The sequence below is a fragment of the Virgisporangium aurantiacum genome (assembly GCF_016863635.1).
Classification (GTDB): domain Bacteria; phylum Actinomycetota; class Actinomycetes; order Mycobacteriales; family Micromonosporaceae; genus Virgisporangium; species Virgisporangium aurantiacum.
In genome coordinates, this window is record NZ_BOPG01000049.1 from 1 (window position 1) to 56,007 (window position 56,007).

Sequence of the window (56,007 nt, forward strand, 5' to 3'; positions counted from 1 at the left end):
CAAGGGACTGCGGTGGACCATCGACAACCCCGACCCGGCCGGGCGCATCATGGCCAACCACAACCCCACCTACAAACCCGAAGTGGCAGCGGCCGAAGTCAGGGAAACCGTGGCCTACGTCCGCGGCAACGCCCCGTACGTAGGCCACCTCGACCAGTCCCGCATGGCCCGCTGCATCGCCCTCATCCAGGGCATCGGCCTGATCAAACCCGACCTCGACCCCGACCGCATCGCGGCCTTCGATCTGGTCCCGACGGGCTGACCGTCAATCGGCCGTCACCGTGGCCCGCAACCGCTTGCGGTCGAGCTTTCCGACGGACGTGAGCGGGATTGCCGGCAGCACCGTGACCGTGCGCGGGTACTTGTGCGCGGCCAGCCGGCCCTTCGTGAACTCGATCAGCTCCGCCTCGGTGGCGGTGGCGCCCTCGGCGAGCGAGACGAACGCGACGACCTCCTCGCCGAGGCGCGGATCGGGCCGGCCCACGACGGCGGCCATCGACACCTCGGGGTGCGCGAGCAGCGCGTCCTCGACGTCGCGCGGGTAGACGTTGTAACCGCCGCGGATGATCAGGTCCTTGATCCGGTCGACGATCGTGAGATAACCGTCTCCGTCGAGCCGGCCGACATCGCCGGTGTGGAACCAGCCGCCGTCGCCGAGCGGCTCGCCCCGCCAGTACCCCCGCATGACGTTCGGGCCGCGCACCACGATCTCGCCGTCCTGGCCGGGCGGCAGGTCGGAGCCGTCGGCGCCGACGATGCGCAGCTCGACGTCGTCGACGACCTTCCCCACGGTGCCGGGCCGGGCCGAAAGCGGCGGCGAACCGCTGACGATCCCGCCGGTCTCCGTGCAGCCGTAGCCCTCCATCACCGTCACCGACGGGACGCGCCGCTCGAAGTCCTCCCGCACGGCCGGCGAGAGCGGCGCGGCGCCCGAGTAGACGAACCGCAGGTCGCTGAGGTCCATCTCCTCCAGCGGGAACTGCAGCATCATCGCGAGCATCGACGGCACCACGGCAAAGCTCTGGCTGCGGTGCTCGACGGCCAGTTCGAGGAACGACTTCGGCTCGAACCAGCGCTGCAGCACCGTCGATCCCGGTTCCACCACGTGCATCGCGCCGACGGTGACCAGCAGCCCGAACGCGTGCGACAGCGGCAGCGAGATCTGTCCCCGCGTCACGCCCTCGACGTGGCTGCGCGCCCGCGACGACCGGCCCGAGTAGGCGAGGTTGGCGTGCGAGAGCGCGACGCCCTTGCTCCGGCCGGTGGTGCCGCCCGTGTACATGAGCGCGGCGAGGTCGTCAGGGGACCGGTCGACGATCGCGAGCGGCTCGGTGCCGGCCTCCAGGTCGGTGAAGCTGACGTGGGATCCGGCGGCGCCGATGACGACAACCGGCACCGGCCGCCCGTCGAGCGCCTCCTCGACCTTCGGCAGGATCTCCGGTGTGGTGAAGACCGCGGCGGCACCCGAGTCGTCGATGATGTGCCGCAGTTCGAGCGCCGTCACGAGGAAGACGACCGGCGTCACGGCGGCACCGGCCCGCCAGACCGCGTGGTACAGGATCGTGACCTCGGGGCAGTTCGCCATGATGACGATCACCCGGTCGCCCGGTGCGACACCGAGTCGCACCAGGCCGTGTGCGACGTGCTTCGACCGTTCGTGCATCGAGCCCGACGTGTGCCAGGTGCCGTCGAAGAACAGGGACGGATGGTCTCCGAGCCGTTCGTGGGCCGAATCTGCGAGGCGGGCGAGATTGGTTTCCATCCGGCGACTCCCGTTCAGGCGGTCAGGTTTTTACACTGCCTATGCCAATACCTGCTGTGGTGTCAACCACATGTTTCCTGGAGGTCCGATGCCGAACAACCCCATCACCGCTGGCGAGCGATTCGCCGATATCGACTCGTTCAGCCAGCGTGGGGCCGACGGACCGCACCTCTGGCGCACGCTGGGCTTCCGCCGCACCGACTGGGCCCCCGGTTCGTCCACTGTGGAATGGGACGCGACGGTCGACTACGGCTTCTACACGCCGTCCGGACCGGTGATCCAGGGCGGGCTGGTCACGGCGGTCCTGGACTCGGCGATGGGTGGCGCGTGCTGGACCACGCTGAACAACCATGAGGTCTTCCTGACCGCCGACCTGCGGGTCGAGTTCTTCCGGCCGACCCGGCCCGGCACGCTGCGGGCGGTGGGCACGGTGGAGCGGCGGACCAGCCGGGTCGTCTTCTGTTCGGCCGAACTACTGGACGCCGCGGGCAGCACGCTCGCGGCCAGCAGATGTACCCAAGTGGTCCTCCCGGCATAGCTAAATGGGTTGTATCTTCGCCGTCCGTCAGGGCTCCTATATGTCGAGTCACACGTTTGTGCCCAAGATCCCGATCGGTGAGGAGCGCACCATGACGAACGACCGCTGGGCCGGCCCAACCCGCTATGCCTGGGCCGGGCCCACTTAGGCCCTTCAAAGGGACCCCTTCCAGGGGGAAAGGCCGACCGGGTGATGGGAGCATGGATCCCACGTTCCTAGCACCCGGGAGGCTCCCCATGTCGGTCCACCCCCGCGCCGGCCACCGCGCGGAAGCGGGCGACCTCATCGATCCGGTCGCCGTTCGCGCCGCCTACTTCGACCGGCACCCGGATCCGTCGAACGTCGCCGAACAGGTGAGCTTCGGAACGTCCGGGCACCGCGGGTCGAGCCTGAACACGGCGTTCAACGAAGACCACATCGTCGCGATCAGCGCCGCGATCGCCGAGTACCGGCGCGAGCAGGGCATCACGGGTCCGCTCTTCCTCGGGCAGGACCCGCACGCCCTCTCGGCGCCGGCCACGCAGACCGCGGTGGAGGTGCTCGCGGCCAACGGCGTCACCGTGCTCGTCGACAGCCGTGACGGGTTCGTGCCCACGCCGGCGCTGTCGCACGCGATCCTCACTTACAACCGGTCGGGCCGGTCCGACACCGCCGACGGAATCGTGGTGACGCCGTCCCACAATCCGCCGGCCGACGGCGGGTTCAAGTACAACCCGCCCCACGGCGGCCCGGCCGACACGTCGGTCACGACCTGGATCCAGGACCGGGCGAACCGGTTGATCGCCGACGGCCTCAAGGACGTCAAGCGGACGAAGCACGAGGCCGACACGTACGACTTCCTCGGCGCGTACGTCGACGACCTGCCGTCGGTGGTCGACATCGAGGCGATCCGCCGGGCCGGCGTGCGCATCGGTGCCGATCCGCTGGGCGGGGCGAGCGTCGCCTACTGGGGCGAGATCGCGTCCCGGCACAACCTCGACCTCACCGTGGTCAACGACACCGTCGACCCGGCCTGGCCGTTCATGACGCTCGACTGGGACGGCAAGATCCGCATGGACTGCTCGTCGCCGTACGCGATGGCGTCGCTGATCGAGAACAAGGCCGCGTACCAGATCACCACCGGCAACGACGCCGACGCCGACCGGCACGGAATCGTGACGCCCGACGCCGGTCTCATGAACCCGAACCACTTCCTCGCGGTCGCGATCCGGTACCTGTTCACCAACCGCACGTCGTGGCCGGCCGCGACCGCGATCGGCAAGACGCTGGTGAGCTCTTCGATGATCGACCGCGTCGCCGCCGAGCTCGGCCGCACGTTGCTGGAGGTGCCGGTCGGGTTCAAGTGGTTCGTGCCCGGCCTGCTCGACGGCTCGGTCGGCTTCGGTGGCGAGGAGAGCGCCGGCGCGGCGTTCCTCCGTCGCGACGGCAGCACCTGGACCACCGACAAGGACGGCATCCTGCTGTGCCTGCTCGCGTCGGAGATCCTCGCGGTCACCGGCCGGTCGCCCAGCGAGCACTACCGCGACCTGGTCGCGAAGCACGGCGAGCCGGCGTACGCCCGCATCGACGTGCCGGCCACCCGCGCGGAGAAGGCCGTGCTGGGCAAACTGTCACCGTCGCAGGTCACGGCCACCTCGCTCGCCGGCGAGAAGATCACGGCGACGCTCACCTCGGCACCGGGCAACGGCGCCGCCATCGGCGGCCTCAAGGTGACGACGGAGAACGGCTGGTTCGCGGCCCGCCCGTCGGGCACCGAAGACGTCTACAAGATCTACGCCGAGTCCTTCAAGGGCCCCGAGCACCTGGCGCAGATCCAGGACGAGGCCCGCGGCGTCGTGGCCGACGCCCTCAGTGGCCGCGCTTGATCCACTCCGGTAGCGACGGCGCCTCGGCACCGATGGTCGTCGAGGCGCCGTGGCCGGTGTGCACCACCGTGCCGGACGGGAGCGTCAGGAGGCGCTCCCGGATCGACCCGATGATCGTGTCGAAGCTCGAGTAGGAGCGGCCGGTCGCGCCCGGTCCGCCCGAGAACAGCGTGTCGCCGGTGAAGAGCACGCCGTCGGCGGCCGCGTGGATGCAGCAGGCGCCCGGGGCGTGTCCGGGCGTGTGCAGCACGGTCAGGTCCGTGTCGGCGACGCTGATCACCTGGCCGTCGGCCAGTTCACCGTCGGGCGCGCGGTCGGGGTGGGTCATGTCCCACAGCACCCGGTCGGCCGGGTGCAGCAGGATCGGCGCCCCCGTGCGGTCGGCCAGCGCCGGCGCGGCGTTCACGTGATCGTTGTGCCCGTGGGTGCAGATGATCGCCCGCAGCGTGCGGTTGCCGATGCGGTCCACGATGGCGTCGACGTCGTGCGCCGCATCGATCACGACGCAGTCGGTGGCGTTGCCGATGATCCACACGTTGTTGTCGACGTCCCACGTGCCGCCGTCCAACGTGAACTGCCCCGAGGTCACCAGGTGATCGATCACGGCGCCATCATGCCACCACCGGTTCGGCCGTTCGCCCGATCAGCGCCGCCGCCCCACCGTTTCCCGATCTTGGACTCCCCGCGGTGCCATAGGCCCTCAGGAAGTCCAAGATCGCGGGATGGGCTCTTGACTTCCCACATATTCGGGCGTAAACAAACATGCACCAAAGTGAAACGGCGGTGAAACCACATGTACGCCGAGGAGCGACAGCAGGAGATCGTCCGGCTCGCACGGGCCAACGGACGCGTCGACGTGGCGTCACTCGCCGACACGCTCAACGTCACGGCCGAAACCATCCGCCGCGACCTCACCTCGCTGGAACGGTCCGGGGTGCTGCGCCGGGTGCACGGCGGGGCGATCCCGGTCGAGCGCATCGGGTTCGAGCCCGCACTGGAGACCCGCGACGCCGTTCTCATCGACGAAAAGGAGCGGATCGCCAAGGCGGCCCTGGCCGAGGTGCCCGAGGAGGGCGCGATCATCCTCGACGCGGGCACCACCACCGCCCGGCTGGCACAGGCGCTGCCGGTCGACCGGGAGCTGACCGTGGTGGTCAACTCGCCGGTCATCGCGACCATTCTCGGCACCCGGGCCAACATCAACGTCCTGCTGATCGGTGGCCGGCTGCGCGGCCGCACGCTGGCGACGGTCGACGACTGGGCGCTGCGCCCGCTCGCCGACATGTACGTCGACGTGGCGTTCATCGGTACCAACGGCATGTCGGTCGAGCGCGGGCTCACCACGCCCGACCTGGCCGAGGCGGCGGTGAAGCGGGCGATGATCAACGCGGCCCGCCGCACCGTACTGCTGGCCGACCACACGAAGATCGGCAACGACTACCTGGCCAGGTTCGGCACCCTCGCCGACCTCGACCTGCTCGTCACCGACGCCGGCCTCGACGACGAACTCGTCGCAGACGTCGAGGCCACTGGCCTGAGAGTTGTCCGAGCATGATCGTCACGGTCACCCTGAATCCCAGCCTCGACCGGTCGATCGAGGTGGGCAGGCTCGTCGTGGGTGACGTCAACCGGGCCACCTCGGCCCACCTCGACCCGGGCGGCAAGGGCGTCAACGTCTCCCGGGCGCTGCTCGCCAACGGCGTCGCGTCGCGGGCCGTCGTGCCCTGCGGCGGCGACGAGGGCGGCCAGCTCATCCGGCTGCTCGTCGCCGAGGGCGTCGACGTGCGGGCGGTACCGATCGCCGGCAACACCCGCTCCAACATCACGCTCACCGAGCCCGACGGAACCACCACGAAGATCAACGAGCCCGGACCGCGGCTGAGCCCGGCCGAGTTCGGCGCGGTGATCGACCAGGTGCTCACCGCCGCGGGGGCGAACGGTGTGGTGGTGGCGTGCGGCAGCGCACCGCCCGGTCTGCCGGTCGAGGCGTTCGCCGAGTTCTGCACGCGCATCCTCGGCCAGGCCGGCCTGCGGCTGGTCGTCGACACCAGCGGGCCGGCGCTGCGGGCGGCGGCGCAGGCCGGCGCGACGCTCGTCAAGCCCAACCGCGAGGAACTGGCCGACGTCGTCGGTCGCCCGCTGGCGAGCCTGCACGACGTGATCGACGCCGCGCAGGAACTCCGCTCGTGGGGTGCGGGTGCGGTCCTCGCCAGCCTCGGCGCCGACGGCGCCGTGCTCGTCGACGACACCGGTGTGGTCGCCGGTGACGCGCCGGTCGACCGGCCGCGCAGTTCGGTCGGCGCCGGCGACGCGCTCCTCGCCGGGTTCATCGCCGCCGGCGGCGCCGACCACAGAGAAACCAACACAAACCAACATGACGGTGTCGGTCGTGACGCGCTCGCCGAGGCGCTCGCATGGGGGGCCGCCGCCGTCAGCCTGCCGGGAAGCCGAATGCCCGGCCCCGCCGATCTCCGGCGGGACGACGTCCGCATCCACGCGCACCCCGACGGAGTGCGCCCGCTGCTCGCCAGCAGCTGACCTGTCCCCCGTTCAGGTCAGCTGCTGGCGTCACAACAGCCCCACCATCCCCCGCAAGAGCGTTCGAAGGAGCCACCCATGGCGACCCCCTACACACCTCCGGTGCAGGGCACCGGGTTCAAGGCCACCGTCCAGAGAATCGGTGGTCATCTGGCCGGCATGGTCATGCCCAACATCGGCGCCTTCATCGCCTGGGGCCTGATCACGGCGTTCTTCATCCCCGTCGGCTGGACCCCCAACGAGACCCTGGCCGCGCTCGTCGACCCGATGATCAAGTACCTGCTGCCGATCCTGATCGGCTACACCGGCGGCCGGATGGTGCACGGCCAGCGCGGTGCGGTCGTCGGCGCGGTCGCCACGGTGGGCGTCGTCGTCGGTGCCGAGGTGCCGATGTTCCTCGGCGCCATGATCATGGGTCCGGCGGCCGCGTACATCGTCAAGCAGTTCGACAAGCTGATCGAAGACCGGATCCGTCCCGGGTTCGAGATGCTCGTCGACAACTTCAGCGCCGGCATCATCGGCGGCCTCATGGCCCTGCTGGGCGTGTGGGCGGTCGGCCCGGCCGTCGACTGGATCGCGGATCGTGCCGAGGACGGCGTCGACTTCCTCATCGACAACCACATGCTCGGCCTGGTGTCGATCATCGTGGAGCCGGCCAAGGTGCTGTTCCTGAACAACGCGATCAACCACGGCGTGTTCACCCCGCTGGGCGCCGCCGAGGTGACGGAGAAGGGCAAGTCGATCCTGTTCATGATCGAGACGAACCCCGGCCCGGGTCTCGGTCTGCTGGCCGCGTTCTTCCTCTTCGGCCCGCGGGCCCTGCGCCCGTCCGTTCCGGCCGCGATGATCATCCAGTTCCTCGGCGGCATCCACGAGATCTACTTCCCGTACGTGCTCATGAAGCCGCGCCTGATCCTCGCCATGATCGCCGGCGGCGCCGCGGGTGTCAGCACGTTCATGGTCACCGGTGCCGGCCTCGTCGCCGCGCCCGCTCCCGGCAGCATCTTCGCCTACATAGCGGTCACACCGAAGGGCGGTTGGTTCGGCGTCGCGGCTGGCATCGTCATCGCCACGGCGGTCACGTTCGTCGTCGCGTCGGCACTGCTCGGGTTCGGCCGTGGCGAGCCCGCGGAGGACGATCTCACCGAAGACACGCAGGCCGAGGCCGAGCTCAACGCGGCGCAGGAACGCACCCGCGAGAACAAGGCCGCGAGCAAGGCCGCCGTCAACCGTGAAGCAACCCCCAGAGAGGCCTGAGCGTGCCCACCATCAACGGCAGTGACGTGAAGAAGCTGGTCGTCGCCTGCGACGCCGGAATGGGCAGCAGCGTGATGCTGGCCAGCACGCTGAAGCGTCAGCTGAAGAAGAACGACGTGGTCGTCGAGCACACGCCGGTGAACACGATCCCGGCCGACGCCGACGTGGTGATCTGCCACCAGGGGCTCGCCGAGCGGGCCCGCGGCACCGCGCCGGACACGGTGATCGTGCCGATCCAGCTGTTCATCGGCGACCCGGCGGTGGCAAAAGTGATCAAGGCGATCCAGAGCGGCGGCGTGATCAATGGATGAGGGCATCCTCGAGAAGCGGGCCATCCGGCTCGACGAGCGCGCCGCGTCCCGCGACGACGCGATCCGCCGCTGCGGCGGGGTGCTGGTCGAGATCGGGGCGGTCGACCCGGCGTACGTGGGCACGATGCTCGCCCGCGAGCAGTCGATCTCCACATACGTCGGCGAGGGCGTGGCCATCCCGCACGGCACGCTGGAGGGCAAGAGCGCGGTCCGCCGGGACGCCCTGGCCGTCGTGCGCTTTCCCGAAACCGTCGACTGGGACGGCAACCCGGTGACCGTGTGCGTGGCGATCGCCGCGCAGGGCGACGGGCACGTGGACATCCTCGCCGAGCTGGCCGAGATCCTCATGGACGAGGACCGCGCCGAGGCGCTGCGGGGGGCCACGGACCCCGACGAAGTACTCCAGATCCTGAAAGGAACATGATGAAGGTCGTCCGCTTCCACGCCCCCGGTGACGTGCGCATCGAAGACGCGCCGGAGCCCTCCCCGGGCGCGGGAGACGTCAAGATCCGGGTGCGCAACTGCTCCACCTGCGGCACCGACGTCAAGATCTTCCGGTTCGGGCACCACCACATCCACCCGCCGCGGGTGATGGGACACGAGGTCGCCGGTGAGGTCGTCGAGGTCGGTGCCGGGGTCACCGGATGGGAGGCGGGCGACCGCGTACAGGTCATCGCCGCGATCCCCGACGGCACGTGCGGCGAGTGCCGCCGGGGCCGGCTGACCGTCTGCCCGAACCAGGAGTCGATCGGCTACCACTACGAGGGCGGCTTCGCCGAGTACATGATCGTGCCGGCGAAGGTGCTCGCCGTCGACGGACTCAACCGGATCCCCGACGGCGTCAGCTTCGCCGAGGCGAGCGTGGCGGAGCCGTTCGCCTGCGCGATCAACGGGCAGAACCTGGCCCGCGTCGGCGAGGGCGACGACGTGGTGATCGTCGGCTCGGGTCCGATCGGTTGCCTGCACGTGCGTCTCGCCAAGGCGCGCGGCGCGGCCCGGGTCTTCCTGGTGGAACTCAACCGCGACCGGCTCGACCAGGCCGCCGCGATCGTCAAGCCCGACGCCGGTATCTGCGGCGGCGAGACCGACCCGGTACAGGCCGTGCTCGACCTCACCGACGGGCGCGGCGCCGACGTGATCATCACGGCGGCGGCCTCCGGCAAGGCGCAGGAGCAGGCGATCCAGATGGCCGCCCGGCAGGCCCGGATCAGCTTCTTCGGCGGCCTGCCCAAGGACAACCCGATCATCTCGGTCGACTCGAACCTGGTGCACTACCGCGAGCTGACGCTCGTGGGCGCGAACGGGTCGAGCCCGGCGCACAACAAGGAAGCGCTCGGCCTGATCGCCTCGGGCGCGGTGCCGGTCGAGGACCTGATCACGCACCGGTTGCCGCTGGACAGAACACTCGATGCCTTCGACATTGTTGCCAAGGGCCAGGGAATCAAGGTCACGATCGAGCCGTAGGAGTTCAGATGCCGTCCCGAACCGTCACCGTCGGCTCCGCCAGCGGCCTGCACGCCCGTCCCGCCGCGCTGTTCGTCGCCGCCGCGGCGAAGCAGCCGGTGAAAGTCACCATCCGAACCGGCGAGAAGCGGGCCGTGCCGGCGCGCAGCATGCTCTCGGTGCTCTCGCTCGGCGCCAAGTGCGGCACCGAGGTGATCCTCGAAGCCGACGGCGACGGCGCCGACACCGCCCTCGACGAGCTGGCCGACCTGCTCGCCCGCGACCTTGACGCAGATGGCTGAGCTCAAGGGCATCGGCGTCAGCCCGGGCGGCGCCGGTGCTCCCGCGTACAAGGTGGCGCCCCCGCCGAGACTGCCCACCACGCAACCGGCGGCCCTCGACCCGGACGTCGAGGCGAAGCGGGCGATCGCGGCGCTGGCATCCGTCACCGAAGAACTGTCGCGGCGGGCGGATGCCGCAACCGGACCGGCCGCCGAGATCCTCCGGGCCGAGGCCATGATGGCCGAGGACCCGGAACTGGCCGACGCCGCCGCGCAGGCCGCCCGCGACGGCATGAGCGCCGCACACGCGATCGACGCCGCGCTGGCCGTGCACCGCGCGGCGTTCGAGGAGGCCGGTGGCTACCTCGCCGAGCGGGTCGCCGACCTCGACGACATCCGGAACCGCGCGGTCGCCATCTGCCTGGGCCTGCCGATGCCGGGCATCCCGTCGCCGGGGCAGCCGTTCGTGCTGATCGCCCGCGACCTCGCGCCCGCCGACACCGCCCAGCTCGACCCCGCCGAGGTGGTCGCGCTGGTCACCGAGGACGGCGGGCCGACCAGCCACACCGCGATCCTGGCCCGCACGCTCGGCATCCCGGCCGTGGTGCGGTGCACGGGCGTGCTGGGCGTCGAGGACGGCACGGTGGTCATCGTCGACGGGACCGGCGGGGTGGTGCGGCTCGCGCCGACCGCCGCCGAGGTCGAGGCCGCGCGCGAGGCCGAGGCCGCGCGTCAGGAAAGGTTGCGGTCCACGTCGGGTCCCGGTTCCACCGCGGACGGCCACCAGGTGGCGCTGTACGCCAACATCGGCGGGGCGAAAGATCTTTTAGGGGACGTCGAGGGCGTCGGCCTGTTCCGCACCGAGCTGCTCTACCTCGACCGCACCGACGCGCCCTCGTTCGACGACCAGGTGGCCGCCTACACCGAGGTGTTCGCCGCGCTGCCCGGCCGCAAGGTGGTCGTACGGACGCTCGACGCCGGCGCCGACAAGCCGCTGCCGTTTCTGTCGCAGTCCGACGAGCCGAACCCCGCGCTGGGCGTCCGCGGGCTGCGCATCTCGTGGCGCCGCCCCGACGTCCTCGAAACACAGTTGAAAGCGATCGCGGCCGCCGCAAAGGCCGCGTCGGCCGAGGTGTGGGTGATGGCGCCGATGGTCGCGACCCCGCAGGAGGCCGCGACGTTCGTGGCGGCCTGCCGCGCCGCCGGCCTGCCCACGGCGGGCGCGATGGTCGAGATACCGGCCGCCGCGCTGCGGGCCGGTGCGCTGCTGGCGGAGGTCGACTTCCTGTCGATCGGCACCAACGACCTGAGCCAGTACACGTTCGCGTCCGACCGGCAGGTGGGCGAACTGGCCGAACTCCTCGACCCGTGGCAGCCCGCGCTGCTGGAACTGATTGCCATGTGCGCCTCGGCCGGCAAGGCCGCCGGCAAGCCGGTCGGCGTGTGCGGCGAGGCCGCGGCCGACCCGGCGCTCGCCGTGGTGCTCACGGGGCTGGGCATCACCAGCCTGTCGATGGCCGCCCGCTCGATCCCGGCGGTGCGGGAGGCGCTGGCCGCCCGCACGCTCGAGGAGTGCCAACGCCTCGCCCACGCGGCCCTGACGGCAGAGACGGCCGAAGCCGCCCGCGCTGCGGCCCGCTGAACGGAAGCGGCCCGCGCCCCGGTGTCGGTCGGGGCGCGAGCCGCTTCTCTATTGGTGCGCCCGGCCGGGGGACCATGTGCGGCCGGGCGCGTCTATCGGGATCACACGTGTGCCGGGTGGCGCTCCTCGTTCGGCACCATGATCCAGATGGCCAGGTAGATGAGGAACTGTGGGCCGGGCAGCAAGCAGGACAGCAGGAACAGGACCCGCATCGTCAGCGATGAGGTTCCGAAACGCCGGGCGAGCCCGCTGCACACACCGGCGATCCACCGGTCGTTACGGGGGCGGCTCAGCTTGGCCATGACCGTCAACTCCTCATTTCTTCGTCAAGATCCCACGGTGCTTGTCCGTGGCGACCATCGATCTTTCTCTACGGTATGCCCGGTTGGGCGCCCGGCAATCGGCTCGAAGGCGGATCCGGTAACCGCAGCTCACCTAGGGGGTTCCCGGAACTTCGTCGGGTTGGTGGGTGGTTTTTGACAGTGGCGCAAAATTGGGAGCATGAACCGGCGCGGTGTCTCTACCGTGTTCTTAGACACACAGATCTCCAACCAGGAGACCAGACATCCGCGGAGGTGCGAGATGCCGCAGAACACATTCGAGGCGGTCCGCGCCGAGGCGCTGTTCGCTTCCTCGATCCAGTCGTCCGACCAGCCGACCGGCGTTGAAGTGCGCGGTGCCGTGGCAGCCACGCTGCGCAAGTTCGGCATCCGCGGATGCGCCGCCGCCGTCGCCGGTGAGTACGGCGACCACCCGGACACCGCGTGCGCGCGGATGACCTGGGCGCTGGCCACGGTCCGGGCCTCGTACCCGGTGTACGTCGCCCGCGACATGCTGGCCCTGGCCGGCTGAGAAACTTCTTATTGGACGCCCACCAGCGCTGGTGGGCGTCCATTTCGTTTTAGAGTCGAGTCATGACGGTGCCGCCTACCTCGGTGCTCCTGCCCGGGCACGACGTGCCGCTGGGGCGGTACACGGTGGTCCGGCGGCTCCTTCCGCAGCGCGTGCGGCGCATGATCGGCGCCTGGTGCTTCGTCGACCACTTCGGCCCCGACGACGTCTCGGCCGGCCCCGGCATGCAGGTTCCGCCGCACCCGCACACCGGCCTGCAGACCGTGAGCTGGCTGGCCGAGGGCGAGATCCTGCACCGCGACAGCCTCGGCAGCCTCCAGCCGATCACGCCTGGTCGGCTGAACGTGATGACGTCGGGCCACGGCATCTCCCACTCGGAGGAGTCACCGGTGCCCCATCCGCCGGTGATGCACGGCCTCCAGTTGTGGGTGGCCCTACCCGACGCCGCCCGCCACGGCCCACCCCGGTTCGACCACTATCCGACTCTGCCCGTTTTGACGCATGACGCCTCGACGGTCACCGTCGTGGTCGGCTCGATCGGCGGCGAGACGTCGCCGGCGGTGGTGTTCTCCCCGCTCGTCGGCGCCGAGATCACGCTCGAACCGGGCGCGTCGGTGCGCCTGCCGCTCGACCCGGCGTTCGAGTACGGCGCCGTGTCGATGGCCGGCTCGGCCGACGTCCTCGGTGCCGACCTCAAGCCCGGCGCCCTCCTGTACCTCGACCGCGGCCGCCGCGACCTCCGCATCGAGAGCGAGACCGGTGCCCGGCTGTTCCTCCTCGGCGGCGAGCCGTTCGACGAGCCGCTGGTGATGTGGTGGAACTTCGTCGGCCGCACCCACGAGGAGATCGTCGAGGCCCGTGCGGCCTGGGAGCACTCGCGCCGCGAGCCGGGCGGCCGGTTCGGCACCGTGACCGGCTACGCCGGTGACCCCCTCCCCGCCCCTGAGCTGCCAACCGTGCGCCTCAAGGCCCGCGACCGCTCCGGCACGGTCCGCTAGCCACACCATGTAACGACAGGCACTACGAGACGTCTCTTGTAATAGTGTGTGGCACACAGTATCGTCTCTGGCATGACAATGGATGGGACGCTCGCCGGTCACCTCCAGGAGCTTCGACGGGGCACCGTCGTCGTCGCGAGCCTCACGGTTCTGCGCGAGCCCGGCTACGGGTACTCGCTGCTGGAGACGTTGAGCGCGGCCGGGTTCGAGGTGGAGGCCAACACGCTCTACCCGCTGCTGCGGCGGTTGGAGGCCCAGGGGCTGCTCACCAGCTTGTGGAACACCGACGAGGCCCGCCCGCGCAAGTTCTACCGGACCACCGAATACGGCGACTCGATTGCCGCCGCCCTGCGCACCGAATGGGCGCGGCTCGACCGCGCCGTCAGCGACCTCGACACCCCCGGGAGCCCCCAATGACCACCAGCCTCATCGACCGCTACGTCCGAACCGCCCTGCGCCGGGTCCCGGAGCAGGAGCGTGCCGACATCGACCGCGAACTGCGGGCATCCATCGACGACGCCGTCGACGCCCGGGTGGAGAACGGGGAGCCGCGCGAGGCGGCGATCGAGCAGACCCTGCTCGAACTCGGCGACCCCGAGCTGCTCGCCGACCGCTACGCCGGGCGGCGTCAGGTGCTCATCGGGCCCGACCTGTATCCGATCTGGCGCCGCCTGCTGGTGCTCCTGCTGTCGGTGGTGCTGCCGATCGTCGTCGGGGTGGTCGTGGTCGTCACGATCCTCGAAGACGGCGCGGTCGGGTCGGTGATCGGGGCCGCCGTCACCACGGCGCTGACCACCGCGGTGCACATGGCCTTCTGGACCACGGCGGTGTTCGCCGTCCTGGAGCGCACCGGCGTGGTACGCGGCAATCTGCGCTCCGCGTGGACGCCGGCCGACCTGCCGAAGTACCAACCGGAATCGCAGACGACCGGCCAGCTCGCGGCCGGCGTCGCGTGGCCGTTGCTGCTGATCGTCGCGCTGGTGCTGCAGCAGTTCACGTTCACCGACGAGCCGGTGCTCGACCCCGCCAACTGGTCGTTCTGGTGGCCGTTCCTCATCGCGGTGCTCCTGCTGGAGTGCGTCTACGCGGTGTGGGTGTCGCGCCGGGGTGCCTGGTCGCACACCGTCACGCTCGTGAACGCCGGCCTGGCCGTGCTGTTCTGGGGTCCGGTGATCTGGCTGCTCGCGTCGCACAACTTCTTCAACCCGGAGTTCATCGCCGGGCTCGACTGGGACACGTCCGACCCGCTCGGCTGGCTCACCACCACCTGCCTCATCGTTGCCGTCGCCAGCGCGGTCTACGACGTCGTCGAGGTCGCGGTCAAGGCCGAGCGGACCCGTCGCGGGCTTCCCACCCAGGTGGCCGGCGTCAGGTGACGGACTCCGACAGGACGCCGTCCGTCTCCACGTATTCGGCACCGGTTTCGGGGCAGACGTACCGGTTGTCTTTCTTGACGAGTTTCTTGCCCGCGCGTCCGACCCAGCCGATGCGGCGCGCGGGCACGCCGGCCATGAGCGCGAACGCCGGAACGTCGGCGGCGACCACGGCACCGGCGGCGATCAGGGCCCACCGGCCGATCGTCACCGGTGCCACGCAGACCGCGCGGGCACCGATGGCCGCGCCCTCCTCGATCGTGACGGAGACCATGTCCCAGTCGTCGTTGGTCTTCAGCCGGCCGTCCGGGGTCACCGCGCGCGGGTTGAGGTCATTGGTCAGAACGACGTGCGGACCGATGAACACACCGTCGCCCACCTGGGCGGGTTCGAACACCAGCGCGTAGGTCTGGATCTTCACATTGTTGCCGATCCGGGCACCGGGACCGACATAACACCCGCGCCCCAGGATGCAGTTGGAGCCGACGATGGCGCCGGAGCGCACGCTCGCGAGTCCCCAGATCTTCGTTCCCGCACCGACCACCGCACCGCTCTCGACTTCCGCGCCCGGCGCCGAAAAGTACTCCGTGTCATCCGGTTCCACCCGATTGACTGTACGGACGCACCGATGCGACGACCGTTGGCATTGCCGGAATCGGTTCGTTCGCCCCACCCCCGTCGGTCGGTCAGCCGACTGTCCAGGAGGTCCTCGAACGGTAGGTTTTCGCCTGCGATCGTGCGTCCGAGGATCTTTCACGACCACTGCTAGATGTCCGAGAGCCCGGCGCTGCCCCTGCGTCGACACGAAGCGAGGACCTGTGACTGCACCTGCCGCCGCGGCCGCTCAAGGCCGCCCCGGAGCAGATGATCCCATCGGCGTAGCAGTAATCGGCGCCGGCTACTGGGGCCCGAATCTGGTCCGGAACTTCCAGGGTTCGCCGTCGTTCCACCTGCGCACGCTGTGTGACCTGGACCTCGGCCGCGCCCAGCGGCTGCTCGGCCGGTACTCCACCGTGCAGGCCACCGACGACTTCGCCACGGTGCTGGCCGACCCGGAGATCCGCGCGGTGGCGCTCGCCACCCCGGCCGGCACGCACGCACCGCTCGCCACCGCCGCGCTCCGCGCAGGGAAGCACGTGCTGGTGGAGAAGCCCCTCGCCGCGACGGTCGAGGAAGGCAAGGCGCTGATCGCGGAGGCCGACGCACGCGGCCTCACGCTCATGTGCGACCACACCTACTGCTACACGCCGGCGGTGACCCGCATCCGCGAGATGCTGCACGCCGGCGACCTCGGCGACGTCCACTACATCGACTCGGTGCGCATCAACCTCGGGCTGGTGCAGAAGGACATCGACGTCATGTGGGACCTGGCGCCGCACGATCTGTCCATTCTGGACTCGATCCTGCCGTCCGGCGTCCACCCGGTCGCCGTGAGCGCGCACGGTGCCGACCCGATCGGCGCCGGCCGGTCCTGCGTCGCGTACCTCACGCTGCAACTCAACACCGGCGCGATCGCACACGTGCACGTCAACTGGCTGTCGCCGGTGAAGGTGCGCACCACGATGGTCAGCGGGTCGAAGCGCACGCTCGTGTGGGACGACATGAACCCGTCGCAGCGCATCGCGGTCTACGACCGCGGCGTCGACGTGGCGACCCCGGAGGAACTGGCCACCGAGGAGCGGCGCGACATCCTGGTGTCGTACCGGTCCGGCGACATGGTGGCGCCGGCGCTGGCCGAGCGCGAGGCGCTGCGCACGATGGTCGACGAGTTCGAGCGGGCGATCCGCACCGGCACCCCGGCGCTCACCGACGGCCGCTCGGGGCTGCGCGTCCTGGAGATCCTCCAGGCCGCGTCGGAGAGTTTGGCGAACGGCGGAGCGACCGTCGCGCTCGAATCGGGAGAGCAAAAGTGACGGCCGTACCTGTCAAGGGCGCAAAGGCATTGGTGACCGGTGGAGCCGGCACGATCGGCTCACACGTGGTCGATCTCCTCGTCGAGGGTGGCGCCACCGAGGTCGTCGTGCTCGACAACCTGGTGCGCGGTCGACTGTCCAATTTGGACGGTGCGCTCCGGAGCGACGCGGTGCGCCTCGTCGAGGGCGACATCCGCGACGCCGGGCTGGTCAAGGAGCTCACCGGCGGCAAGGACCTCGTGTTCCACCTCGCCGCGATCCGCATCACCCAGTGCGCCGAGGATCCCCGGCTGGCCAACGAGGTGCTCGTCGACGGCACGTTCAACGTGGTCGAGGCGGCGGCCGAGGCCGGTGTGAAGAAGGTGATCGCGTCGTCGTCGGCGTCGGTGTACGGGTTGGCCGAGCAGTTCCCGACCACGGAACGGCACCACCCGTACAACAACGACACCTTCTACGGCGCCGCCAAGGCGTTCAACGAGGGGACGCTGCGCAGCTTCCACGCGATGAAGGGCCTCGACTACGTGGCCCTGCGGTACTTCAACGTGTACGGGCCCCGGATGGACATCCACGGCCTGTACACCGAGGTGCTAATCCGCTGGATGGAGCGCATCGAGGCCGGCACGCCGCCGCTGATCCTCGGCGACGGCACGCAGACGATGGACTTCGTGCACGTCGCCGACATCGCCAAGGCGAACATCCTCGCCGCGACGGCGCCGGTGACCGACGACGTGTTCAACATCGCGTCGGCGGTCGAGACCAGCCTCAACGACCTGGCCTTCGCGCTGCTGAAGGTCATGAAGAGCGACCTCACGCCGGAGTACGGCCCGGCCCGCTCGGTCAACTCGGTGACCCGCCGGCTCGCCGACGTGGCGCACGCCCGTGAGAACCTGGGCTGGAAGGCGGAACTCGACCTGCACCAGGGCCTCGAAGGGCTGGTCGAGTGGTGGCGGGCGAACAAGGCCGAGGTGCGTGCCGGATGACGGTTGAGGCAGTGCGCAAGATCGCGGTGATGATCCCGCTGCTCGGCGAGGAGGAGGCGCAGGCCGCCGCCGACGCGGTGCGCTCCGGCTGGGTGGCGCAGGGTCCGCGCGTCGCGCAGTTCGAGGAGACGTTCGCGGCCCGCGTCGGCGCCGCGCACGGCGTCGCCGTGAGCTCCTGCACCACGGGCCTGCACCTGGCCATGCTCGCGGTCGGCGTGGGCCCGGGCGACGAGGTGATCGTCCCCTCGCTGTCGTTCATCGCGACCGCGAACGCGGTGCGGTACGTCGGTGCGACGCCGGTGTTCGCCGACGTCGAACTGGCCACCGGCAACGTCACCGTCGAGACGCTCGACGCGGTGCGCACCTCGCGCACCCGCGCGGTGATCGCGGTGCACCAGGGCGGCGTGCCGCTCGACCTGGTGCCGCTGCGGGCCGCCGCCGCGGAGTGGGGCGTGGCGCTGGTGGAGGACGCCGCCTGCGCCGCCGGGTCCACTGTGGACGGTAAGCCGGTCGGTGCCGGCGCGCTCATCGCGGCCTGGTCGTTCCACCCGCGCAAGCTGGTGACGACCGGCGAGGGCGGCATGGTCACCGTCGACAACCCCGAGTGGGCGACGCGCCTGAAGCGCCTGCGCGAGCACGGCATGAACGTCTCCGCGGCCGACCGCCACAAGAGCGCCCAGCCGATTCTCGAGGCGTACCTGGAGACCGGCTACAACTACCGGATGACCGACATCCAGGCCGCGATCGGCCTGGTGCAACTCGGCCGGCTCGACGGGATCATCGCCCAGCGGCGGGACCTGGCGGCCCGGTACCACGAGCTGCTGGCCGACGTGCCGGGCGCGGTGCCGGTGCGCGATCCGGCCCACGGCACCACGAATTACCAGTCGTTCTGGGTGCTGTTGGAGCCGGAGTTCGGCGCCTCGCGCGACGAGGCGCTGGCCGCGCTCGCGGCGGCCGGGGTGTCGGCGCGGCGCGGCATCATGGCGGCGCACCTGGAGCCGGCGTACGAGGGTCATGCTTACAAGGACCTGACGAACACCGAGCGGCTCACCCGCGACTCGCTCATCCTGCCGCTGCACCACGCGGTGACGGAGGACGACCAGCGGTACATCGTCGACATCCTGCGGGGCCTGGGGCGTGCGTGACCTCCTGATCGCCGGCGCCGGCGGGCTCGCGCGGGAGACCGCCTCCGCCGTCGCGGCGATCAACGCCGTCAGTCCACAGTGGACGCTGCGCGGGTTCCTCGACGACGACCCCGCGCTGCACGGCACGACGGTGTCGGGCGTGCCGGTGATCGGTCCGCTCGACGCGGTTGCCGACCATCCCGACGCGGCGCTCGTGGTGTGCATCGCGAACCCGCGCAACCCCGGTGTGCGCGGGCTCGTGACCCGGCGGCTCGGGCTGCCCGCCGACCGGTACGCGACGATCGTGCACCCGTCGGCCTCGGTCGGCACCGGGTGCTCGGTCGGCCCCGGCACCGTGATCCTGGCCCAGACGGTCCTCACCGCCGACGTGCGCGTGGGTGCGCACGTCGCGGTGATGCCTCAGGTGGTGCTCACCCATGACGATGAGGTCGGAGACTTCGTCACGATCGCGTCCGGGGTGCGGGTGTCCGGCGGCGTCATGGTCGGTGCGGCAGCATACCTGGGCACCGGTGCGCTGATCCGCGAGTCGCTGCGGATCGGTGCCCGGTCGATCGTCGGCATGGGCTCGGTGCTGCTGCGAGACGTGCCCGCCGGCGAGGTCTGGGCCGGCAACCCGGCCCGGCTCATCCGGTTCGTGAACGGTGTGAAGAACAGCAACGACTTGCAAGGGAGTTCCCGGTCGTGAGCAATATTCCGTTGGTCGACCTCCAGGCGGCGCACGCCGAAGTGGCCGACGACGTGGCCGTCGGTTTCAAGCGGGTGCTCGCCAACACCGCGTTCATCGGTGGCGAGGAGGTCGCCGGGTTCGAGCGCGAGTACGCCGAGTTCGCCGGCGTCGAGCACTGCGTCGGGCTGGCCAACGGCACCGACGCGCTGGAACTGGCGCTCCGCGCGGTCGGCGTGGGCCCCGGCGACGAGGCGATCCTGCCGGCCAACACGTTCATCGCGACCGCCGAGGCGGTGGCCCGGGTCGGCGCCCGCGTCGTGCTGGTCGACTGCGACCCGTCCACCTATCTCATCGACACCGGCGCCGCGCTGGCCGCGATCACCCCGCGCACGAAGGCGATCCTGCCGGTGCACCTGTACGGTCAGCACGCGCCGGTCGAGGCGCTGCTGCCGGCCGGTGTGCCGATCGTCGAGGACGCCGCGCAGAGCCAGGGCGCGACCCGCAACGGCGCGCTGTTCCACGGAACCATCGCGGCCACGAGCTTCTACCCCGGCAAGAACCTCGGCGCGTACGGCGACGCGGGTGCGGTCGTCACGAACGACGCCGGCCTGGCGAAGACGGTGCGCACGCTCTCGCAGCACGGCGGGCTGAAGAAGTACGAGCACGAGCTGATCGGCGTCAACAGCCGGCTCGACGCGCTGCAGGCCGTGGTGCTGCGGGCGAAGCTGCCGCGGCTGGCGCGGTGGAACTCGTTGCGCCGCGCGGCCGCGAAGCGCTACGACGAGCTGCTGTCCACTGTGGACGTCCTGCGCCCGGTCGCCGCCGAGGGCAACGAACCCGTGTGGCACCTCTACGTGGTCCGCGTTCCCGCCGACCGCCGCGACGCGATCGTCGCCGAACTGAACGCGGCCGGCGTCGGCGCGGGCATCCACTACCCGTTCCCGGTGCACCTCACGCCGGCGTTCGCCGGACTGGGCCAGCGCAGCGGGGCGTTCCCGCACGCGGAGAAGGCGGCCGGCGAGATCCTGTCGCTGCCGATCTACCCGCAGATCACGCCGGAACAGCAGGAGCGCGTGGTTTCGACGCTCATTACGGCACTGGGGTAGCCGCGGCGTGTACATCTCGGTCCGGGAGCCGGAGGTCGAGGGCAGCGGTACGCCCGTCGACCGGATGAAGCGCAGGGTGGCGACGACCGTCATCCTGCTCGGTGTCGTCAGCCTGCTCACCGACGTGTCGTCCGAGATGGTCAACGCGGTGCTCCCGCTGTACCTGACCGCCGAGATCGGCATCGGCCTGTTCGCGTACGGGTTCGTCGACGGCGTGTACCAGGGGGTCAGCGCGTTCGTCCGGATCCTCGGCGGGTACGCCGGCGACCGTGCGCAGCGGCCGAAGTGGGTCGCGGTGTTCGGGTACGGGATCTCGGCGGTCAGCCGGATCGCGATGCTGTGGACGGGCTCGTTGGCGGCGGTCACCGCGGTGGTCACCGCCGACCGGCTGGGCAAGGGCGTGCGTACGGCGCCGCGCGACGCGATGATCGCCGACGCGTCGGAGCCGTCGAACCTCGGCCGCTCCTTCGGCGTCCACCGTGCTCTTGACACGTTCGGCGCCGCCGCCGGGCCGATGGCGGCGTTCGCGTTGCTGTGGGCCGTGCCGCGCGGTTACGACGTCATCTTCGTGGTGTCGTTCGCGGTGGCGCTGGTCGGCGTCGCGGTGCTGCTGCTGTTCGTGCCGAACCGCAAGGTCGGCGGCGGCAAGAGCGCGATGCCGCTCAAGGCGCTGTTCCGCGCGATCGCCGGGCCGTCGCTGCGCCGGCCGCTGCTCGCCGCCGGGCTGCTCGGCCTGCTGACCGTCGGCGACGGCTTCCTGTACCTGTCGCTGCAACGGCGGGACGACTTCGCGGCCACCCTGTTCCCGCTGCTGTACGTCGGCACGAACCTGGCCTACCTGGCGCTGGCGATCCCGTTCGGGCGGCTGGCCGACCGGATCGGCCGGGGGAAGGTGTTCATCGGCGGGCACGTGCTGCTGCTGGTGGCGTACCTGTTCGCGGCCGCGCCGATCGGTGGCTGGGCGTGGACGATCACGAGCCTGGTGCTGCTGGGCGCGTTCTACGCGGCGTCCGACGGTGTACTGGCGGCGCTTGTAAGCCGGCTGGTGCCGTCCGAGTTCCGGGGCACCGGGATCGCGTCGGCGCAGACGGTGGTGGCGGTGTCGCGGTTCGCGTCCTCGTTGCTGTTCGGCGCGCTCTGGGTGAGCCTGGGTCGGCAGCCGGCGCTGCTGGTGGTGGCCGGCGCGCTCGCGGTGGCGATCCCGGCGGCCGGGTGGCTGCTCCGGGGGGTGGAGAAGTGACGTCGATGCGTACCCGGCTGCTGGTGTTCGCCGCCGTGGTCGTCGTCGCGATCGGCGGCACCGTGGCCTACGTGCTCCACGCCCGGCAGAAGCAGGTCGACGCCGCGTCCCGGCCGCCGGCGGTGCCGGTCGGCGGCGACCCGGCCGCCGTGTCGACGGGGCCGCACCTGGTGTTCCGGAGCACCTCGACGGGCGAGGGCTACGGCCAGGTCGCGGTGGTGCCGCTCGACAACCCGAACGGGCCGCGCGCGTTCACCGACGCCTCGTGCGAGCGGGTGTACGCGACGCGGGGCTCGGCGATCTGCCTCGTCGCCAAGCGCGGGCTCGCCACCACGTACGAGGTGAAGATCTACGGTCCGGAGTGGACGGTCGAGTCCGACACGCCGTTGGCCGGCCTGCCGAGCCGGGCCCGGCTCTCCCGTGACGGCTCGCTCACCGCGACCACCACGTTCGTGTACGGCGACTCGTACACGTCGCCCGGCCAGTTCTCTACCCGCACGACGGTGAGCCGCGTCGACGGGACCGGCCAGCCGTACGACCTGGAGACGTTCCAGCTCGTCATCGACGGCAAGGCGAGCAACCCGGTCGACCGCAACATGTGGGGAGTGACGTTCGTCGACGACGACACGTTCTACGCGACCGCCGCGTCCGGCACGAAGACCTGGCTGGTCAAGGGGTCGCTGTCGGGCAAGAGGCTGGAGACGGTCCGGGGCGACGTCGAGTGCCCGTCGCTGTCGCCCGACGGCACCCGGGTCGCGTTCAAGAAGCGCGGCGACCTGCCCAACGGGCACTGGCGGCTGAGCGTCCTCGATCTGCGCACCGGTGTCGTCACCGAGACCGCCGAAACGAAGAACATCGACGACCAGGCCGAGTGGCTCGACAACGACACGGTCATCTACGGGATGGGCCGGCAGGCCGACGGAACGGCGTCCAGCGACATCTGGGCGGTGCCGGCCAACGGCACCGGCGCGCCCCGGCTGCTCGTGTCGGACGCATGGTCGCCGGCGGTGGTCCGATGACGCAGACCCGACTCCCCTCGCTCACCGGGTTGCGGTGGATCGCCGCGTTCATGGTGTTCGGATTCCACATCAGCGTCGTGGGTCTGGTCGACACCGGTTCCGCCGGAGCGGTGCTGCGCCGGGTGTTCGGTCAGGGTGCCGTCGGTGTGTCGTTCTTCTTCATCCTCAGCGGATTCGTGCTGGCCTGGTCGGCGCGCGCGGGCGACACACCGCGTCGGTTCTGGCAGCGCCGGTTCGCGAAGATCTACCCGAACCACTTCGTGACGTGGGTGCCGGCTCTCGCCGTCGCCATCCTCGCGGGCACCACGATCACCGCTCCCATCGTGTTCACCAACCTGTTCCTGGTGCACGCGTGGGTTCCGGACATCGACGTGTTCTACGGGATGAACAGCGTCAGCTGGTCGCTGGCGTGCGAGGCGTTCTTCTACCTGATGTTCCCGGTGGTGTTCGCCGGTCTGCGACGGTTGCCGGAGCGGGCGCTGTGGCCGTCGACGGTCGCCACGATGGCGGTCATCTGGCTCATTCCGGTGGCGGTGCGGGTTCTTCCCGAAGACCTGCACTACTGGGCGATCTGGGTGTTCCCGGTGTCGCGCCTGCCGGAGTTCGTGCTCGGCATCCTGCTGGCGCGGGTGGTGCGCGCGGGCCGGTGGCCCAACGTCGGCACCGCGCCGTTCGTGGTGCTCGCGGTCGCCGCCTACATCGCGTCGGCGTGGCTCCCGTTCGGGTTCCGCATCGTGGCCGGCACCGCGATCCCGCTGGCGTTGCTCATCGCCGCCGTCGCGGTCGCCGACGTGCAGGAGCGGCCGTTCCCGTTGCGGACCCGGTGGGCGGTCTGGCTGGGCGAGGTGTCGTACGCGTTCTACCTGCTGCACCTGCTCGGGCTGCGGTTGGTGGCGCGGGTGTTCGGTGCCGACCACCCGGTCGTGGTCGAGGTCGGGCTCGTGCTGGTGACGCTCGGGGCCGCCGTGTTCGGCAGCTGGCTGCTGTACATCTGGGTCGAGCGTCCCGCAATGCGCATCTTCGGTCCGCGAAGGCGGTCCGATGCGCCGACGCCTCAACCGGTTCCGGCGGACCCGATCGTCCCGGTACGCGCGGGCACCCGGAGTGGGACTACACAGTGACGGGTCTTGTGCGGTGGGTGCGCGGTCATCTCATACCGGTGGGTCTCGGCGCCCTCGCGGTGCTCGTACTGGGCTCGGCCGCCGTCGCCTACTCCCAGGTGGGTGACTCGAAGGGCCGGTCGGCCGGCCTTGACGGCAACGCGGCGGCCGAGGCGTCGGGTCAGGCGATCGACGGTGGGCCGTCGGCCTCCGGGTCGGCGTCGGCGAGTGCTTCCGCGTCCGCATCGGCGTCGGCGTCCGCCGGGCCGAAGTCACAGGCGCAGGGCGGCTGGCCGAACGCGAGCAACACCGGCGTGCCGGCGGGCACGAAACTCTCCGCCTACAGCGGGCCGTGCACGATCCGCACCGACAACACCGTCGTCGACGCCAAGACCATCAACTGCGACACCTTCGAGATCCAGGCGCGCAACGTCACCATCCGCAAGAGCAAAATCAACGGCATCGTGGTGACGTCGGAACGCACGAACTACTCGTTCACGTTGGACCAGGTCGAGGTCGACTCGGGGCTGGTGGAGCGCGCCGCGGTCGGCAGTACCAACATGACGATCCTGCGCTCGAACATCAGCGGCGGCCGCACGACGGTCGCGTGCTCCTTCAACTGCACGGTGCGCGACTCGTACCTGCACGGCCAGCGGCTGCCCGACGGCTCCGACTGGCACGTCGGCGCGTTCCTGGCCAACGACGCCGGGCCGAACGGGCGCACCGAGGTCACGCTCGTACACAACACGATCATTTGTGACGCCAAGGAGACGAGCAACGGCGGCGGCTGCTCGGGCGACATCAACCTGTTCCCCGACTTCGGCCCGGTCTCGTATGTCACCGTGGACGGGAACCTGCTCGGCGCGAACACCGACATCTCGTACTGCGTGTACGGCGGCACGTCCACGTCGAAGCCGTACAACAGCGGGGTCCAGCACATCGTCTTCACCAACAACGTCATCCAGCGCGGGTCGAACAAGAAGTGCGGGTTCTACGGTCCGGTGACGAGCTTCAACCCGAGCCTTCCCGGCAACCGGTGGGAGAACAACCGGTGGGACGACGGCTCGGCCGTCCAGTCGGCGAATTGAGGCACGCGTGAGGTCATTCCTGGCGGTCGCGGTCGCACCCACCGCTCCCGACGAGCTGCGCCGGCCGGTCGCCGCGGCCACGGCATGCCTCGCCGACAACGCGGAGGTTTCCACCCACGCCGACGGCTGGATCGCCTACAGCGGACCGGATCCGGGCGACGTGGTACCCGCGTCGGGCGCGGTCACGATGCGGCTGGGGCGGATGCTGCGCACGCGCGGCGGCGACGTCTCCACGTCCGCGCTGCCGAAACTACTGGACGACTCCAGCCGCCTGGTCGACCTGCTCCCGCCGTTCGCGGCGGCGCACCGGCCCGTCGACGGCCCGGTCACGGTCGCCGTCGACTGGTTGGGGTTCCACCAGTTGTACTGGTGGCAGGGCGACGGTGTCGCCGCGGTGTCCAGCAGCGCGCGGGCGCTGGCCGTGCTCGCGGGCGGCGGCTTCGACCCGGTCGGGCTCGGGGTGCAGGCGCTGATCGGCTGGCAGGTCTCCGACACCACCGTCTTCCGCGGCGTCCGGACCGTTCCGCCGGCCACCATCGCGACCCTCGACGCCGGCACGATCAGCCTGCGCCGTTACGCCGAGCCGCCCACCCGGCCGTCGTCACCGCCCACAGTGGACAGTGCGGCCGACGAGATGGCCGCGCTGTTGCGCGAGTGGCAGACCGGTTACCTGGTCGACCACCCCGACGCCATGCTGCAGCTCACCGGCGGCCACGACAGCCGCATCCTGCTGGCCGCCATCCCGCGCGACCGCCGCGCCGGCGTGGGCGCGCTGACCCTCGGCGACCCCTCCAGCCCCGACGTCGTCATCGCGGCCCGGCTCGCGGCCCGCGACGGCCTGCGGCACCAGGTGTACCGCCTCGACCAGCAGCAGCCGCCCACGCCCGAGGAGGCGCACACGCTCGCGCTCGTCGCGGCCCGGGCCCTGGAGTGCCAGGCCAGCCCGCTGGCCCTGGCCCCGCTGATGCTGGCGGAGGCGAACCTGCCGCAGGGACACCGGTTGGCCGGCCTCGGCGGCGAGGTGGCGCGCGGGTTCTACTACGCGGGGCAGCCGGGGGGCGCCTCGACCTCGCCGGCTCTCGTGGAGCGGCTGGCCCGCTGGCGGCTGTTCAGCAACGAGGCGGTGGAGGCCGGCGTGCTGGCGCCGTCGTTCGTGGCCGAGGCCCGAACCTCCACGCTCGCAACGCTCTCCGGCCTCTTCCCGGCCGGCGACTGGCTCCACGCCACCGACGACTTCTACCTGTTCCACCGCATGCACCGGTGGGCGGGCGGGCACGGAACCGTCGCGGCCGTGCGACGCTTCTACGTCAACCCGATGTTCGACCGGCGCTTCGTCGAACTGGCGCTGGCCGTCGACCCCGCCGACAAGCGCGACTCGCTGCTGCTGGGTCGCATCATGACCCGCCTCGACCCGGAACTGGCGCGCATCCCGTTGGACTCGGGCCTGCGCCCGTCACAATTGGCGAGCCGGTCGTTCAGCACGCGGCTCGCGGTAACGGCGCAGACCGGCCGCAAGGCGGTCCGCAAGGTGGGCCAACGCCTGACCCGCGGCCGCCGTGCCCAACTGGGTGCCGCGGAGTTCGGCAACCTGGTGCTGGCCCACTGGCGCGCCGAACCCAAGGCCGCGCAACCCCTCTACGACGTCGACCTCATCCGCCCCGACTGGCTCGACGGCCTGCTGCAGGGCACCCACGACGCCCAGCCGACGACGCTCGCGTTCCTGCTGAACGTGCTGGCCGCAACGGATCGCTGACCCTCCTGCTCGCGGCCCGGTCCATCGATTCGGCTACCCGTAGACCTCGTGTTCGATGGTTTCGCGGGTGACGCGCTTCGCCTCGTCCCAGGGGGTCTGGCGGACGTTTGCCGCCACCTCGCTCGGTGTGGGGCCGTTGCCCGACACGATCTCGCTCAGGGCGTCGGCCATGGCGCCGGCCGTGGGGGAGACCCAGCGGACGTACGGGTTGTCCATGCTGGCCTTCGCGTAGTCGTTCTCGCCGACCACGGGGATCACGCCGCACGCGAGCATCTCGTCGGGCACCAGGGAGAGGTTGGTGAACGACATCGCGATGCCGCCGGCGACCCTGTTGTACAACGCTGCCAGCTCGGCCGGGCGCAACGTGCCGTGGTTGGTGACGGGGAACGGGAACGTGGCGGTGGCGTCGCCGAAGACGTGGATCGGTTGGTCGGGGTGGCGCCGGTGGAACTCCCGCAAGGCAAGCAGACCGAGGATGAACCCGCGGCGGGCGAAGTCGCGCTTGGCGTAGAAGACCACGCCGCGGCGCTGTGACGGGTTGGTCAGGTGGTAGAGGTCGGTGTCGACGCCGAAGTCGGCGACGGCCGCCTCGATGCCGAACCGGTCGCGCAGCAGGTCGCGGAGCATCGGTCCGACGGTGATGGGGCGGAAGCCGAACCGGTACGTGTCCTCGGCCAGGGCGGAGTGGGAGCCGGCCGGGTAGAAGAGCGGCTCGAAGTCCTGGATGAAGTAGAGCCGGCGGGTGGGCACGTCGGGGTACGACGCCAGCACGTGTGCGCTCTCCCAGCCGGTCGCCACGTAGGCGTCGAGCGGGGCGAGGCCGTCGTACACGGAGCGGACCTCGGCCTTCATGTTCGGCCAGTGGGAGCGCAGGATGCGCTCGTGGCGGGCCATGTCGCCGTGGTAGACGTCGTGCAGGTACAGCACGCACCGGTGGCCGGCGGCCTCCATGCCCTCGACCATGCGGAACAGCGTGGTGTGCCCGCCCGATCCACCGGCCGGCGGCGTGGTGATCCAGCCGACGGTCAAGGGCGTGCCGCGGGACGGCCGGGCCGCCGGGGCCGCCAGGTTCAGGCCGTTCGAGTCGGTGAGGTGGTCGAGGTCGAGCTTCGCCTCGAGGTCCTTGGCACCGATCCGGTGGTACGCGATGCGCACCGCCCGCTGGGCGACCCCGCGCACGCCGGAGCTACGCAGGATCCGGATCGCTTCGCGGCCGCGCCGCGGGTTGAATTTGGCTTCCATCAGATGCTCAGGATCCCCAGGCGTCGGGCCAGGCGCAGGGCCCGGTCGAAGACGAACAGGCCGGCCGCGAACGTCACGGCGCAGAACACGATCAGGATGACGATCGACCACCCGGCCGACAGGTTGGTGGCGGGCGGGTCGGCCATCAGCAACTGGCGCTCGGCGTTGATGACGTACGAGTGCGGCACCAGGTAGCTGAGCCAGCGCACGTACGGGGGCAGCACCTCGATCGGGAACAGCGCGCCACCGAGCACACCGGCGGCCAGCCCGTACAGCGCCACCACCGGCTCGCCGCGCTTGAACAGCACGATGAACGCCGCCGCGAACGAACCGAGCGCGTTGCAGGCCAGGATGCCGAGGAACAGCACCACCAGCGCCAGCGGGATCGCCGACGCCTCGATCGGCGCACCGAGCGTGACGCCGATGCCCACCATCACGCACGCGAGCACCGCACCGGTGAAGCTGCGCCAGATGTTCATCGCCACCGGGATCAGCGCCCACGGCACCGGCTCGACCAGGTAGGTCTCCAGCGTGCCCCGCTCCATCGCGAAGTTGAGCCGGCTGGTGAGGCCGGTCAACGCGTCCTGCAGGCCGGCGATCACGGCCGTCCCGATGATCATCATCAGGAACACCTGGTCGCTCATTGCCAGGAACGTGCTCTGGAAGTAGTACAGGAAGACCGGGAACGCCACGGCCACGTACCGCATCAGCGTGGTCGCCGGGAACATCCGCTCTTCGACCAGGTCGATGCGGATGTAGCCCTCCAGCGTGTCGAGCACCTTGCGGGCCCGGCCGCGCTTTCGGACGACAGACGGATAGGCCAAGCTCATGCGATCGCTCCGCTTCGCTCCGCGATGCTTTCGCGGGCACTGAGTTGATGGTTCGCTCGCGAACGCTCGCTCACGTGCTGTCTCCCCGCTTGTAGACCTCGGCGATCAGATCGCGCAACGGCATCGGCGTCTCGCGCACGTGGCGCACCAACGGGGTCAGCGGGCCGAGCTTCGTGAGCACGGAGCCGACGCCCTCGCTCGGGCGGCAGCGCACGTTCACGCCGTCGACCGTCACCGAGACGCCCTGGCCGTGCAGCAGTTCAGCCACCTGGTTGGCGGTCTGCGGGTCGTCGAGCCCGAACTCGAGTTCCGGCCGCTCCCACTCGCGGCGCAGGCTCTCGAGGTCGCCGGAGTACTTCACCCGGCCCCGGTCGAGCAGCAGGGCGTTGGACTGCAACGCCTCGATCTCCTCCAGCCGGTGCGAGGAGATGAGCACCGCGAGCCGCTCCTGCTTGACCAGGTCCATGATGAGCGTCAGCAGGCCGTGCGCGGCGATCGGGTCGACGGCACCGGTGGGCTCGTCGAGGATCAGGGCACGGGGACCGGGCAGCAGCGCGCGGGCCAGCCGCAGGCGCGCCCGCATGCCGGCCGACAGGCCGGCGACCACCGACTCGGTCTGCGCGCCGAGGTTCACCATCTCCAGCACGTGCGGGATGCGCTCGGCGAGCTGGGTGCGCGGCATGCCCTGCAGCCGGCCGTGCAACTGCAGGTTCTCCTTCGCGGTGGCCCGCATGAGGAGGCTGCGGTCTTCCGACGGCATCCAGCCGACGACCTGACGCACCTGCTCGGAGTCGCGGTCGACGTCGAGCCCGAGCACGTGGCCCGCGCCCCCGGTGGACGTGGTGAGCCCGACGAGGATGCGGAACATCGTGGTCTTGCCCGCGCCGTTGGGGCCGACGATCGCGCAGATCTCGCCGGCGCGCACCGTGAGGTCGACGCCGTCGAGGGCGCGCACCGTCTCCTGCAGGTGGGTGCGGGCGAAGATCCGCATCCAACCGGGGGTGGGCTCGTAGATCTTGCTCAACCCGCGGAGGACGATGATCTCGTCGGGGTTCATCAACGCCACGCTCCGAACGCTCCGTCGACACCGGTGCGCTTCCACCGGCGGTACCGCAGGTGGTTGGCGGCCCGGTCGCGGAAGCCGGTGACCCCGCCGGGCAGCAGCGGACCCTTGCCGCGCTCGGCGCGGGCGGAGAGCCGGTCGTAGACCTGACGCAGCCGGCTGCCGCGCGACTGCGGCCAGATCTCCTCGGCGAACGCCACCAACCCGGCGAGCGACTCGGCCGTCTCGGCGTCGGGCCGGCCCTGCTGGTAGGCCTGCCGGGCGACGACGAGCGCCTCGCGGGCCACCCCACGACGGGCCGCGGCGTGCAGCCTCGGCACGTTGGCGATGCGGTCGCCGTCTTCTTCGAAGAGCACCTCGAACGCCTTGTAGCGTTCCGTGAGGTCGCGGAGCGCGCCCCCGAACTGGGCCTTGTGCATGTTCTCCCCGTGGACCCGGTAGTACGCGAGGTCGACGCCGTTGACCCGGCCGATCGATCCCCGGCTGGCCGCCCGCATCCACATGAGGAAGTCGGCGGCGTGCGGCAGGCGCGCGTCGTAACCGACGAGGTCCTGCATGGTCTTGTTGCGCATGATCGCTTCGGGCGTGTAGATCGGATTGCTGACGCTGGTGCACATCATGTCGAGCCACTCCTGGCCCGACCAGATCGACCACGACCGCGGCTCGGTGCGTGGCGGCGGCGGCACGTCGACGAACGAGCGGGTGAACCCGTAGACCAGGCCGACGTCGGGCTGCGCCTGCATGAGCGCGGTGGCGTTGGCCAGCGCCCGCGGCGCGAGGAGGTCGTCGGCCGAGAGCAGCAGCACGTACTCGCCGGTGGCGGCCGCCAGGCCCTCGTTGTAGGTGGTGATGTGCCGCTGGTTGGTCTCGTGGACGATCACCCGCACCCGCCGGTCGTCAGCGGCGAGCCGGTGCGCGACCTCCGCGCTGTCGTCGGGCGAGGCGTCGTCGATGATGAGGACGTCGACGTCGACGCCCTCCTGGCTCAGCACGCTTCCCACGCAACTCGGCAGGAAGTGGCCGTACCGGTAGCACGGGATCACCACCGACACGGTCGGCGGCGCGGGTAACGGTTGCGGTGCGGTCTTGATCAACGGTGCCCTCCCCAGATTCAACCCGCGAGACACGGCGCGCCGGTCGTGAAGCTCGACCGGCGCGCCGTTGTGGTTCTCTTTGCGCGTTGCGGCGCGTCCGAGTTTAGTTGCCCGGAACGAACACCACGTCCACCCAATAGTTGTGATTAGACGACGCAGTCGGCCATACGGTCGAACCGTACGAATACACCGCGCCGCCCGCCGGAACACTCAACGGTCCACGGCTGTACGGGCTGGCGAATCCGTTCAATGTCAACGCATAGTGACCGGTGTTCGTGTGGTAGGAGACGGTGTATGTGGCACCTACGGTCACGGTGACCGGGGTGTCGAACAGCACCGTCTGCCAGCCACTCGCCGTTTCCGTCACGTACGTCGCGGTGGCGATCTGCAGGCCCGTCGGGCCCCACAACGTCGCGGTATGGGTTCCGGTGTTACCGGCACCCTTCCAGAACCGCACACCGCGGATCTGGCCGGCCGTATTCGAGGCGAACTTCACGCCAACTTCGAGCGACGACGAGTCGTCCCAGGACGCCGAGCCCGGTGTGGCCGCCGGGTCCATCAGGAACACCGAGCCGGCCGGCGGCTGGTCGGGCTGCGGCGGCTGCGGGATCGAGGCCGGGATGAACAGCGGGTCGACCCAGTAGTTCGTCGAACCGTAGCTGTCCGTCGGGAACGTGTCGGTCCCGTACTTGAACACACCGTTCGACCCGTTGAACGCGGTCATGGTCGCGTCGCTGTTGGTCCACTGGGTGGCGTAGAAGTTCGACGTCACCGCGTAGTTCCCCAGCGGTGCCCAGTACGCCGCGATGTACGTGGTGCCCGCGGTGACGTTGATCGGCGCCGAGAACTGCGCGCTGCGCCAGCCGGTTCCGTCGTTCGACGGGAACGTCACCTTCGCCAGCTGCTGCTGGGTCGCGGCGTTGTACAGCGTTCCGGTGTGCGTGCCCGTGTTGCCGGGACCCTGGTAGTACCGGATGCCGACGAGCTGACCGTTGACGGTCGGCGTGAACTTCACGCCCAGCGTCACCCCGCTGTTGTCACCCGACGAGGCCTGTGCCGGCGTCGCGTTGGTGGCGAACAGCGTCGAGAACGTCGTGTACGGGGTCGTGGTGAACGACCACACCTTGGGTGCCGCGAGCGGCGTCCCGCCGGTGTCCGACGCGTTCACCGTCGCCGTGTACTGCTTGCCGGCGCCCAGCGCCGTCGCCGGGGTGAACGTCACCGTCCGGGTCGGGTCGTCGTAGGTGATCGCACCGGCGACCGCGACGTTGGCGCTGTCCTTCAGCGTGAACGTGATCGACGCCGGGTTGACCGACTTGGAGAACGTCGCCGTCGGAGCCACCGCCAGGTCGACGCCGGTCTGGCCGGCCTCCGGCGAGTTGACCAGCACCGTCGGCGCCGAGCCGGTACCGCCGTCGACGAAGTTCACGTCGACGTAGTAGTTGGTGTCGGTCGGCGAGGTCTCCACCGGGAAGCCGTTGCCGGTCCGGTAGACGCCGTTGCCGTTGTTCCCCGGCCCGCGCGGTGCGGTGAGCGGACCCGACTTCCAGTCGAGGCTGCTGAAGAACCGGTCGTCGGCCGAGTACCGGCCGACCGGCGCGAAGTAGGACGCGACGTAGGTGTTGCCGGCCAGCACCTGCACCGGGCTGCTGAACGTCAGCGTCTGCCAGCCGGAGGCGGTCTCGTTCGAGAACGTGCCGGTACGCAACTGCTGGCCGCCGGCGGTCCACAGCGTGCCGACGTGGGTGCCGGTGTTGCCGGTGCCCTTGTAGAACCGGATGCCGGTGATGTTGCCGCTGTTCTGCGGCGTGAACTTCACGCCCAGCGTCACCGAGCCACCGTCGTCGGCGGCCGGCACCTTCGGGGTGCGGTCGCCGAAGAGCGAGCCCGGGCCGCTCAGCGGGTAGGAGCGGCTGGCGATGACGGTGCCGATGTTGGCGCTGTCGTCGATCGCGCGCACCCGCACGGTCATCGTGCCGGCGCCCGACGCGATGAACGTGTACGACCACGACGACGTTCCGCTGGTGGCCGGGTGCCAGGTGGCGCCGTCGGTCGACACCTCGATGCCGGCGACCCGGCCGCCGGTGTCGGTGGCGGTGCCGGTGAGGGTCACCTGCGAGCCGTTGACGATCGTGGTGCCGGCGGCCGGCGTCGAGATGACCGCCGTCGGCGCGACGACGTCGGTCGTCTTGGTCGGCATGACCATGCCGGACATCAGCGTGGTCGGGAACGAGTCGAGGTCGGCCAGGATGTTCAGCGTGGCCTGCTGCATCCGCGGGTCGGCCGGCGACTGGGTGCCGTCGTGCTCGGAGTCGAGACCCCAGGCCCACTGGATGGTGCCGGCGCTGAAGACGCGGGCACCGCTCGCCGCCCTGTACATCGTCATGTTGTGCGTGGTGGTGCCGGGCGCGACGTGCAGGCCGAAGTCCTGCAGGTACTCGGGGCTCGCCCCGGTGGTGGTCGACAGGCGGATCAGGCCGGCCGGCCGGAACCCGTTGTCGACGTCCTCATTGGACTCGTAGCCGACCGTGTGCGGCGCGAGCGTCGCGACCTGGCCGGTGCCGAGCGTCGCCACCGTGGTGTTGCGCCAGAACCGGTTCTTGCCCTGCTCGGCCGGTACCTGCATGGCGAGGTCGGTGTTGTTCGACATGTACATGGTGCCGGTGAGGGCGTTCTCCGGCCGGTTGCCGTTCTTCGGCGGGGTGAACCGCGGATCGCGCCAGGTACCGGTCCACTCCGGCGACGGGTCGATCGTGTCGGCGGCCCAGGTCTCCTTGTAGCAGACCAGCGTGCGGTACGCGGTGTTCGAGCCGTCGGTGCTGTTCTCGTACCGGGTCTTCCAGTACACCTCGTTGCCGCTGAAGAACGCGAGGTTCGTGCCGGCGTCGCGGGCGGCCTCGACGTTCGCGCGCTGCTGGCCGGACCAGTACTCGTCGTGCCCCACCGACAGGAACGTCTTGTGGTTCTTGATGAGGTTGCCGCGCCGGTCCGAGTCGATGTCGGTGGTGTAGCTGATGTCGTACCCGTTGCGCTCCAGGAACCGGATCATCGGGTACTCGTTGCTGAACACCCAGTCACGGCCGTTGCCGACGTTGCGGGTGGCGTAGGGCCGGTTGTAGCTGACCTTCAGGGCCCGGCCCTGCGGGCCGCCCCAGTAGAAGTTCGAGCCGCCGTAGTCGTTGTACGCCTGCCAGGTGGCGTCGGAGGTCTTGAAGAACACCGGCGAGGTGCTGGCGTCGTTGCGCACGACGAACGGCGTGTGGCTGGCCTCGTTGTTGTCGATGCGGGTGAGCTTGGCGATGTAGACGCCCGAGACCTGATTCGCCGGCACGGCCCACGTGGCCGACACGCGCCAGGTGCCGCAGTCGTAGATCTCGGTGACCGCGTTCGTCACGCACGCGGGCTGGTTGAGGGCCAGGCTCGTCTGCGGGGTGAACGAGGTGATCAGCCGCGCGCCGTTGCCCTGGTAGTAGCCGAGCCGGTAGATGTCGACGCGGTAGGCGGTCGTCGCGCTGATCTTGAAGCTGACGGTTCCGCCGGCGTTCACGCTGACGTCGGTGGTGAAGCCCTGGATGCTGTCGTCGCCGGCGCCCCAGAGGTCGTCCCACTCCGCCGGTGACGTGCCGGCCTTGGAGTTCTCGCACGTGATGGCGTTGATGCTGCACGGGTCGTCGGCCGCCACGGCGGGCTGGCTGGCGACAACACCGGCGAGCAGCGCCAGACCGGTGGCCGTGATGCCCGCGAGCCAGCGGGTCGGGCGCCGTCGGGCGTGCTTCGGGGTCCATTCGGAGCGGTGCCTACGCACGCTCCCTTGTAAGCCGTCGCCCACTTACAGCCCCATTCTCCGGTTCGGAAAAAAGAAGGTGAGACCCGTTCAAAGAAAGAGTCCCGGGCGACGCTAGTGCTCCCTTAAGTCCGTCACAAGCGTTCATTAAATCCGGACGTCAAGGTCGGTCGGTCGGGCCTGATCGACAAACGGATGAGGGGTGGTCGGCGGGCCAGCGAAAGTAATACCGACCGTTTCCGGCTGCGTGCGGAACGCAGTCGGAAATCGGTCACTCGGCGAACCAGCGGACACTGGAAGTTCGGATGGCCCGGGCCGGATGTGTGAATCGCCACACGGCACCGGAAATGCCGCAACAGAGGGCCAACGTGAACGAGAACGTCGTGAACGCGAGCGAGTCGAACGTCGCCGACACCAGCATCGAGATGACGATGGTGGAGATGAGCGCCGCGCACAGATGCTTGTCCTCCGGCCGCTCGGCCCGTTTCAGCGCGATCCAGGCGAGCGTCAGCGACACCAGGTGCAGCGCGGCGAACGCCGCCACTCCGATGATGCCCATGGTCACCAACTGCAGCAGCCACTGGTTGTCGAGAATCAGATAAAGGTCGGGAATCAGTGTTCCCGGGCCGCGGCCGAGCCACGGTCGTTGCGCGAAGTAATGCCCGACAATCGTGTAATCGTCGGTACGTCCGGAAATGCTCGGGTCCTCGTCGAACGATGTGAACATCGACTTGATTGTTCCGAGCAGGCCGGGTTTGAGTACCGAAAACGCACCGATCACGGCGATTCCGACCAGCATCACGTTGTACCGCGTGCGCCAGTTCCAGGCCGCGATGAACATCACGACGACCGCCGTGATGAGCGCGATGACCCCGGTGCGCGAAATGGCGATCGGGATCGCCGCCGTCATCAGCACCGCGATCACCGCCGCCGCGGCGCGCGCGCGTTTCGAGGGCGCGAACCGCGCGAAATGGATGGCGAACGGCACCGCCATCGCCATCACGGTGGCGAACTCGATGTAGTGGGTGGCGGTGCCCGCCACGCGGAAGAGGCCGGAGTCACCACGGTTCTGGAAGTCGGCGATCTCACCGTGGATCGCGGTTCCCGGCAACCAGATGTACGCCGCGATGTTGACCTTGCTGATCAGCTGGATGAAGGCGACGACCGCCATGAACCCGCCGCCCCAGATGTACACCCGCAGCACGCCGTTGAGCCGCTGCCAGTTCGGGATGCCGTCGGCGGCCATCAGCACCACACCGAGGAACTCCACCGTGAGGATCAGGGTGAAGTTCTGGGCGTTCGACTCCATGATCGGCAGCCCGCGCAGGGTGCCACCGAGGTAGGACAGCAACGTGGCCAGCAGGTAGAACAGCACCACCCAGCGCATCGGCTGCGGCCCCAGCATGACCAGCCGGCGGTTCAGCCGGGCCAGCAGCCACCAGCACCACAGCGCGAACGCCACCAGCAGCGCCGGCCGGCCGGCGTAGGTCAACTCGGGAACGATGAGCTGCGCCGGTAGCGCGTACAGCAGGAAGACCATCAGGCTGAGGAGCCCGGCGGCGTCGATGCGCGTCAGCCGACGCCTGGTGCCGTACGTGCGTTCATCGAGAAGCGTTGGCTCCAGGTCGACCGGGTGCAGCGCGGTCGAGGTCAATGCCCACCGTTCCGGTCGTCCGACCCACGCGACCACTGGCTACGGGGAATCGGCAGGATGATCGTCGCCTCGGCGCCGCTGACCACCTGCGGCCGGCCGTTGGAGCCGTTGTTGTCGTCGGGCTCGCTGCTCCGGCGTCCCGCGCCGTTCTCGATCCGGACCGACGACCGCCCGGAGCCGCGCGCCGCGGCGCGACCGGCCGCGGGCCCAGCTGCCGGCACCGCCGACTTCGTTTCGCCGTTGGCCGCCGCCCGGGTGCTCGGGATGCGCCCGATCACCTGGGTCTCCTCGCTCGACCCCGACGCCTGAACGCCGGTGGGGCGGCTGCCCACGAAGCGTGGCTGGATCACCGGGTTGGCGGCGGTCTCCGGCTCGTCGTCGCCGGGCTCGTCGTCGCCGGACGTGCGGCGGCGGCTCCGCAGCCAGCGGAGGAAGACGTCGATGCCGATCGTGCCGGCCGTGGTGAGCAGCAGGCCGACGCCGATGGTGACCACCAGCACCCGCTTGACCTTCGAGGTGACGATCTCCACGTCGGCGCCGTCGGTGAGCGTCTTGGTGGTGATGGTGTCCTGCGGCATGACGCCGTAGCTCGCCTGCTGCGCGGCGACCTGCTCGCTGATCTGCTTGATCACCTCGCGCACGGTGGCGGTCGCCTGCGTCGGCGACTTGCCGACGGCCTCGATGATGAAGATCGGCGAGCGCTGGTCCATCGTCACCGTGATGCTGTCGCTGAGGCCCGCCTCGACGAAGCCCTCCAGCGTCTTCTGGTCCATCACCTGCAGGATCGTCGCCTGGCCGAGCGCGTTGAAGCCGAGGTCGAGCCACGGGTTCTTGGGCCGGCTGGGAATGGCCTTGTTCTGCGCCTTCAACTCGGCGTCGGCCGGGTCGCCCGGCGCCGGGATCATCACCACGTTGCCGGTGGCCCGGTAGTCGGGCTTGACCGAGCTGGAGACCAGGATCGCGACGATCGCCGACACCAGGAGGATCGGAAGAGCGAAATACCAACGCCGGAACAGGAGTCGGGTGAGGTCCCACAGATCCATGGCGTTCCTTTTAACTTCGATCACGACCCCGGAGAGGCAACCGGGACGGCCTGAGGTGATTTGCCCGGCAAGTATCCGCATCCGTGGCGAGCATCCGCAAGGTTAGCCCTCGGGCGCTACGCCCGGTGCGACGGCTCTGGGCTGGTACTTGTCGGTTGGAGCGCCACTATCGCGCATCGACCGGCGTGGCACCGCGCCCGTTCGGCGGCCACGCGTCGGCGGTCGCCGGGCGTGGGATCCCTCGGTGGATGCGGCGGGTCGGTCGTTCGGTGGATGCCAAACGGGACGCAGGACGCCCGCAACGGACATAGCCAGCATCGACGCCGATCAACGCTGTGAATGTCGGGACTCTTCCGGCCCGGCTGGCGGAAAGGTGACATCGAAACCGGCCTGGCGGCCCCTTGCCGATGTCCGATCGCCTTCGGCATCGTTGCCCGCGAGCATCGTGAAGTTCTTTCGCGACGAATCTGGCGATACCGGACCGAAGAGTGGGTACATGGCACGCAGACCGAGTGTTTCCATCCTCGTCGCCAATCTTCCCGCCGAGCGTGACCGCCGGGTGATCCGGGAGTGCCTCTCCCTGGAGGCCGCCGGCTTCGACGTGACGGTGATCGCACCACGGGGCGACAGGAGCCTGAAGATCCTGCCCGGCAGCCGGGGGACGCGGCTGCGCCCGTACCCGGTGAAGATCCTGGGTTCCGGGCCGGTCACGTTCGCGATCGAGTTCGGCTGGTCGTTCCTGTGCGTGGCGGTCCGCCTGCTCGGCGAGCTCCTGCGCGGCCGGGCCCAGGCGGTGCAGGTCTGCAACCCGCCCGACGTCTACTGGCCGCTGGCGCTGCTGATCCGGGCGATCGGCCGGCCGTGGGTGTTCGACCACCACGACCTGTGCCCCGAGGTCTACGCGACCCGGTCCAACGGATCGCCGAACAAGGTGATGTTCCGCACGCTCGTGGGCCTGGAGTGGCTGACGTTGCGGACGGCGTCGCACGTGTTCGCCACCAACGAGTCGTTCAAGGAGAACGCGGTGCGGCGCGGCGTGCGTCCGGGCAAGGTGACGGTGGTGCGCAACGGTCCCGCGGCGAACGAGATCGCGCCGGTCGAACCGGTCGCGAGCGAGGAGCACCGCATCGTCTACCTCGGCGTCATCGGTCCGCAGGACAACGTCGAGGGCGTCGTCGAAGCCGCGGAGGCGTTGCGGCAGCGGCGTCCGGCGCGCGACTGGCGGGTCGTGATCGCCGGTGACGGTGAGCAGATGCCGGTGCTCACCGCGATGGTCGCCGACCGCGGCCTCGGCGACGTGGTGGAGTTCGCCGGCTGGCTCGACGGCCCGGCCGTCGACGACCTGCTCCGCTCGGCCACCGTGGCCATCCAGCCCGACCTGCCGACGCGCATGAACGACCTGTCCACGATGGCCAAGACCGTCGAGTACCTGGGCCGGGGCGTGCCGGTGGTGGCGGCCGACCTCACCGAGACCCGCCGCAGCGCCGCCGACGCGGCCGTGTACGTGCCGACCGGTTCCGGCGCGGAGTTCGCCGACGCGATCGATGAGCTGCTCGACGACCCGGAGCACCGCGCACAGATGCGCAAGGAGGGGCTGGCCCGGTTCGCCGAGATGCTGTCGTGGGACCACCAGGCCCGCTCGTACATCGCGATCTGGAAGACGTTGCTGGGGAAGAAGTTGCGGAAGTCCACTGTGGAGATTCCCCGCCAGCGCGGGGCCGCCGATCGGGCCTCCGTCGGGGCCGACCGGTGACCAGTGTCGTCATCGCCGCCCACAACGAGGCGGCCGTGATCGGCCGGTGCCTCGACGCGCTGCTGGCCGACCCGCCATCCGGCCCGTTCGACGTCACCGTGGTCGCCAACGGCTGCACCGACGCCACGGTGGCGGTCGCGGCGACGCGTCCGGGCGTTCGCGTGCTGTCGCTGCCCGAGCCGGGCAAGGCGGGCGCGCTCAACGCCGGCGACGAGGTCGCGGTCGGCTTCCCCCGCCTGTACCTGGACGCCGACATCGTCCTCACGCCCGGGTCGGTGCCTGCGCTCGTCGCCGCCGTGGAGGCGGGCCTGCTCGCCGCCGCACCCGGCCGCGCGCTCGACACCGCGGGCCGGCCGCTGCCGGTCCGCGCCTATTACGCGATCAACCGCCGGCTGCCGGCGTTCCGCGACGCGCTCTACGGCCGCGGTGCGATCGTCCTCTCCGAGCGCGGCCGCGCCCGGTTCGACGCGTTCCCGGCGCTGCACGCCGACGACCTGTTCCTCGACTCGCTGTTCGAGGTCGGCGAGAAGCGCGAGGTCGCCGGCGCGACGGCGAGGGTGGCCACCCCGCGCCGCACCGCCGACCTGATCCGGCGTCTGGTCCGCGTCCGCGCGGGAAACGCCGCGATGCGGACCGCGGGCATGTCCGGCGGCCCGGCCGTGCGGCCGTCGCGGCGGTCGTCCTGGCTGCGGGACGTGGTGCTGCGGCGGCCGTGGCTGGCCCCGGCCGGTGCGATCTACGCCGCGATCACGCTGATCGCCGAGCGGCGCTCCCGCGGCGCCACCGACTGGGGACGCGACGAGTCGAGTAGGACCGTGAATGCCTGAGAGCGTCATCAACATCTGCTTCCACGGGATCGGCACGCCCGGCCGCGAGCTGGAGCCCGGCGAGAGCCGGTACTGGATCGGCGTCGACACGTTCCACCGCGTGCTCGACGACCTCGCCACTGCGGCCGATTTGTCGCCGAGGGAGGCGACCTGGCCGGCCGTGCGGATCAGCTTCGACGACGGCAACGCGTCCGACCTCGAGATCGGCCTGCCCGGCCTGCAGGCCCGCGGCCTGTCCGCCGACTTCTTCGTGCTCGCCGGCCGGCTGGGCGCCCCCGGTTCGCTCGACGAGCCGGCGGTGAAGGAACTCGTGGCGGCCGGGATGACCGTGGGCACCCACGGCATGAACCACATCCCGTGGCGCGGTCTCGACCCCGCCACCAACCAGGCCGAACTGGTCGACGCCCGGGCCCGGATCGCGTCCGTCACCGGCACCCCGGTCGACGCCGCCGCCTGCCCGCTCGGCCGCTACGACCGCCGCCTGCTGGGCGACCTGCGCCGGTTCGGCTACCGCCGCGTCTACACGTCCGATCGCCGGGCCGCGAACCCGAACGCGTGGATCCAGCCCCGGTTCAGCATCCGGGCCGAGGACACCGCGGAGTCGTTCCGCGCACAGGCCACCGCCGTCCCCGCCCTCTCGACCCGGGCGAAGGACGCCGCCAAGGGCCTCGTGAAGCGCTGGCGCTAGTCGGCGAGGAGTTCGGCGGCGATCCGGCGGCCGATCAGCAGGGACGCGGTGGCGGCCGGCGAGGGCGCGTTCAACACGTGCAGCACCGGCCCCTCGCGGCGCAACAGGAAGTCGTCGACCAGTTTGCCGTCGGCGCCGACCGCCTGGGCCCGGACCCCGGCCGGTGCCCGCTGCATGTCGCTCGCCTGGATGTCGGGCAGCATCCGGCGCACCGCCGCGACGAACGAGCGGCCCACCAGCGAGCGCACCATCTCGCCCGCGCCGACCTTGCCGTACCGGCGGGCCAGCCGCCACGAGCCCTTGAACGCCATCGAGTCGGCCAGGTCGCGCACCGAGACGTTGGTCCACCGGTAGCCCTCGCGGGCCAGTGCCGGCACCGCGTTCGGGCCGATGTGCACGTGACCGTCGATGCCGCGGGTGAGGTGCACGCCGAGGAACGGCAGTTCCGGGTCGGGCACCGGGTACACCAGGCCGCGGACCAGATCGGACCGCGACGGGATCAGTTCCCGGTACTCGCCGCGGAACGGCACGATGCGTACCTTCGGATCGGTGCCGGACAGCCGCGCCAACCGGTCGGACTGCAGGCCGGCACACACCGCGGCCCGGTGCGCCACCAGGGTGTCGCGGGTGGTGCGCAGGAGCACCTCGCCGTCACCGTGATAGATGCCGCGGACCGCCTCGCCGAGCCGGATCACACCGCCGTCGGCCTCGATGAGGCGTCGCAGCGCCGCCGCCACCAACGAGTAGTCGACGCGGCCGGTGGAGTCGACGACGAGCGCGGCGACGGCGCGCAACGACGGCTCCCGCTCCTCGACCTCGCCGGGCTCGGCCCGCCGCACCGGAACGCCGTTGGCCTTGCCCCGTTCCAGCAGCCGCTCCAGTGCCGGCAGCTCACCCGGCCGGGTGGCGACGACGAGCTTGCCCGGCACGTCGAAGGGAATGTCATGTGACGCGCAGAAGCGCTTCATCTCCTCGGCGCCCCGCACGGCGAGATCGGCCTTCAACGACCCCGGTGCGTAGTACAGCCCGGAGTGGATGACGCCGGAGTTGCGTCCCGTCTGGTGGGTGGCGAGCGCGGTCTCCTTCTCGACCACGACGACCGGCCGGTCGGGGTCGCGTTCCTGGAGCGCCCGCGCGGTGGCCAGCCCGACGATGCCGCCACCGACGACGACATTGGGCAACGGTGCCATCAGGCGGCCGCCGCGATGCTCAGCGGGCCCGGCCGTTCGCGGAACCTGCGCCGGCTCAGCAGCGCCCGCGTCGCCCGCCGGCTCGGCTCGCTACCGAGCGCCGCCCGGCTCGCCTCGCGCAGCAGCACCATCGCCCAGAAGACGCCGGTGGCGACGGCGTTGTGCCGGCGCCGGTAGAGCCGCACCCGGTTGAGCGTCATCAGCGCCCACAGCGGCGGGTTGGTGGCCGCGTCGCCCTCCAGGTGACGGGCGTTGGCGTGCGGCGTGTACATCATCGTGAACCCGAGGTCGCGGGCCCGCAGCGCGTACTCGGTCTCCTCGGAGTACAGGAAGAACGTCTCGTCCCAGCCGCCGCAGGCGTCCCAGCAGGCCTTGTCGATCAGCATGATCGAGCCCTCGGCCCAGTCGACGGTGGTGACGCCGGTGTAGCGGCCGCGGTCGGTGACGGACTCGCCGAGCAGGGCGAACCGGCTCGTCCGCTTGCCGCCGAGCACGGCGTCGCCGAACGCGCGGAGGATCGTCGGATCGCGCCGCAGGCTCGGGGAGAAGTCACCGTTCGCGCGCACGATCTTCGGGACGGCGATGCCGGCCCCGCGGCGTCTCAACAGCGTCAGGAGCTCGGGGACGCAGTCGGCGGCGAGCCGGATGTCGGGATTGAGGACGAGCACCGCGTCGAACGGCCCCGCCTTTTCGGCAGCCGCCGCCACGGCGGCGTTGATGCCCGCGGCGTAGCCGGCGTTGCGACCCGTCTCCACCACGTGAGCGTACGGGGCGTACCGGCGCACCGCCTCGACCGACCCGTCGCGCGAGGCGTTGTCGGCGACCGTGAGGTGCCAGTTGAGTCCGCGTAGCCCCGGTGCGAGCGAGGCGACCAGGTCTTCGATGAGGGCGGCGCTGTTGTACGTGACCACCACCACGGCGATGGTCTCCGGCTCACCGGTCACTGGACGCCCTTCTCTCGCGTAACACCCGCCCATTCTCCGCGTGGCCTGTGAAGGCGTCTGTCGGAAAGCTGCCGGTCCTTGTCGACTAACGGGCGCTTCGGTCAACCCGAACGTAGCGCAGAGATTCATCACGCCCGCCGGTAGATTCGCATCCGATGGCCGTTCGAGTCACCCCGATCACCGGCGCCGACGTGAACGCGGTCGCCGGATTCCTGCATTCCGAACTCAACCAGCGGGTACCGGCCGCCGCGTGGGCACGCGCGGTCGACGTGCCGTGGAAGGTCGACGCTCCGAACCACGGGTTCATGCTGGTCACCGAGACCGGTGAGGTCGTTGGTGCGTACCTCGCGTTCTACTCCGAGCGGACCGTCGACGGGCAGGTCGAGCGGTTCTGCAATCTCGGCGCGTGGTGCGTGCGTGAGGAGCACCGCTTCCACAGTCTCCGCCTGCTGAAGGCGTTGCTGGCGCAGGACGGATACCACTTCACCGACCTGTCACCCAGCGGCAACGTGGTACCGATCAACAGCCGGCTGAAGTTCGAGTTCCTCGACACCGCCGCCGCGCTCGTGCCGAACCTCCCGTGGCCGGGGCTCCCGTTCCGGGTGACGAGCAACCCCGCGGTGATCGCGCGCACGCTGCGCGGGCGCGACCGCGAGATCTACGACGACCACCGCGACACCGCCGCGGCGAAACACGTGCTGCTGCGCGCCGGAGCCGAGCACTGCTACGTCGTGTTCCGGAAGGACCGGCGCAAGGGGCTGCCGCTGTTCGCGTCGGTGCTCCACGTGAGCAACCCCGCGGTGTTCCGGAAGACGGCGCGCGCGTTCACCCGTCACCTACTGCTGCGGTACGGCATTCCGGCGACGTTCATGGAGCAGCGGGTCACCGGGCACCGGCCGTGGCCGGCGAGGCCGCTGAAGTCTCCGCGCCGCAAGATGTTCCGCAGCGAAAAGCTGGCCCACGACCAGATCGACTACCTGTACAGCGAACTCGTCAGCCTCGGTTGGTAAAGGAACTCGATGCGAACCCAACTGCACCACCTCGTGTCCGAGGCTGCCGTCACCCGTGGTGACGCGCCGGCGGTCACGGTCAAAGACACCACGCGCACCTACGCGCAACTGTGGGCGGAGACCGTCGCGGTGGGTGCCGGGTTACGCCGGCTCGGTCTGAACACGGAGGACCGGGTCGCGGTCTACCTCGACAAGCGCGTGGAGACGGTCACCGCGATCTTCGGTGCCTCCGCCGCGGGCGGTGTGTTCGTTCCCGTGAACCCGTTGCTGCGGGCGCGCCAGGTGGCGTTCATTCTCGCCGACTGTGACGTCAAGGTGCTCGTCACCAGCCCCGAGCGGCTGGCGATGCTGAAGACGGAGCTGGCCGACTGCAAGGCGCTCGAGCACGTCGTGGTGATCGGCGAGAAGCCGGAAGTCGAGGCCCACTACCGGGTGTCGACGTGGGGCGACCTCATCGCCGGGCCGGAACAGCCGCCGGTCGACGGCATCGATCTCTCCATGGCGGCGATTCTCTACACCTCGGGCAGCACCGGCACGCCGAAGGGTGTGGTGCTCTCGCACCGGAACCTCATCGTCGGCGCCGAGAGCGTGAGCGGCTACATCGGCAACACGCCGGACGACGTGATCGTCGCCCTGCTACCGCTGAGCTTCGACGCCGGGTTCAGCCAGCTCACCACCGCGTTCAGCGTCGGCGCGCACGTGGTGCTGGTGAACTACCTCACGCCGGCCGACGTGCTCAACCAGTGCGCGAAGCACGGGGTCACCGGGCTCACCTGCGTGCCGCCGCTGTGGATCCAGCTCGCCGACCTCACCTGGCCGGCCGAGACCGCCGGCCGGATCCGGTACTTCGCCAACACCGGCGGCCGGATGCCGAGGTCCACATTGGACAAACTGCGGGCGCACTTCACGAACGCCAAGCCGTTCCTGATGTACGGGCTCACCGAGGCGTTCCGCTCCACCTACCTCGACCCGGCCGAGGTCGACCGCCGGCCCGACTCGATCGGCAAGGCCATCCCCGACGCCGAGATCCTCGTGGTGCGCGACGACGGCTCGATCTGCGACCCGCACGAGCCCGGTGAACTCGTGCACCGCGGCGCGCTCGTGTCGCTCGGGTACTGGAACGACCCGGAGCGCACCGCGGAACGCTTCCGTCCCGCGCCCGGCCGCCCGGCCGGCGTCATGGTCACCGAGTTGGCCGTGTTCTCCGGCGACGTCGTCAAGCGCGACGAAGAGGGATTCCTGTACTTCGTGAGCCGCAAAGACGAGATGATCAAGACGAGCGGGTACCGGGTGAGCCCCACCGAGATCGAGGAAGTGGTCTACGAGACCGGCCTGGTGCGCGACGCCGTCGCGCTGGGCGTCGACGACGAGCGGCTGGGGCAGCACATCGTGGTGATCGTCGCGGGTTCCAAGGAAGGCGGGACGGTCGACGCCGGCGTGCTGCTCAAGGACCTCCGCAAGCGGCTGCCGCTGTACATGGTCCCCAAGCGCGTCGTCGTGAAGGACGAGATCCCGCGCTCGCCCAACGGCAAGTTCGACCGGACGCTGCTGCGCCAGGAGTTGGCCACATGAGTGAGAACATGCTGAAGGTCGGCGGGATCCCGCTCGACCGGCTCGCCGAGCGGGTCGGCTCGACGCCGTTCTTCGCCTACGACCGCGCCCTCATCACCGAGCGCGTCAGGTTGCTGAAGGCCAAGCTGCCCAACGACATCAGCCTCGGCTACGCCATCAAGGCCAACCCGATGCCGGCCGTGGTGCAGCACCTCGCCGGGCTGGTCGACGCGTTCGACGTCGCCTCCGCGCTGGAGCTGCGGGTCGCGCTCGACACACCGATGCGGCCGCACAACGTCAGCTTCGCCGGCCCCGGCAAGCGGGAGGCCGAACTGAGCCAGGCGATCGCCGCCGGCATCACCGTCGAGCTGGAGTCGGAGACCGAGGCGCGCCGGGTCATGAAGGCCGGCGAGCGCCTGGGCATCCGCCCGCGCGTGGCGATCCGCGTGAACCCCGACTTCGCGGTCAAGGGGTCGGGCATGCGGATGGGTGGCGGGCCGCAGCAGTTCGGCATCGACGCCGAGCGCGTCCCCGAGGTTCTGAAAGAGCTCGCCGAAAGCGGCCTGGACCTGCTCGGTTTCCACATCTTCGCGGGTTCGCAGAACCTGCGGGCCGACATCCTGTGCCAGGCCCAGCAGCAGACCGTCGAGCTCGCGCTGCGGCTGGCCGAGCACTCGCCGGAACCCGTGCGGTACCTCAACATCGGCGGCGGGTTCGGTATCCCGTACCACGAGAAGGACAGCCCGCTCGACCTCGACCCGATCGCGGCCAACCTCGACGAACTGCTGCGCACCAGGATCAAGCCGAACCTGCCCGACGCCAAGGTGCAGGTCGAGCTCGGCCGGTACCTCGTCGGCGAGGCCGGTGTCTACGTGACGCGCGTGGTCGACCGCAAGGAGTCCCGCGGCAAGGTGTTCCTGGTGGTCGACGGCGGCATGCACCACCAACTCGCCGCGTCCGGCAACTTCGGCCAGGTGATTCGACGCAACTACCCGCTGGTCGTGGGCAACCGCATGGCCGAGGAGCCGGTGGGGGAGGCGTCCGTGGTGGGGTGTCTCTGCACGCCGCTCGATCTGCTGGGCGACAATTTGTCACTGCCGGCCGCGGACATCGGCGATCTCGTCGTACTGTTCCAGGCCGGGGCGTACGGTCTCACCGCGAGCCCGACAGCGTTCCTGAGCCACCCGGCGCCCGCCGAGGTGCTGGTGTGAAGGGGAGTTCCGTGGAGCAGAGCACCGACGTCACCGGTGAGGTCAAGGCCGTGCTGGTGGAGACGCTCGGCGTCGAAGACCGCGCGGCGACCATCGACGCGTCGACGCCGCTGCTGGGCAGCCTGCCGGAACTCGACTCGATGGCCGTTTTGGAACTGGTGGCGGCCCTGGAGCAGCGGTTCGGGATCACGGTCGACGACGACGACGTCACCGCGGAGGTCTTCGAGACGCTGGGCAGCCTGACGGTCTTCGTCCAGGAGAAGCTCGCGTAGGACTACAACCCGAACAGCTGGTTCACGCCGGTCACGGTGAGCACGCGGTGCACCATCGGCCGCGGGTGGCTGATCGTGATGCGGCACCCGGTCGGCTCCGCTTCCGCGCGGCACGCCATGAGCGCGTTGATGCCCGACGAGTCCATGAACGTGACCTCGGCGAGGTTCACGTCGATGTGTAGCGGGCGCTCCTGGCGTAACACGGTGGACAGGGTGTGGCTGAACGCGTGCACCGTGGTCATGTCCACCTCGCCGTGCCCGGTGACGGATACGGCGCGGCCCGGTCGTTGAACGACCTGGACCAGAAGGTACGGCCAATCGGCCGGGAGATTCGTCATTGAAGGGCCTCCTTGGGGGGATCTGGTCCGTGTGGCCGTGGGCGCGAGTGCGAACCCCGGCGCCGGAAGGCAAAACCCCAATGGAGTAGAGCGTCACCAACTCGACTTGGTCGTGTGTTCCTCACCCGACCGTACGCCCCTCCCCGTCGTGAACACCAGCCAATCGACTCGTCCGAGCTGTTGCCGGATCGTTGCTTAGTCAAGTTGCTGGGTTCCCGGCGCGCCGGTAATGCTGGCGTGGTACCTCCCGTAGAGCCGTAAGAATCCCGACATCTCGGAAGGACAAAAGCCGATGAACCGCACCCTCAGGGTGGTGGCCACCGCGGCGATCACGGTCGCCGGCATCGCCCTCGTTCCGGCAACTCCCGCCTCCGCGCACGGCAAGCCCGGCTCGTTCCCGACCACGATCACGCTGCCGGTCGGCTTCCGGCCCGAGGGCATCACCACCGGCCCCGGTCCGTTCGCCTACCTCGGCTCGCTCGCCAACGGGTCCATCTACAAGGTCGACCTGGCCACCGGCGAGGGGACGACGATCAGCCCCGGCGGCGGCCCGACCGCCCCGTCGGTCGGCCTGAAGTCAGACCAGCGCGGCCGCCTCTACGTCGCCGGCGGTGGCGCAGGTACCGGCCGGGTGATCGACGCCCGCACCGGCGCCGTGCTGAACACCTACCAGTTCACGACCGCGACGCCCACGTTCGTCAACGACGTGGTGCTCACGCCCGACGCCGCGTACTTCACCGACTCGCGCCGCCCGGTGCTCTACAAGGTGCGGATCCGCCACGGCAAGCCGGCCGCCACGGCCGAGACCATCGACGTCGTCGGCATGCCGGTGGACCCGACGGTCAACAATGCCAACGGCATCGCCCGCACACCCGACGGCCGCGCGCTGCTCGTCATTCAGTCGACGCCGGGCGCGCTGTGGCGGGTCGACCCGCGCACCGGCGCCGCCACCAAGCTCGACATCCCGGTGGAGTCGCTGGTCAACGGCGACGGCCTGCTCCTCGACGGCCGCACGCTGTACGTGGTGCAGAACCGGCTGAACCGGATCACCGTGATCAAGCTCAACCGGTCGGGCACGGCCGGCACCGTTTCCGGCACGATCACCGATCCGGGCTTCGACGTGCCGACCACGGTCGCGTCGTTCGGCAACCGGCTCTACCTGCCGAACGCCCGGTTCGGCATTCCGGCTCCGGAAACCGCCACGTTCACGGTGGTCGCCGTCCGCCGCTGACTCACGCCGGTGACAACACAGGGGGACGCGCATGCGCGCGTCCCCCTGCTCTGTACCGGATAAGGTCACTTCTTCGCGGTGAGCTTTCCGCCGTCCGGGGCGGCCAGCCACCAGGCGCCGTTCTGTCCCTGCGCCTTCCACGTGCCGGCCTCGTCCTTCACGTGGGTGTAGACCGGCTGCCGGTTGAGCGTGAGTTGCCAGGTGCCGTCCCTGCGCTGCACCTTGCCGACGAGCTTGCGGGCGATGCCCTCGAAGGCCAGGTCGTCCGAGTACGGGTACGCGGTGAAGTTCTCCGCGCAGGCGTCGTAGCAGGTCGACGTGCCGGGAGCGTCCTTGTCCCACCGGTACAGCGGCAGGTCCGCGGCGGTGGTCACGATCGCGCCGATCGTCGCCTGGACGGCCTTGACCAGGGGACGGGCCGCCGGCGCCGGCGCGGTTCCGGCCTGGGCGTCGCCGGCGGCCCCGTCATCCGCGGGTGCGGCGTCGGCCGCGGCTTCGTTGCTCTTGGACTCGGGCGTCAGGTCGAGGGCGCTGCACGCCGACAGGGCGAGCAGCGCCGAGATGGTCAGGGCGATTGTGTATATGGTCTTTCGCATCGGGTCTCCTTGGGCTTTGCCGGTGTCCACGGCCGGAGCACCCCGCCGGGTTCGGATCTTGGCCGTCGCGAAGCCGACACGCCGCCCGATGAACCAAGATGAAGCGCATGACTGCTGAAGCGCCCGCTGTGCCCAACCCGCTGGAGCCCGTCGACGAGACCTGGCAGCGCGGCCTGGCCATCGTGGCCCACCCCGACGACCTGGAGTTCGGTGCCGCCGCCGCGATCGCCCGGTGGACCGCGCAGGGCAAGGAGATCATCTACTGCCTGCTCACCAGCGGCGAGGCGGGCATCGACGGCCTCGACCCGGCGGAGGCCGGCCCGCTGCGGGAGGAGGAGCAGCGTGAGTCGGCGCGGATCGTCGGGGTGTCCCAGGTCGACTTCCTCGGGCTGCCCGACGGGGTGCTCGAGTACGGCGTCCCGCTGCGCCGCGAGATCACCCGGGTGATCCGGAAGTACCGGCCGGAGATCGTCATCACCGGCAGCTTCCGGGACAGCTGGGACCCCGACGGCCAGAACCTCAACATGTCCGACCACATCGTCACCGGCCGCGCCGTGCTCGACGCCGCCCGCGACGCCGGCAACCGCTGGGTGTTCCGCGAGCAGATCGAGTCGGAGGGCCTGGAGCGCTGGGGCGGGGTCGCCCAGGTGTGGGCGGCCGGGTCGTGGCGGGCGAAGCACGGCGTCGACACGACCGCGACGTTCGAACGGGGCGTCCAGTCACTGGAGGCGCACGCCGCCTACCTGCGCGGCCTCGGCTCCGGCGACTTCGACGCGGAGGAGTTCCTGGAGGGCTTCGCGCGCCAGGTCGGCACCCGTCTGGGCGTCAAGTACGGTGCGATCTTCGAGGTGTTCAAGCTGGGGCTGCTCTAGCTACCGCCCACGGTTGCGCGGGTGGTCGCGGGCCTGCCGTTCGTTGCCGCGCCGGTAGTTGCCCGTCCAGCGGGCCATGACCTCCTGCTCGTCCTCCTCGACCTCGGCGAGGAACTCAGCGGCCCGGCCGCCACGCAGCGTGGTGGCGGGGCGACCGTGATGGGTGATGAGCACCGATCCGTCGCCCCGCACCGTGTAATCGAACCCGTTCGGTGCCGGCACGCCGCCGATCCTGCCGCGTCACCCGCCGGCGCCGCGACGGGTTTACAGGCGGTCGTAGGCGTCCTTGGCCTCCCTGAGGCCCAGCCCGGTGCGCTGGCGGATCAGCTTGATCGCCTCGATCGCCTTGCCCTCGCGCTTCAACCAGCGGGCCTGGTCGAGGACGTCCTCCTGCGCCACGAACGGCGCATTCGGCAGGTGGGCCAACCGCAGGTGGCCGGTGCGCTCGACCTCCTCGACCAGGTCCTTGGCCTCCTTGAGGCCCAGCCGGACGTGCTGACGCACCAACTTGATCGCCAGAATCTTTTTGCGCTGCTCCAGGAGCCGGATCACCTCGAACTCCAGCTCACGGGAGTCGATCGATTCCTTCATGCCCGCCGGCGCGATCGCCGGGCGCCCGGTCGCCTCGGTGACGAACAGCTCCCCGCCCCGACCGCGGCGCATGAACATGGAGCGCAGCAGCACCAGCGCGACCAGCACCAGGATCACGATCAGCAGCACTTTCCACATGCCGGCCACCGTAGCCGTTCGGCGTTGCCGTTCACACGGTCTTACAAGCGGGCGATGCTCGCCTGCAGCACGTCGAGGCCGACCGAACCCAGGTTCAGCGCGTCACGGTGGAAGCTCTTCAGGTCGAAGTCGGCACCCTTGCGGTTCTTCGCCTCGTCGCGGGCGGCCAGCCAGATGCGCTCGCCGACCTTGTACGACGGGGCCTGGCCCGGCCAGCCGAGGTACCGGTTGAGCTCGAACCGCAGCGTCTCGTCGGGCGTGCGGCAGTGCGCCCGCATGAACTCCCAGCCCAGCCGCGGCGTCCACGTCTCGCCCGGGTGGAAGCCGAACGGGTTGTCGCGCGGGACCTGCAGTTCCAGGTGCATGCCGAGGTCGACGATCACCCGCGCGGCCCGGAACGCCTGGCTGTCGAGCATGCCCAGCTTGTCGCCGGGGTCGGCGAGGTAGCCGAGTTCGTCCATCAGCCGTTCGGCGTACAGCGCCCAGCCCTCGCCGTGGCCGGACACCCAGCACAGCAGCCGCTGCCACCGGTTGAGCAGTTCCGACCGGTACGCCGTCTGGGCCACCTGGAGGTGATGGCCCGGCACGCCCTCGTGGTAGACGGTGGTGACCTCGCGCCACGTGGAGAACGTGTTGATGCCGAGCGGCACCGCCCACCACATCTGGCCCGGGCGGCTGAAGTCCTCGCTCGGGCCGGTGTAGTAGATCGCGCCGTCCGACGTCGGCGCGATGCAGCACTCGATGCGCCGCACCGGCTCGGGGATGTCGAAGTGGGTGCCGTGCAGCTCGTCGATCGCCTGGTCGGCGAGCTCCTGCATCCAGCGGCGGAACGCGTCCTTGCCCTCGATGTTGCGGGCCGGCTCGGCGTCGAGCGCGGCGACGGCCTCGTCGACCGTGCCGCCGGGCACGATCTTGTCGGCGACGGTGCGCATCTCCGACTCGAGCCGCGCCAGTTCGTCGAACGCCCACTCGTAGGTCTCGTGCAGGTCGATCGCCGCGCCGAGGAAGTTCCGCGACGCCAGGCGGTAGGCGTCGATGCCGACGGCCTGGTTCTCCTTGCCGTGCGGCGCCAGGTCGGTGCGCAGGAACTCGGCGATGTCGCCGGTTGCCTCGCGGGCCAGGGCGGCACCGCGGTCGAGGTCGGCGACGAGACCCGCGGACAGGCCCGGGTTCGCCGTGGTGACCCGCTGGACGAGCAGCGGGTAGAAGTTGTCGCCGGCCTCGTCGGTCCAGATGTCGCACTGCTTGGCGACCTCGATCATCTGGTGCCGGGCCACGACGTCGCCGGCCTGCGCGGCGAGCAGCAGCGTGTTCTTCCACTCGGCCAGGGCGGCCGGCGCGGCGGCCAGGCGGGCGGCGATGTTGGCCGCGGCCTCCTCGCCGGCCAGCGGCATCAGGTCGAAGATGCTGCGGACCGCGTGCAGCGGGCTGGAGATGACGTTCAGCTCGCTGGTGGTCATGCCGGCGTCGTTCAGTTCGAGGGCCAACCCGAGGCGCTCCTGCATGGCCTCCTTGGCCACCCGCTCGCGCTCGTCGGTGGGTTCGACGGCACCCAGTTCGGCCAGTGTGCGCCGATCGAGTTCGGCCCGTGCGGCGAACCCGTCGGGCGAGAGATCGCTCAGCTTGTCGTCGTATCCGGCGATCCCGATGTAGGTCGCCCCGATGGGCTCCAGCGCCGCCCACTGGTCGACGTACCGGTCCGCGATCTCATCAATTGGTCCCACGTCGCGACCATACTTGACGATCGGCAGCAACGCCTTCGGAGTTCACCCTCCCTCATGCCCGCGCGTCCAGGCCAGCAGATCGTCGAGTGACCAGGTATTGACGATGCGCTCCGGCGGCACCGCGCATGCGATCGCCCGTTCACATCCGAACCGCTGCCAGTCGAGCTGACCGGGTGCGTGCGCGTCGGTGTCGATCGTGAACCGGCAGCCGGCCTCCAGCGCCTTGCGGAGCAGCCGCTTCGGCGGGTCGAGCCGCTCCGGCCGGCTGTTGATCTCGATCGCCTTGTCGTGCCCGGCCGCCGTGGCGAACACCGCGTCGGCGTCGAACGTGCTCTCCGCGCGTCCGTTGCCGCCGCCCCGGCGGCCCCGCTCGCCCCCGCGCCCGCCACGCTTCTCCTTCTCCTTCGCCGCGGCCTCCGGGTCCGGCGGCGCGGCCGACGTCGCCGGCTGCTCCGACCGGGGCAGCAGCCGGCCGGTGCAGTGGCCGAGGATGTCGAGGTGCGGGTTCTCCAGAGCCTTCACCATGCGGCGGGTCATCACGGCCGCGTCGTCCTTGAGTCCACTGTGGACCGATCCGACGACGACGTCGAGCCGGGCCAGCAGTTCGTCCTCCTGGTCGAGGCCGCCGTCGGCGAGGATGTCGACCTCGATGCCCGTCAGCAGCCGGAACGGCCGCTCCAACGGCACGCCCGCCAGGCCGTCGTTGATCGCGGCCACCACGTCGAGTTGCTTGCGCAGCCGGTCGGCGTCGAGGCCGCGGGCCACGGTGAGCCGGGGCGAGTGGTCGGTGAGCACCAGGTACTCGTGGCCGAGCTCGATGGCGGCGGCCACCATCTCCTCGATCGGCGACCCGCCGTCGGACCAGTCGGAGTGGCTGTGGCAGTCGCCCTTGAGCGCGGCCCGCAGCGCGGCGGTCGCCTCGTCGAGGTCGGTGCCGGCGGTGTCGACCAGGCGCCGCAGGTACACCGGCTCCTCGCCGGCGAGCGACTCCACCACGCACCGGGCGGTGACCGCACCGACACCCGCGATCTGCGTCAGGGTTCCGGCGGCGGCCCGGGCGGCGATCTCCTCCGTCGGGACGCTCGCCAGCGAGGTCGCCGCACCACGGAACGCCCGCACGCGGTAGGTGGCCTCATGCGCCCGTTCCAGCAGGAATGCGATGCGGCGCAGGTCGGCGACGGGATCACGGTTGGCCATGGTTACGGACCTTAGTACCGTTGGCCCGTGCGGACGATCGACTGGGTCGACGGGGCGGTCGAGATCATCGACCAGACGGCGCTACCGACGGTGCTGCGGATGCTGCGGCTGTCCACAGTGGAGGAACTGGTCGACGCCGTGCGACGGCTCGCCGTTCGGGGGGCGCCCGCGCTCGGTGTGGCCGGTGCGATGGGTGTGGCGCTCGCCGCGGCGTCCGGCGGAAGCGTGGCGCGCACCGCTCAGCTCGTCCACGTCATTGAAACCGCGCGCCCGACGGCGGTGAACCTCGCGCGTGGCGCCCGGCGGGCGGCGGCGCAGCTCCCGCACGGGTTCGACGCGGTTCTCGCGGAGGCGCTGGCGGTGCGCGACGAGGAGATCGCGTCGTCGGTGGCGATGGCCAAGCGCGGGGCCGACCTGTTCGCGGAGCTGTGCGGGCCGAATCCGCGACTGTTGACGCACTGCAACACCGGCGGGCTGGCGTGCGTCACCGGCGGCACCGCGCTCGGTGTGGTGGTGGAGTTGCACCGGCGCGGCGCGCTCGGCGGTGTGATCGCGAGCGAGACGCGGCCGCTGTTGCAGGGCGCACGCCTCACGGCGTGGGAGCTCTCGCAGGCGGGGATCCCGTTCCGGGTGGCGGTCGACGGCGCCGGGCCGTTCCTGATGGCGCGGGGCGAGGTCGACGCGGTGGTGCTCGGCGCCGACCGGGTGTGCGCCAACGGCGACGTGGTGAACAAGATCGGCACGTACGCGCATGCGTTGGGAGCAAAGGCCGCCGGCATCCCGTTCGTGGTGGTGGCGCCGGAGTCCACTGTGGACAATGACACGCCCACCGGCGCCGCGGTCGAGATCGAGGACCGCGACGGGGCCGAGGTCGCCGGCGACCTGCCGGCGGTGAATCCGGCCTTCGACGTCACGCCGCACGAGTTGGTGACCGCGGTAGTCACCGATCAGCGGGTATTGCGGTTCAACTGACCGGGCGCACGGCGGTGACCGTACGCCGATCCGTTGCCACACCGGTGATCCAGCCGCCGGACCGGCCGAGTTCGCGCAACGCGGCGGCGTCGACGGTGAACTTCTCCGGCTCGCCCGCGGTCGGCGGCCAGGCGAGCCGTGCCGTCGCGCCGGGCGCGAGCCACGGTTCCAGCGCCGCGATCGGATCGGACCCGTCGAGCGCCGCGCGGGCCGCCTGCAGGTCGGCGATCACCGCGTCGAGCGTCGCCTTCGTGGCGGCCGCGTTGCCGCCGCACATGGCGGCCGTCAACGCCGGCCGGCTCGCCGCCACGCGGGTTCCGTCGCGGAACGATCCGGCGCCGAGCGTCAACGCCAGCGGGTCGTTCGCCGCGTGACCCGCCAGGGCCGCGGCCAGTAGATGGGGGACGTGCGAGATCGCGGCCACCGCACGGTCGTGCTCCGCGGCCGTCGACGGCACGACGCGTACGCCGAGTCCTTCGCTCAGGAGTGCCGCCAGACGCACCCAGTCACCCACGGAGGTCTGCTCCTCCAGGCACAGCACCCACGCGCAGCCCTTGAACAGCGCCGCGTCGGACGCCGGGAACCCCGACGACTCCCGCCCGGCCATCGGATGCCCCGGAACGAACCCGGCCAGCGCCTGCCCGACGGTGTGCAGGTGCTTCGCCGCGAGGTCGACGATCGCACCCTTCACCGACGTCACATCGGTGACCAGCCCGCTGAAGCCCGACGCCGCGAGTGCGTCGAACACACCAGATACAGCGGGTAGCGGAACCGCTACTACAACGATGTCTGCGTTGGCTGCTGCATCGGGAATCGACGCCGTCACCTGCCAGCGTGCGTTCTCCGGTGCTTTCGCCGCTGCCGTGCGTGCGGTGGCGCGGGTGGTCGGGTTGGTGTCGAAGCCCAGGGCATGGTGACCCGCGGCGGCCAACCCACGGACCAATGACCCACCGATGAGGCCCAACCCGATAACGCTGACCCGCTCCCGCACGTTGCGAACTGTGCCACGTTTCCGTGCCCGAGTGGACCCCGGCCTCCTTCCGGGTCACCGGATTCAACGAGGGGTTGTCCACCGTCCGGACAGAGGCCGCCGCAGAACGGAGGTTCGGTCGTTGAGTCCGCGTTGACGGTGATTTGAAGGGATAGCGTGGTCTCTCGTGGTGATTCATAGGCGTTTGGTCGGTTTGTCCGGTCTCGCGGTGGCCGCGCTCGTCGCCGTTGTCGCATCAGGTCCCGCGAACGCGGCGGTCTCGGAGGAACCGGTGCCGACGCCGGTCTTCAACGGGCCGGTGTACGCGGTGGCCACCGCCGGAAACGTCGT

Annotated in this window: 56 protein-coding genes and 1 pseudogene (1 of these 57 only partly in view); 36 read left to right on the forward strand and 21 right to left on the reverse strand. The window is 70.4% G+C overall.

What is annotated here, in order from left to right:
* Positions 1 to 262, forward strand: a 262-nt coding sequence (locus Vau01_RS36620) for a substrate-binding domain-containing protein (RefSeq protein ID WP_373320354.1), incomplete at its 5' end; no start/stop codon positions are given.
* A gap of 3 nt (positions 263 to 265) precedes the next feature.
* Here the strand turns inward: Vau01_RS36620 and Vau01_RS36625 are convergent.
* A complete protein-coding gene (locus tag Vau01_RS36625) occupies positions 266 to 1,762 on the reverse strand; it encodes a class I adenylate-forming enzyme family protein (protein WP_204003093.1) in 1,497 nt (498 codons plus the stop codon).
* 88 nt (positions 1,763 to 1,850) lie between these two features.
* On the opposite strand from Vau01_RS36625, the gene Vau01_RS36630 reads away from it, so the two are divergent.
* Together Vau01_RS36630 and pgm are read left to right on the forward strand one after the other, a co-directional pair.
* A complete protein-coding gene (locus Vau01_RS36630; RefSeq protein ID WP_204003096.1) occupies positions 1,851 to 2,300 on the forward strand; it encodes a PaaI family thioesterase in 450 nt (149 codons plus the stop codon).
* Between the two features lie 236 nt (positions 2,301 to 2,536).
* Positions 2,537 to 4,165, forward strand: coding sequence for a phosphoglucomutase (alpha-D-glucose-1,6-bisphosphate-dependent) (gene pgm / locus Vau01_RS36635; protein ID WP_204003098.1), 1,629 nt, complete (start codon positions 2,537 to 2,539; stop codon positions 4,163 to 4,165).
* On the opposite strand, the gene Vau01_RS36640 is transcribed toward pgm, so the two are convergent.
* Positions 4,149 to 4,769: an MBL fold metallo-hydrolase gene (locus Vau01_RS36640; protein ID WP_239152152.1), complete on the reverse strand. Its 621-nt coding sequence runs from the start codon at positions 4,767 to 4,769 to the stop codon at positions 4,149 to 4,151. The genes pgm and Vau01_RS36640 overlap by 17 nt on opposite strands.
* Before the next feature lie 189 nt (positions 4,770 to 4,958).
* Between Vau01_RS36640 and Vau01_RS36645 the strand changes: the two genes are divergently transcribed.
* From Vau01_RS36645 to ptsP, 8 genes are all read left to right on the forward strand, one after another.
* Complete coding sequence (locus Vau01_RS36645) at positions 4,959 to 5,720, forward strand: DeoR/GlpR family DNA-binding transcription regulator (RefSeq protein ID WP_204003100.1); 762 nt, start codon at positions 4,959 to 4,961, stop codon at positions 5,718 to 5,720.
* Positions 5,717 to 6,703 carry a 1-phosphofructokinase gene (gene pfkB, locus Vau01_RS36650; RefSeq protein WP_204003102.1) on the forward strand — a complete coding sequence of 329 codons (987 nt, stop codon included), beginning with the start codon at positions 5,717 to 5,719 and terminating at the stop codon, positions 6,701 to 6,703. The genes Vau01_RS36645 and pfkB overlap by 4 nt, the downstream gene beginning before the upstream one ends.
* Positions 6,704 to 6,781: 78 nt before the next feature.
* The gene (gene mtlA / locus Vau01_RS36655) at positions 6,782 to 7,960 is read left to right on the forward strand and encodes a mannitol-specific PTS transporter subunit IIC (RefSeq protein ID WP_204003104.1); all 1,179 of its coding nucleotides are present in this window, start codon (positions 6,782 to 6,784) and stop codon (positions 7,958 to 7,960) included.
* 2 nt (positions 7,961 to 7,962) lie between these two features.
* Entirely contained in the window at positions 7,963 to 8,271 is a 309-nt protein-coding gene (locus Vau01_RS36660; RefSeq protein WP_204003106.1) for a PTS sugar transporter subunit IIBC family protein, read from the forward strand.
* The gene (locus Vau01_RS36665) at positions 8,264 to 8,695 is read left to right on the forward strand and encodes a PTS mannitol transporter subunit IIA (protein ID WP_204003108.1); all 432 of its coding nucleotides are present in this window, start codon (positions 8,264 to 8,266) and stop codon (positions 8,693 to 8,695) included. Before Vau01_RS36660 ends, Vau01_RS36665 begins: the two co-directional genes overlap by 8 nt.
* Positions 8,695 to 9,735 carry a zinc-dependent dehydrogenase gene (locus Vau01_RS36670; RefSeq protein ID WP_204003111.1) on the forward strand — a complete coding sequence of 347 codons (1,041 nt, stop codon included), beginning with the start codon at positions 8,695 to 8,697 and terminating at the stop codon, positions 9,733 to 9,735. The genes Vau01_RS36665 and Vau01_RS36670 overlap by 1 nt, the downstream gene beginning before the upstream one ends.
* 8 nt (positions 9,736 to 9,743) lie before the next feature.
* A complete protein-coding gene (locus Vau01_RS36675) occupies positions 9,744 to 10,016 on the forward strand; it encodes an HPr family phosphocarrier protein (RefSeq protein WP_204003114.1) in 273 nt (90 codons plus the stop codon).
* Positions 10,009 to 11,637, forward strand: a complete 1,629-nt coding sequence (gene ptsP / locus Vau01_RS36680; protein WP_204003116.1) for a phosphoenolpyruvate--protein phosphotransferase — start codon at positions 10,009 to 10,011, stop codon at positions 11,635 to 11,637. The genes Vau01_RS36675 and ptsP overlap by 8 nt, the downstream gene beginning before the upstream one ends.
* A 101-nt stretch (positions 11,638 to 11,738) precedes the next feature.
* Here the strand turns inward: ptsP and Vau01_RS36685 are convergent, their stop codons facing one another.
* Positions 11,739 to 11,939 carry a PspC domain-containing protein gene (locus Vau01_RS36685; protein ID WP_204003118.1) on the reverse strand — a complete coding sequence of 67 codons (201 nt, stop codon included), beginning with the start codon at positions 11,937 to 11,939 and terminating at the stop codon, positions 11,739 to 11,741.
* A 280-nt stretch (positions 11,940 to 12,219) separates the two neighbouring features.
* Between Vau01_RS36685 and Vau01_RS36690 the strand changes: the two genes are divergently transcribed.
* From Vau01_RS36690 to Vau01_RS36705, 4 genes are all read left to right on the forward strand, one after another.
* Positions 12,220 to 12,489, forward strand: coding sequence for a hypothetical protein (locus tag Vau01_RS36690; RefSeq protein WP_204003120.1), 270 nt, complete (start codon positions 12,220 to 12,222; stop codon positions 12,487 to 12,489).
* A gap of 62 nt (positions 12,490 to 12,551) precedes the next feature.
* Positions 12,552 to 13,487 (forward strand): pirin family protein, encoded by a 936-nt coding sequence (locus Vau01_RS36695; RefSeq protein WP_204003122.1) that lies wholly within the window; start codon positions 12,552 to 12,554, stop codon positions 13,485 to 13,487.
* 72 nt (positions 13,488 to 13,559) lie between these two features.
* The gene (locus Vau01_RS36700) at positions 13,560 to 13,904 is read left to right on the forward strand and encodes a PadR family transcriptional regulator (protein ID WP_204003124.1); all 345 of its coding nucleotides are present in this window, start codon (positions 13,560 to 13,562) and stop codon (positions 13,902 to 13,904) included.
* Positions 13,901 to 14,863 (forward strand): permease prefix domain 1-containing protein, encoded by a 963-nt coding sequence (locus Vau01_RS36705; RefSeq protein ID WP_204003127.1) that lies wholly within the window; start codon positions 13,901 to 13,903, stop codon positions 14,861 to 14,863. Before Vau01_RS36700 ends, Vau01_RS36705 begins: the two co-directional genes overlap by 4 nt.
* Here the strand turns inward: Vau01_RS36705 and Vau01_RS36710 are convergent.
* Positions 14,856 to 15,464 (reverse strand): acyltransferase, encoded by a 609-nt coding sequence (locus Vau01_RS36710; protein ID WP_204003129.1) that lies wholly within the window; start codon positions 15,462 to 15,464, stop codon positions 14,856 to 14,858. The two genes, Vau01_RS36705 and Vau01_RS36710, sit on opposite strands and share 8 nt — an antisense overlap.
* Positions 15,465 to 15,678: 214 nt before the next feature.
* On the opposite strand from Vau01_RS36710, the gene Vau01_RS36715 reads away from it, so the two are divergent.
* Genes Vau01_RS36715 through Vau01_RS36760 form a run of 10 tightly spaced genes read left to right on the forward strand, consistent with a single transcriptional unit; the run spans position 15,679 to position 26,871 of the window.
* A complete protein-coding gene (locus tag Vau01_RS36715; RefSeq protein WP_239152153.1) occupies positions 15,679 to 16,773 on the forward strand; it encodes a Gfo/Idh/MocA family protein in 1,095 nt (364 codons plus the stop codon).
* The gene (locus Vau01_RS36720) at positions 16,770 to 17,753 is read left to right on the forward strand and encodes an NAD-dependent epimerase/dehydratase family protein (protein ID WP_204003133.1); all 984 of its coding nucleotides are present in this window, start codon (positions 16,770 to 16,772) and stop codon (positions 17,751 to 17,753) included. The genes Vau01_RS36715 and Vau01_RS36720 overlap by 4 nt, the downstream gene beginning before the upstream one ends.
* Positions 17,750 to 18,898, forward strand: a complete 1,149-nt coding sequence (locus Vau01_RS36725; protein WP_239152154.1) for a DegT/DnrJ/EryC1/StrS family aminotransferase — start codon at positions 17,750 to 17,752, stop codon at positions 18,896 to 18,898. The genes Vau01_RS36720 and Vau01_RS36725 overlap by 4 nt, the downstream gene beginning before the upstream one ends.
* Positions 18,891 to 19,583 (forward strand): acetyltransferase, encoded by a 693-nt coding sequence (locus Vau01_RS36730; protein WP_204003135.1) that lies wholly within the window; start codon positions 18,891 to 18,893, stop codon positions 19,581 to 19,583. The genes Vau01_RS36725 and Vau01_RS36730 overlap by 8 nt, the downstream gene beginning before the upstream one ends.
* The gene (locus Vau01_RS36735) at positions 19,580 to 20,671 is read left to right on the forward strand and encodes a DegT/DnrJ/EryC1/StrS family aminotransferase (protein ID WP_239152155.1); all 1,092 of its coding nucleotides are present in this window, start codon (positions 19,580 to 19,582) and stop codon (positions 20,669 to 20,671) included. The genes Vau01_RS36730 and Vau01_RS36735 overlap by 4 nt, the downstream gene beginning before the upstream one ends.
* Positions 20,672 to 20,678: 7 nt before the next feature.
* Positions 20,679 to 21,911 (forward strand): MFS transporter, encoded by a 1,233-nt coding sequence (locus tag Vau01_RS36740; protein WP_239152156.1) that lies wholly within the window; start codon positions 20,679 to 20,681, stop codon positions 21,909 to 21,911.
* Complete coding sequence (locus tag Vau01_RS36745; protein ID WP_204003137.1) at positions 21,908 to 22,930, forward strand: TolB-like translocation protein; 1,023 nt, start codon at positions 21,908 to 21,910, stop codon at positions 22,928 to 22,930. Before Vau01_RS36740 ends, Vau01_RS36745 begins: the two co-directional genes overlap by 4 nt.
* Positions 22,927 to 24,051, forward strand: coding sequence for an acyltransferase family protein (locus Vau01_RS36750; protein WP_204003139.1), 1,125 nt, complete (start codon positions 22,927 to 22,929; stop codon positions 24,049 to 24,051). Before Vau01_RS36745 ends, Vau01_RS36750 begins: the two co-directional genes overlap by 4 nt.
* The gene (locus tag Vau01_RS36755) at positions 24,048 to 25,118 is read left to right on the forward strand and encodes a hypothetical protein (RefSeq protein WP_204003141.1); all 1,071 of its coding nucleotides are present in this window, start codon (positions 24,048 to 24,050) and stop codon (positions 25,116 to 25,118) included. The genes Vau01_RS36750 and Vau01_RS36755 overlap by 4 nt, the downstream gene beginning before the upstream one ends.
* 7 nt (positions 25,119 to 25,125) lie before the next feature.
* Entirely contained in the window at positions 25,126 to 26,871 is a 1,746-nt protein-coding gene (locus Vau01_RS36760; protein ID WP_204003143.1) for a hypothetical protein, read from the forward strand.
* 33 nt (positions 26,872 to 26,904) lie between these two features.
* On the opposite strand, the gene Vau01_RS36765 is transcribed toward Vau01_RS36760, so the two are convergent.
* The 7 genes from Vau01_RS36765 to Vau01_RS36795 all read right to left on the reverse strand — a co-directional run bounded on the left by Vau01_RS36765 (position 26,905) and on the right by Vau01_RS36795 (position 37,662).
* Positions 26,905 to 28,113, reverse strand: coding sequence for a rhamnosyltransferase WsaF family glycosyltransferase (locus Vau01_RS36765; protein ID WP_204003145.1), 1,209 nt, complete (start codon positions 28,111 to 28,113; stop codon positions 26,905 to 26,907).
* Positions 28,113 to 28,943, reverse strand: coding sequence for an ABC transporter permease (locus tag Vau01_RS36770; RefSeq protein ID WP_204003148.1), 831 nt, complete (start codon positions 28,941 to 28,943; stop codon positions 28,113 to 28,115). Before Vau01_RS36770 ends, Vau01_RS36765 begins: the two co-directional genes overlap by 1 nt.
* A 70-nt stretch (positions 28,944 to 29,013) precedes the next feature.
* Entirely contained in the window at positions 29,014 to 30,000 is a 987-nt protein-coding gene (locus Vau01_RS36775) for an ABC transporter ATP-binding protein (protein ID WP_239152172.1), read from the reverse strand.
* Positions 30,000 to 31,100, reverse strand: a complete 1,101-nt coding sequence (locus Vau01_RS36780; RefSeq protein WP_204003154.1) for a glycosyltransferase family 2 protein — start codon at positions 31,098 to 31,100, stop codon at positions 30,000 to 30,002. The genes Vau01_RS36775 and Vau01_RS36780 overlap by 1 nt, the downstream gene beginning before the upstream one ends.
* A 103-nt stretch (positions 31,101 to 31,203) precedes the next feature.
* The gene (locus Vau01_RS36785; RefSeq protein ID WP_204003155.1) at positions 31,204 to 34,905 is read right to left on the reverse strand and encodes a DUF4082 domain-containing protein; all 3,702 of its coding nucleotides are present in this window, start codon (positions 34,903 to 34,905) and stop codon (positions 31,204 to 31,206) included.
* 250 nt (positions 34,906 to 35,155) lie between these two features.
* Entirely contained in the window at positions 35,156 to 36,538 is a 1,383-nt protein-coding gene (locus tag Vau01_RS36790; RefSeq protein WP_204003156.1) for an O-antigen ligase family protein, read from the reverse strand.
* Complete coding sequence (locus tag Vau01_RS36795; RefSeq protein ID WP_204003157.1) at positions 36,535 to 37,662, reverse strand: YveK family protein; 1,128 nt, start codon at positions 37,660 to 37,662, stop codon at positions 36,535 to 36,537. The genes Vau01_RS36790 and Vau01_RS36795 overlap by 4 nt, the downstream gene beginning before the upstream one ends.
* Before the next feature lie 415 nt (positions 37,663 to 38,077).
* Here Vau01_RS36795 and Vau01_RS36800 point away from each other — a divergent pair, with 415 nt between their 5' ends.
* The 3 genes from Vau01_RS36800 to Vau01_RS36810 are packed head-to-tail and all read left to right on the forward strand — an operon-like array spanning position 38,078 to position 40,849.
* Complete coding sequence (locus Vau01_RS36800) at positions 38,078 to 39,334, forward strand: glycosyltransferase family 4 protein (RefSeq protein ID WP_204003158.1); 1,257 nt, start codon at positions 38,078 to 38,080, stop codon at positions 39,332 to 39,334.
* Positions 39,331 to 40,161, forward strand: coding sequence for a glycosyltransferase (locus Vau01_RS36805; protein ID WP_204003159.1), 831 nt, complete (start codon positions 39,331 to 39,333; stop codon positions 40,159 to 40,161). The genes Vau01_RS36800 and Vau01_RS36805 overlap by 4 nt, the downstream gene beginning before the upstream one ends.
* Positions 40,154 to 40,849: a polysaccharide deacetylase family protein gene (locus Vau01_RS36810; protein WP_204003160.1), complete on the forward strand. Its 696-nt coding sequence runs from the start codon at positions 40,154 to 40,156 to the stop codon at positions 40,847 to 40,849. The genes Vau01_RS36805 and Vau01_RS36810 overlap by 8 nt, the downstream gene beginning before the upstream one ends.
* Here the strand turns inward: Vau01_RS36810 and lhgD are convergent.
* Positions 40,846 to 42,039: an L-2-hydroxyglutarate dehydrogenase gene (lhgD, locus tag Vau01_RS36815; RefSeq protein ID WP_204003163.1), complete on the reverse strand. Its 1,194-nt coding sequence runs from the start codon at positions 42,037 to 42,039 to the stop codon at positions 40,846 to 40,848. The genes Vau01_RS36810 and lhgD overlap by 4 nt on opposite strands.
* Positions 42,039 to 42,983: a glycosyltransferase gene (locus tag Vau01_RS36820; protein WP_239152157.1), complete on the reverse strand. Its 945-nt coding sequence runs from the start codon at positions 42,981 to 42,983 to the stop codon at positions 42,039 to 42,041. Before Vau01_RS36820 ends, lhgD begins: the two co-directional genes overlap by 1 nt.
* Positions 42,984 to 43,138: 155 nt before the next feature.
* On the opposite strand from Vau01_RS36820, the gene Vau01_RS36825 reads away from it, so the two are divergent.
* Genes Vau01_RS36825 through Vau01_RS36840 form a run of 4 tightly spaced genes read left to right on the forward strand, consistent with a single transcriptional unit; the run spans position 43,139 to position 47,027 of the window.
* Entirely contained in the window at positions 43,139 to 43,993 is an 855-nt protein-coding gene (locus Vau01_RS36825; protein WP_204003169.1) for a hypothetical protein, read from the forward strand.
* A 9-nt stretch (positions 43,994 to 44,002) separates the two neighbouring features.
* Positions 44,003 to 45,565, forward strand: coding sequence for an acyl-CoA ligase (AMP-forming), exosortase A system-associated (locus tag Vau01_RS36830; protein WP_204003184.1), 1,563 nt, complete (start codon positions 44,003 to 44,005; stop codon positions 45,563 to 45,565).
* Positions 45,562 to 46,755 (forward strand): pyridoxal-dependent decarboxylase, exosortase A system-associated, encoded by a 1,194-nt coding sequence (locus Vau01_RS36835; RefSeq protein WP_239152158.1) that lies wholly within the window; start codon positions 45,562 to 45,564, stop codon positions 46,753 to 46,755. The genes Vau01_RS36830 and Vau01_RS36835 overlap by 4 nt, the downstream gene beginning before the upstream one ends.
* Positions 46,752 to 47,027, forward strand: a complete 276-nt coding sequence (locus Vau01_RS36840; RefSeq protein ID WP_204003187.1) for an acyl carrier protein — start codon at positions 46,752 to 46,754, stop codon at positions 47,025 to 47,027. Before Vau01_RS36835 ends, Vau01_RS36840 begins: the two co-directional genes overlap by 4 nt.
* Before the next feature lie 2 nt (positions 47,028 to 47,029).
* On the opposite strand, the gene Vau01_RS36845 is transcribed toward Vau01_RS36840, so the two are convergent.
* A complete protein-coding gene (locus tag Vau01_RS36845; RefSeq protein ID WP_204003190.1) occupies positions 47,030 to 47,365 on the reverse strand; it encodes an STAS domain-containing protein in 336 nt (111 codons plus the stop codon).
* A 292-nt stretch (positions 47,366 to 47,657) separates the two neighbouring features.
* Here Vau01_RS36845 and Vau01_RS36850 point away from each other — a divergent pair, with 292 nt between their 5' ends.
* Entirely contained in the window at positions 47,658 to 48,596 is a 939-nt protein-coding gene (locus Vau01_RS36850; protein ID WP_204003193.1) for an SMP-30/gluconolactonase/LRE family protein, read from the forward strand.
* 65 nt (positions 48,597 to 48,661) lie between these two features.
* Here the strand turns inward: Vau01_RS36850 and Vau01_RS36855 are convergent, their stop codons facing one another.
* The gene (locus Vau01_RS36855) at positions 48,662 to 49,192 is read right to left on the reverse strand and encodes a COG4315 family predicted lipoprotein (protein ID WP_204003194.1); all 531 of its coding nucleotides are present in this window, start codon (positions 49,190 to 49,192) and stop codon (positions 48,662 to 48,664) included.
* Between the two features lie 107 nt (positions 49,193 to 49,299).
* Here Vau01_RS36855 and Vau01_RS36860 point away from each other — a divergent pair, with 107 nt between their 5' ends.
* The gene (locus Vau01_RS36860) at positions 49,300 to 50,064 is read left to right on the forward strand and encodes a PIG-L deacetylase family protein (protein ID WP_204003198.1); all 765 of its coding nucleotides are present in this window, start codon (positions 49,300 to 49,302) and stop codon (positions 50,062 to 50,064) included.
* Here Vau01_RS36860 and Vau01_RS36865 read toward each other — a convergent pair whose 3' ends face one another.
* Genes Vau01_RS36865 through Vau01_RS36880 form a run of 4 tightly spaced genes read right to left on the reverse strand, consistent with a single transcriptional unit; the run spans position 50,065 to position 53,714 of the window.
* The gene (locus tag Vau01_RS36865; RefSeq protein WP_204003199.1) at positions 50,065 to 50,286 is read right to left on the reverse strand and encodes a hypothetical protein; all 222 of its coding nucleotides are present in this window, start codon (positions 50,284 to 50,286) and stop codon (positions 50,065 to 50,067) included.
* A gap of 42 nt (positions 50,287 to 50,328) precedes the next feature.
* Positions 50,329 to 50,793, reverse strand: a complete 465-nt coding sequence (locus Vau01_RS36870; protein WP_204003208.1) for a ribosomal protein L7/L12 — start codon at positions 50,791 to 50,793, stop codon at positions 50,329 to 50,331.
* Positions 50,794 to 50,834: 41 nt separating this feature from the next.
* Positions 50,835 to 52,517: a DUF885 domain-containing protein gene (locus Vau01_RS36875; protein ID WP_204003210.1), complete on the reverse strand. Its 1,683-nt coding sequence runs from the start codon at positions 52,515 to 52,517 to the stop codon at positions 50,835 to 50,837.
* Positions 52,518 to 52,559: 42 nt separating this feature from the next.
* On the reverse strand, positions 52,560 to 53,714 hold the full coding sequence (locus Vau01_RS36880) for a PHP domain-containing protein (protein ID WP_204003223.1): 1,155 nt from the start codon (positions 53,712 to 53,714) through the stop codon (positions 52,560 to 52,562).
* Between the two features lie 27 nt (positions 53,715 to 53,741).
* Here Vau01_RS36880 and mtnA point away from each other — a divergent pair, with 27 nt between their 5' ends.
* A complete protein-coding gene (gene mtnA, locus Vau01_RS36885; protein ID WP_204003237.1) occupies positions 53,742 to 54,686 on the forward strand; it encodes an S-methyl-5-thioribose-1-phosphate isomerase in 945 nt (314 codons plus the stop codon).
* On the opposite strand, the gene Vau01_RS65395 is transcribed toward mtnA, so the two are convergent.
* Both Vau01_RS65395 and Vau01_RS65400 read right to left on the reverse strand, forming a co-directional pair.
* Complete coding sequence (locus tag Vau01_RS65395) at positions 54,679 to 55,143, reverse strand: prephenate dehydrogenase dimerization domain-containing protein (protein WP_373320362.1); 465 nt, start codon at positions 55,141 to 55,143, stop codon at positions 54,679 to 54,681. The two genes, mtnA and Vau01_RS65395, sit on opposite strands and share 8 nt — an antisense overlap.
* A gap of 9 nt (positions 55,144 to 55,152) precedes the next feature.
* A pseudogene (locus Vau01_RS65400) lies at positions 55,153 to 55,686 on the reverse strand (prephenate dehydrogenase/arogenate dehydrogenase family protein); the annotation flags it as partial.
* Positions 55,687 to 55,885: 199 nt separating this feature from the next.
* On the opposite strand from Vau01_RS65400, the gene Vau01_RS36895 reads away from it, so the two are divergent.
* Positions 55,886 to 56,007: the beginning of an NHL repeat-containing protein gene (locus tag Vau01_RS36895; RefSeq protein WP_239152159.1), read on the forward strand. It continues 976 nt past the right edge of the window; 122 of the gene's 1,098 nt are visible here — the first part of the coding sequence; the start codon lies at positions 55,886 to 55,888; its stop codon lies beyond the right edge, outside the window.

Bases quoted from the DNA above. Each gene is read 5' to 3' on its own strand.
- Vau01_RS36675 (WP_204003114.1), top strand. From the start codon at position 9,744: ATGCCGTCCCGAACCGTCACCGTCGGCTCCGCCAGCGGCCTGCACGCC.
- Vau01_RS36625 (WP_204003093.1), bottom strand. From the start codon at position 1,762: ATGGAAACCAATCTCGCCCGCCTCGCAGATTCGGCCCACGAACGGCTC.
- Vau01_RS36695 (WP_204003122.1), top strand. From the start codon at position 12,552: ATGACGGTGCCGCCTACCTCGGTGCTCCTGCCCGGGCACGACGTGCCG.
- Vau01_RS36750 (WP_204003139.1), top strand. From the start codon at position 22,927: ATGACGCAGACCCGACTCCCCTCGCTCACCGGGTTGCGGTGGATCGCC.
- Vau01_RS36835 (WP_239152158.1), top strand. From the start codon at position 45,562: ATGAGTGAGAACATGCTGAAGGTCGGCGGGATCCCGCTCGACCGGCTC.
- Vau01_RS36880 (WP_204003223.1), bottom strand. From the start codon at position 53,714: ATGGCCAACCGTGATCCCGTCGCCGACCTGCGCCGCATCGCATTCCTG.
- lhgD (WP_204003163.1), bottom strand. From the start codon at position 42,039: ATGGCACCGTTGCCCAATGTCGTCGTCGGTGGCGGCATCGTCGGGCTG.
- Vau01_RS36775 (WP_239152172.1), bottom strand. From the start codon at position 30,000: ATGAACCCCGACGAGATCATCGTCCTCCGCGGGTTGAGCAAGATCTAC.
- Vau01_RS36795 (WP_204003157.1), bottom strand. From the start codon at position 37,662: ATGCGGATACTTGCCGGGCAAATCACCTCAGGCCGTCCCGGTTGCCTC.
- Vau01_RS36825 (WP_204003169.1), top strand. From the start codon at position 43,139: ATGGCCGTTCGAGTCACCCCGATCACCGGCGCCGACGTGAACGCGGTC.
- pfkB (WP_204003102.1), top strand. From the start codon at position 5,717: ATGATCGTCACGGTCACCCTGAATCCCAGCCTCGACCGGTCGATCGAG.
- Vau01_RS36690 (WP_204003120.1), top strand. From the start codon at position 12,220: ATGCCGCAGAACACATTCGAGGCGGTCCGCGCCGAGGCGCTGTTCGCT.
- Vau01_RS36700 (WP_204003124.1), top strand. From the start codon at position 13,560: ATGACAATGGATGGGACGCTCGCCGGTCACCTCCAGGAGCTTCGACGG.
- ptsP (WP_204003116.1), top strand. From the start codon at position 10,009: ATGGCTGAGCTCAAGGGCATCGGCGTCAGCCCGGGCGGCGCCGGTGCT.
- Vau01_RS36870 (WP_204003208.1), bottom strand. From the start codon at position 50,793: ATGTGGAAAGTGCTGCTGATCGTGATCCTGGTGCTGGTCGCGCTGGTG.
- Vau01_RS36850 (WP_204003193.1), top strand. From the start codon at position 47,658: ATGAACCGCACCCTCAGGGTGGTGGCCACCGCGGCGATCACGGTCGCC.
- Vau01_RS36810 (WP_204003160.1), top strand. From the start codon at position 40,154: ATGCCTGAGAGCGTCATCAACATCTGCTTCCACGGGATCGGCACGCCC.
- Vau01_RS36670 (WP_204003111.1), top strand. From the start codon at position 8,695: ATGAAGGTCGTCCGCTTCCACGCCCCCGGTGACGTGCGCATCGAAGAC.
- Vau01_RS36725 (WP_239152154.1), top strand. From the start codon at position 17,750: ATGACGGTTGAGGCAGTGCGCAAGATCGCGGTGATGATCCCGCTGCTC.
- Vau01_RS36630 (WP_204003096.1), top strand. From the start codon at position 1,851: ATGCCGAACAACCCCATCACCGCTGGCGAGCGATTCGCCGATATCGAC.
- mtlA (WP_204003104.1), top strand. From the start codon at position 6,782: ATGGCGACCCCCTACACACCTCCGGTGCAGGGCACCGGGTTCAAGGCC.
- Vau01_RS36685 (WP_204003118.1), bottom strand. From the start codon at position 11,939: ATGGCCAAGCTGAGCCGCCCCCGTAACGACCGGTGGATCGCCGGTGTG.
- Vau01_RS36830 (WP_204003184.1), top strand. From the start codon at position 44,003: ATGCGAACCCAACTGCACCACCTCGTGTCCGAGGCTGCCGTCACCCGT.
- pgm (WP_204003098.1), top strand. From the start codon at position 2,537: ATGTCGGTCCACCCCCGCGCCGGCCACCGCGCGGAAGCGGGCGACCTC.
- Vau01_RS36770 (WP_204003148.1), bottom strand. From the start codon at position 28,943: ATGAGCTTGGCCTATCCGTCTGTCGTCCGAAAGCGCGGCCGGGCCCGC.
- Vau01_RS36705 (WP_204003127.1), top strand. From the start codon at position 13,901: ATGACCACCAGCCTCATCGACCGCTACGTCCGAACCGCCCTGCGCCGG.
- Vau01_RS36645 (WP_204003100.1), top strand. From the start codon at position 4,959: ATGTACGCCGAGGAGCGACAGCAGGAGATCGTCCGGCTCGCACGGGCC.
- Vau01_RS36800 (WP_204003158.1), top strand. From the start codon at position 38,078: ATGGCACGCAGACCGAGTGTTTCCATCCTCGTCGCCAATCTTCCCGCC.
- Vau01_RS36845 (WP_204003190.1), bottom strand. From the start codon at position 47,365: ATGACGAATCTCCCGGCCGATTGGCCGTACCTTCTGGTCCAGGTCGTT.
- Vau01_RS36665 (WP_204003108.1), top strand. From the start codon at position 8,264: ATGGATGAGGGCATCCTCGAGAAGCGGGCCATCCGGCTCGACGAGCGC.
- Vau01_RS36855 (WP_204003194.1), bottom strand. From the start codon at position 49,192: ATGCGAAAGACCATATACACAATCGCCCTGACCATCTCGGCGCTGCTC.
- Vau01_RS36860 (WP_204003198.1), top strand. From the start codon at position 49,300: ATGACTGCTGAAGCGCCCGCTGTGCCCAACCCGCTGGAGCCCGTCGAC.
- Vau01_RS36765 (WP_204003145.1), bottom strand. From the start codon at position 28,113: ATGGAAGCCAAATTCAACCCGCGGCGCGGCCGCGAAGCGATCCGGATC.